The sequence below is a fragment of the Oceanobacillus sp. J11TS1 genome (assembly GCF_018333215.1).
Classification (GTDB): domain Bacteria; phylum Bacillota; class Bacilli; order Bacillales; family Amphibacillaceae; genus Oceanobacillus.
The window spans coordinates 1-57,671 of the sequence record NZ_BORO01000008.1 but is presented as its reverse complement, the minus strand read 5'-3'; the positions used below and the strand labels follow the sequence as shown (position 1 = coordinate 57,671).

Below are 57,671 nucleotides of genomic sequence, written 5' to 3'. Positions count from 1 at the left end.
TATCTAACTCCGGCAGACTATAGCTCGTTCTTCCTTCTTTACTGCGTTCAAATAATAGTGGAAAATTTTTATCAGACATGAATATCCCCCAATTCTTTTGCAAGTTGATCGATTTCTTGTTTCGTACGAATTTCCGTGACAGCAACGAGCATCTGACCTTGAAAAGCATTATCAACTCGGCCTAAGTCAAAGCCTCCAAGAAAACCCTTTTCGAGCAATTCTGCATTCACTTCCGAAATATCCTTATCCAGTTGGATAACAAATTCGTTGAAAAAAGGACCATCATGAACAATAGGAATACCATGTTCCATTAATTTCTTTTTAGCATAGCGGGCTTTCTGCATATTTAATGCTGCCATTTTCCGTATTCCATGCTTCCCAATGGAACTCATTGCCACGGCACTGGCTAAAGCATTTAATGCTTGGTTGGAACAAATATTGGATGTTGCTTTGTCGCGGCGGATATGCTGCTCACGTGCCTGCAGAGTTAGTACATACCCTCTCGCGCCATTTTCATCTTTTGTTTGCCCAACTAGGCGCCCTGGTACTTTTCGCATTAATTTCTCCGTTGTAGCAAAGTAACCACAGTGCGGTCCGCCAAATTGAGCCGGAATACCAAAAACTTGTGTATCTCCTGTTACGATATCTGCGCCAAAATCTCCTGGGGGAGTTAAATATCCCAGAGCAAGTGGATTACTGGATACAATAAGCATTGTTTTTCTTTGATTGTCTAATAACTCTTGAATGGATTCCATTGGTTCAATCTGCCCAAAGAAGTTGGGATATTGGATAACAACACCTGCTATGTCTTCGTTTAACAGCTCCTTCAAATTGGTAAGGTCTGTTTTTCCATCTTTTAATTTTATTGGCACAATTTCAATCGATTGCCCTTTCGCATAGGTATGAATTACCTGTTTATACTCCGGGTGAACTGCCTCTGATACGAGCACTTTTTTTCGTTTTGTCTGTGCTGCACTTAAATTAACTGCTTCTGCTAAAGCAGTCCCGCCGTCATACATAGAGGAATTTGCTACGGGTAAGCCAGTCAACTCAGAAACCATCGTTTGAAATTCAAAAATTGCCTGTAATTCCCCTTGAGAGACTTCTGGTTGATATGGCGTATACGCAGTATAGAATTCAGATTTTGAAATAACATGGTCCACGACGGAGGGAATATAGTGATCATATACACCTGCACCAAGAAACGATACCACATCTTTTGTTGATGTATTTTTATTTGCTAATGCCGTTAATTCCTTCGTCAGTGCATACTCGCTCTTTGGTGCTTTTAATTTCATCTCTTTTTTTAAACGAACGTGACTTGGAATATCAGCAAATAATTCCTCTGTGCTCTCAATGCCTATTTCATCCATCATTTCTTGTTTATCACCACTTGTCATTGGTAAATAACGAAACTCCATCTTGTCTCCCCCTTGTAATATTTATTACGTTGATAAAATAAAACTTCATTCCGGCGGAGGCTTTTGCTTTTCTCCCACGGAAAAAGCCTGCGTAAATCAGAATTAGCGCCCATTTTCCCCCTGCCATTCTTGAGGAAACACTAGCTTAGATGTTTGCGTCCCCCGAAAGCCCTTACCCGGCTAACATTCGTATTAGTTCAAGGCGGGAAATTTAGGGACAGTTATCTGTGATAAAATGGTGTTTTGACCACCTTTGCTTTTAAACGACGCTTACGAACTTGAATTTCCACCTCTGTATCTAATACTGTATATTTCGAGTCTATAAGTGCTAAGCCGATATTTTTATTCAATGTTGGTGATTGTGTGCCTGAGGTAACAAAACCAATTTCTATATCGCCATGATAGACAGGATAGCCATATCTCGGAATTCCTTTGTCAATCATTTCAATTCCTGCAAGCCCTCGCTCTGCGCCCTCATCTACTTGCTGTTTAAGCACTTTCTTTCCGATAAAATCAACTTCTTTGTTCACTTTAACAGCAAACCCTAATCCAGCTTCTATCGGTGAAATATCTGGACCCAACTCTTGCCCATATAAAGCCAAGTTTGCTTCAAACCTTAATGTATCTCTGGCTCCTAAACCAATCGGCTGGATACCTTCTTCTTTCCCTTTCACCAGCAAAAGCTTCCACAGATCTATTCCATTCTGGGAATCTAAATATATTTCAAAGCCATCCTCTCCTGTATAGCCTGTTCTTGAGATAAGAGCTTCTCCATCGATTCCATCTATAACTACGCCTTTCTTAAAACGAAAGAAAGATATATCATCCAATGAATCTTTTACAACCTTCTGCAATATTTGCTCGGCTTTCGGTCCCTGTAAAGCTAGTTGTGCAAAATATTCCGATTTATTTTTCAACATAACATTTGGATTGTTATTATTTTGTATCTGTAGCCATTCAAAATCCTTATACGTATTTGCAGCATTAACAACCAGCAAATATTCATTTTCGTCAAGCATATACACAATTAGATCATCTACTGTACCGCCGTTTTCATAGCACATCATTGTGTATTGTGCTTTGTTTGGTTTAAGCTTTGAAATATCGTTGGTTAATACCGATTGTAAAAATTTTGCACTCTCTGAACCACTCACCAAAATTTCACCCATATGAGACACATCAAATAGTCCAGCTTTTGTCCGGACTGCCTCATGCTCTTCTTTAATACTTGAAAATTGAACAGGTAACTCCCATCCCCCAAAATCTATTGTCTTTGCGTGTTTCTCGTAAGCTGGAAATATTGGTGTACGCTTTAATTCGCTCATCTGATCCTCCCCTTTTCACAATTAACTTTAAAATGTTTCAAAATATAAATGTTATTTTTGCATAAAAATAGAGACTTCTTCCAAAAAGAAGTCTCTGTCCTCAAACCAGAAAGTTGCGTATACACATTAGAAATGGAACTTCATGCTACAGGGAATGTCCAAGCTTCCCGAGATGAATGAACCCAAGCTTTCCACGCCTCCTCCCTAACTCGCTTTTTAAGGCGAATCAAGAAAGCATTTACAACTTGATGAAATGTGATACTTGCTTCGTGGGTGGTTTATAACGGTAAAAAAAGAAAGTATTTTTCTTCCTCGTTATAAACACTCTCCAGAGTTGCGTCCTACAAGAGTCTTTTTGCCTGAGAGATTCGCTCTTAACTTGCTCCTTCGGCGTTACATATCTGTAAGCTCTCCCCTTGTAATCATCCGCTGATAGAATATATTGATGTTGGTTATACTATAAGATATACGTAATCCTATGTATATTCAGCAAGAAAAAGCCTTTTACAAAATTATATCATAAATTTTAAAAAAGTAATAGGAAGGACCAATATTTTAATGAGAGGATGTGAATGGAATAGATGGATTCTATACAAATTCGTCATGATAACCAATTTATAAATGACTTAGAATCAGCATTTCATGATGAAAACAGGTTAACAAATTGGGAGCTTTTCCGCATGGCTTACCAGACAATGAATGTGACAAAAAGGCCATCTTTTAGCGGTTTGCAAGCATTACAATACTTACCCCATCTCGATATTTTAGATCATCAATTACATGCAGCTGAACAAGTCATTGAATCCATGAATGGGCGTGCCATTTTAGCTGATGAGGTCGGGCTTGGAAAAACGATTGAAGCTGGTCTTATATTAAAAGAGTATATGGTAAGGGGATTGGTGAAAAAAGCATTAATTCTAGTTCCAGCCTCTCTCGTTAATCAATGGGAAAAAGAATTGAATGAGAAATTTTTAATCCCTGCTATCGCTTATCGAAAGAATTATAGCTGGGAGGATAATCCGATTGTTATATCTTCCATTGATACGGCAAAGCGTTCCCCAAACCAGGAGGCAATTTTAAATTTAAATTATGATTTTATCCTTGTCGACGAGGCACATAAATTAAAAAATGAACAAACCAAAAACTATCAATTTGTTCGGGAATTAAAGAAAAAATACTGTCTTTTATTAACTGCAACCCCTGTGCAAAATAGGCTATTAGAATTGTTTAACCTTGTCAGTCTCTTAAAACCTGGCCACTTAGGGAATTATAAAACATTTACAGAGAAATTTGGCAAAGACCGAAAAAAAATGGAACAGGATCCTTTTCTACGCAAATTGGTTCAACAGGTAATGGTTCGAAACACACGAAAAGATACAACGTTGAACAATTCTAAACGGAAAATCCATACGATATGGACCTCTTTACCTGAAAACTATGAAAAGGTTTATCAACAATTGATGCAGCTTTCCTTTGGAATGGCTTCTTTTGCCAAAATCACCTATTTACGAGAGTTCTGTTCTTCACGAGAGGCTTGCTTTACTTCCCTTATAAAGCTAGGTACCCAGGGAGAAAATACAGCCATTCAAGAAGCAATTGAACAAATCCAACAATTGGAGCAGCATCCGAAAGCTGAAAAGTTAATCGAGCTGATTAAATCACTAAACGGAGAAAAAGTAATTGTTTTCACAGAATACCGTGCTACCCAATATTACTTGCAATGGTATCTACAGCAGCATGGCATCTCTTCTGTCCCGTTTCGCGGTGGATTTAAACGGGGGAAAAAGGACTGGATGAAACAATTATTTAAAGATCATGCACAAGTGCTGGTCACAACAGAGGCCGGTGGAGAAGGAATTAACTTGCAATTTTGCCATCATCTCATTAACTATGATCTTCCATGGAATCCCATGCGGTTGGAACAGCGAATCGGCCGTATTCACCGTTTTGGTCAAGAGTCAGACGTGCACATCTATAACCTTGTTACAAAGCAAACGATTGAAGAACATATATTGTCCATGCTTTATGAGAAAATACATCTGTTTGAAAATGTGATTGGCAATTTAGATGCCATTTTAGCTGAGTTGAAAGTGGATAGTATGGAAAAAGAAATAGAATCCATTTATCAAGAGTCCACTTCTCCGGGTGAAGTGCGCATTAAACTAGACAATTTGACATCTGTTATTGAGCAGGCAAATCAAGAAATCAGAGAGGAGGAGCTCTATAAAGATGGAACAGCAAATTGATTTAACACAGTTTCTAATGAATTATTTTAAAACAAAACAGTGTGAGATTCTTTCAAATAAAGAGGGACAAATCCATGTTCAGCTTACAGAAGAAATGGATCGGGAGTTAATGAACCGTCCATTCTACTGGCACTACATTAAGAAAATCGGACGAGAAGGAGAACCACTGACACTTCGCCTGATTACAGATAAAGAAAAAACAAAAGAGCCTGGTGAATGGATTCATTTTGGCAGTCCTAGACTACACCAAATCATGAATAAACTGACAGAAAAAGAGCGTTATACAAAGTTATTCGAAGTAATCCATACGACACAAAATACGCCGTTATACCCTTGGCTTGTGCTGAATATAAAAATTAGTTACCGGGGAGCCAGGCATAAAGATGAAATTTTCTCAGTAGGTTTGCAGCTGCTTCATGGAAATATGACCTTAAATATGATGGAGCATTTAGAAGAATTAAAGTTGGAAAGAACAATCTCAGATTATTGCTATACGCTAACGCCTATGATTAAACTGCAGAGCGGTTTTAATCGAATTCAAAATCTCTTATTGCAGCACGTAAAAAATCAAGATAATACGTGGGCAAATGAGTCTATCAAACAATGGGAATCAGAGAAAATAACGCTAAAACATTTTTACGAAGAAGAATTGGATCATCCAAGATATTTGGAAGAATTAGAAGCACTCGAGAAACGATTTAAACCAGAAGTCATTTTTCAGGTCATTAATGGCGGGATGTTTTATTTAGCGCAATCAGCTTTAAATAAAAAATAGTCGTAACGATTCACGACTATTTTTTATTTTGAGTAGAAAAAGAAGGCTTGGCACAGGTGAACGAACACTCAAACTTATGACTGTGGTGAAAAGTCGACACGAGCTCTGGGTAAGGCCGACTAACACTTAGCTACATCCTAATCCAACATCCACTGAGTTTTATTACCTCCGCCTCAATCCAGTTCGTCCGTTGCTGAACGCTTTGTGCTTTTGTTGTGATACCAGGATTGAATAGAGAAAGGAATAACGCCTAGCCATCTATTGCTATAGAATGGATTAGAAGTTTTCTTTTTTTGTTTACGCTCTTTCTTTTCTTCTGCTGATAAATGCATGTATTTCATCATTTCTTCTGTTAAAAACCGAATATAGTCGTTGCTCTTCATAAGTTTAATGCTCCTTTTAAAGGTAATCTCTTATCTATAGCTTAAACAATAGAAAAAATTTTTATTCTTTTTTTTAAAAAAAGAAGGAGAACCTGGAAACGTGTCGAATTATAGATTATGTCAGAAATATTCGTAAGGAGGTGAGTTAATGAATCACGTCACAAAACTTTCTGACGACCTCTTTCAATCCGCAATCAAGCTACAAGCTTCCGACATTCACTTTTATCCTTATGAGCAGCAGACTGAAATCTATTTTCGAATTCACGGGAAACGTACCTTTAACCGAACTATTTTAACGAAACAATATCAGTTGCTCAGAACTTTTTTCAAATTTAGTGCAAATATGGATATTGGTGAAACCAGAAAGCCACAGCACGGTTCATTACCTTGGAAATTTGAATCGAAGGATTACGCACTTCGGATCTCGACGCTTCCTCATTACCAGCAAGAGAGTATTGCTATTCGGATTCTTCCCCAAAATGACAGCTTACCATTAGAACATTTATTTCTTTTTTCTAGCCAGATACAACAAATGCGCCGTTGGATGAATCAAAATTCCGGGCTTATTTTAGTAACTGGAGCAACAGGCAGTGGAAAATCGTCTACTTTATATTCTCTGTTAGAAATGGAAATCAAAGAAAATCCCTGTCAAATTATTTCCTTAGAAGATCCGATTGAGAGAAAAATAAATCAAATTCTGCAAGTACAAATTAATGAACATGCTGGAATATCCTATCAAGTTGGCTTAAAAGCTGCGTTACGTCACGACCCAGACATCCTAATGGTGGGAGAAATCCGTGATAAGCAAACAGCACGATTTGCGGTAGAAGCTGCTCTGACTGGTCATCTTGTCCTTAGTACCCTTCATGCCAAAAATGCTATTGGCACTATTTTCCGTTTAAAAGAAATGGGGATCAAAACGGCAGATCTGCATCAAGTGCTTATTGGTATCGGAGCTCTGCGGCTCATCCCGATTACGAGGAAAAATAAACAACAGCGAAGTGCTATCGGAGAGTTAATTGATGGGCCTTTCTTAACCCAAGCGATCGAGGGCACCTTGCAAAACTTACCAGAAAAACAGCAATTTAAAAATTTACAAAGGAAGGCATTTGCTTATGGTTTTACGCAAACTGTTCCCCCTCAATAACAAAAAAATAACCATCGCCACACAGCTTCAATTTCTTCACGTTTTGAATCGAATGCTATCAAGGGGACTCACTTTAACGAATTCCTTGGATACGATGAAATACTACACCGAGTTAACGCTCATTTCTAAACAAGTTTTAAGCCGTCTTGAAGCTGGACAATATTTAGATGAAGCAATGGATGAAGTTGGTTTTCACCATTCGATTATTTCCTATCTTTTTGTAGTACGGGAGAAAGCCAATATATCGGAACGAATTGAACAATGTTGTCAACTATTTCAGCAACGCGTTCATTACATGCGTAAATTTCAACAAACTGTGCGTTATCCAATCATATTAATGTTTGTTTTTAGCGGTTTGTTATTTTTTATTTACAGACGTGTCATTCCTTCCTTCCAACAGCTCATCGTTGGAGAAATGCCTATGTTGCTGCAAATTGTTATCTTTCTATCTACTTGGTTTGGATATGTCCTATTTATCCTCCTTCTATTTTTCATTATCGGTATTGTGATTTGGTTATTTTTAAAAAACAATATCTCCTTAGAAACAAGAATGTCTTTATACAGGAAGATTCCCTTCTATCGCTCCTATGTAAAGCGGCAAACTTCCTTTCACTTTGCTACTTTATACAGTTCTCTCTTACACACTGGTATGCCAATGAAGGAATTACTGAATTATATGTCCAAACAGACAAAACTCCCCTTTATTTCTTACTATGCAAAGCAAATACAATTAGAATATTTTAAAGGTCGGTCCATTCACGGACTTTTAACTACCATGGATTTTTTAGAAAATCATCTGACTGATATTTTATCTTCCAATATGGATGCAACAAGCTTAGCAAAGGATTTAGCCATCTATGCAGACGTTTCTATCGATACCATGTATCAGCGACTTCAGAAACGGATTGTATATATCCAGCCTATCTTTTTCTTAATTATTGGCGCGTTTATCGTATTTATCTATATTAGTCTGATGTCACCCATGTTTGAATTAATGAATACGATGTAAAGGAGCTTTTTTATGTTGAAAAATCAAAAGGGATTCACATTAATCGAAATGTTAATTGTAATTATGGTCATATCCGTTATCATGATATTAATTATACCGAATCTGGGCAAGAAAACCGGTGATGTCCATACCAAAGGCTGTGATGCTCTCATTAGCGTTGTCCAAGCCCAGGCAGATGCATATCAAATTGATACCGGCAATATGCCATCGAGCTTAGATCAGCTGCAGAGTGCTGATTATATAACAGCAGACCAGCTAACCTGCTCAAATGGAGATAAACTTTCTATTTCCAATGGTGTGGTAAATGCTTCAAACTGAACGAGGTTTTACACTTCTTGAAGCATTGTTTGCATTATCCATCCTATCTGTCATTCTTTTACTCATTCCTAAACATCAGATGGAACACATGGAGAATTTAGAGAATGAACAATTTCTTAACACGCTAGAAATGGATGTACTCTATCTGCAGAATACGATGAGTACACAGGAAATCACAAAACCCTATGTATTAAGGTTTGCCTCTGATAGCTACAGCATTTTGCTTAGCAACGAAACCATCATCAAACGGGAATTTCCCTCATCCGTCATTTTAACAAATCCTTATCTTAAAGATATTAAATTCTCAATAGGCGGTGTCACGATGAATCCACAAACTATTTTGATGGATATTGGAGGAGAACCATACCGTATCGTATTTCCATTCGGGAAAGGTAGATTTTATGCTGAAAAAAGATAAAGGATTTACTTTATTCGAAACTTTAATCGCGTCATTACTTTTATTTTCCATGCTTACCATGCTTCTCCCACTTCTCTCCTTTCTTGCAAAGGAACAATACAATTCAATGGAAAGACTGCAAATCACAACTAAATTACATGATGAACTGCAAGGGGTTTTAATTGGAGCCGCTCCTTATCCATCTAAATACATGGTAACTCCTTACAGGGCCTCAACAGAATTCTCTTTTGTACTGGAAGGGGAATACGTGAAAGGATGTGCAGAATGGACTAATGCAAAAGAAAAAAGAGAGAAAAAATGCCTTTATGCACTTATGGAGTAACTCAAAAGGATTCACTTTAATTTCTATGCTCATCGGCATGACAATCCTAGTTTTAACACTTCCTTTTGTATATTATGCTTTATCTACACTTCAATTAAAGCAAAATTATACGGAATCATTATCGGTACAGCAATTTTTCATTCAGTTACGTAATGAAGTCATCTTTTCAACGTCTGTTCACGTAGCTGATAATCAATTGTACATTCGATTTATTGATCGAAATGATAACCAGGAGAAAACGGCGAAATTTAGTCAATATAACAACTCGATACGGAGACAGGTAAATGGACAAGGCCATGAAATTTATCTTCATAAAATTTCTAATGTCCGTTTTGAAGAACAAGCTAATGCGATTTTATTTACTATTACGGGAGAATCAGGTGCGGTTTATGAAAAAACACTATACAATTATCCATAATCAACAAGGATTTTTACTATTTCATGTCGTTTGGGTGATTTTAATCGTATTTCTTTGTATTCACTTTCTTCTTTATCAATATCAGACAGAAAGAGTCGTAGTGAATAATCAGCTATTTCATATTGAAACGGAAACGCTATTTCAAATGGCCTATAAAAAAGCGCGTGATGAAATAGATAATAAAGAGGTTACTTTGCCTCATCAAACCACGTATGATTTCCCTCAGGGAGAAGTCAAAGTAACCATGGAAGCAGAGCCTGATGATAAGATTGCTGTCTATTTTGCAATAAAGCAAACAGGAAGCGATCATATTTACCAGTTGTCTCGGCGGTACAATTTCCACGAACTTCGCTGAATTGTTACCGTTTATAAATCAAATAGGTAATATTCTGTCGTATCTCTATAAGAATCGTTTACAATCCCACTTTGCTCGTATATAATAACTATGAGAACGTTACCTATAAAGGAGGGGGAAGACATGGACCGCATGTTTCGTGTTCTTGCCTTTTGGACAGGTATTTTTACAGTTATGTTTTATGTAGGTGACATGCTGAATACTGCATTATTATTCCTTGTTCAAACGGCGTTTTTCCTTACATTGAGTTACTTAAAGCTGTCTGAACGTATGTACATGTATTTATTTGGTGCATATTGTACGGTATTTATTGTTGGATACACTTGGTATTCCGAGTTTATCCTTGTACCTGGATTTGGACATTAAAAATGAAAAAGACCATCTATTTTCTAAATAGATGGTCTTTTCTCTTTATTCATGCTAAAAGTTTCTTGATACCACTATGCAGGAAAAAAAGGATTGTTTTTCTTCTCATAACCAATGGTGGTTGCAGGTCCATGACCAGGTAGTATTGTTAAATCATCTGCTAAACGATATAATTTCGTCCTAATCGATTTTTCCAATGTTGCCATATCCCCTTCCACTAAGTCTGTTCTGCCGATCCCCTGTTGAAATAATACGTCTCCACTGATAGCAAAGTTATCATCTGGAAAAACAAAACTAACACTTCCTGGTGAATGTCCAGGTGTATGTAATATCTCTATTGTAAATCCGCCAATATCAATGGAACCCTCTTCTAACTCTTTATCCGCCGCTGCTGCAGTTATTGTCTCTCCCATTAATTTAGCTGACCCATTTAAAGCTGGCTCAGCTAACCAATTCCATTCGGATTTATGAAGATACACTGGCGCATTTGTAGAATTTCTAATACCATCCAATCCGCCAATATGATCGAAATGTGCATGAGTTAGTAAAATTGCTTTCACGTTTAACTGCTGACTGTCAATCGCATCAATTATCTTATCTGGCTCTCCACCTGGATCAATAACTAAAGCATTTTTGTCCTCTTTGTTATACACGATATAACAGTTTGCCTGAACTAAACCTACCGGCATCGTAATAATTTCCATCATCATCTCTCCATTCTTTTATAATAACTCGACAAACACTTGGAAATACTATAAAATATAAATAGCTTAACGATAATTACATAGTATTAAAAACTGACTTTTTACACAAGTATAGTTACGTTGAAAAGGAGGAAAATTCGGATGGCTCATATTGTATTAGGAATTTTATTTTTATTTGTAGCGCTATTAGCGGTCGTATCCGTGATTCGTCAGTTGAAATATAAAAATATACTGGCGTTGTTATTCTCTGCTCTAGCTGCTATTGTCTTTGGGTTCTTTTCCGTTGCGACCATTATTTCAGAAATCATTGGCTAAAACAGAAAGATTCTTTCTATTTAAACAAGATAGAAAGAATCTTTTTTATTTTCTAAGTCACTTCTTTTCCAACTTATTCCCCTTCCTTTCGTAGCATCCACACAAACCATCGTAAGATTATGTACTCCATATATGCGGAATAAAATTTTAAAAGAACGACACAGGATACGAATTACCTGTGTCGTTCTTTTAATTATTTCTCTTCATCTCCAAAATCAACAAATCGGAATAAGTCACCGTATATAATGGAATCAGAGTAAGAAAGTTCTGTATCAACCTTTTCTTGGATTGCATCGCAAGCACTTTCTACGCTCTCTAATTCTTTTTCGGCTTCTTCAGCATCTTCTCCTGTTTCCGAATCTGTCTCTTCTTCTGCAACTTCGTCAATTAATTCACCTGTTTCACGATCATAGCAAGAACCCGCAGTTTTCACAAAATCTTCACTTACAAAGTCACCATTTCGTAATGCTACATAGACTTTTCTATCGTCGCTGAATAAGTCATTACCGAAATAGATATCTTCTCCTGAATCAACACCAAGCATATTTAGCATGGTTGGTTTTAAATCAATTTGACCTGTAACCGTATCGATGGTTTTTCCATTTCCATCTCCGGGAATATGAATAAATAGTGGTACTCGCTGTAATTGAACTTGATCGTATGGCGTAATTTCTTCTTTATCTAAATACTTTGCCATTGCTTTATTATGGTTAGCACTAATTCCAATATGGTCCCCCATAATAACAATAATGGAATCTTCATAAAGACCAGATTCTTTCAGTTCAGCAAAGAATTCTTCGATTGCTTCATCCATATAACGAACAGTTGGAATATAACTGTTTAACGTATTGGAATTTGAATCAAATTTATCAATAGTTGCGTCTTCCTCATCCAATTCAAACGGGAAGTGATTTGTTAACAAAATCATTTTTGAATAGAATGGCTCTTCTAATGATTCTAGAAGAGGGATGGATTGTTCAAAGAATGGCTTATCCTTCAAGCCCCATCCTACAGAGTCTTCAGGTGTTACATCGTAAGACTCTTCTCCAAAGAATTCATCAATGTTTAAACTGTCATACATTGCATCCCTGTTCCAAAAACTTTTATTATTTGCATGCAGTACTGCAGAAGTATAGCCTGCTTCTTTAATCATCTCTGGGAACGAATGATATTCATTGTTTCCATGCGTAAAGAATACAGCACCACGAGACAGTGGATACAGTGAGTTTTCTACCAGAAACTCCGAATCAGACGTATTCCCTTGACCAGTTTGTTCATAGAAGTTGTCAAAGTAATACGTATCCTCATCCTGAGCCAATTGATTAAGGAACGGTGTAACCTCTTCCCCATTCACTTCGCTATTCATTACAAAATGCTGCAGTGACTCTGCATTAAGGAAAATGATATTTTTGCCCTTGGCAATACCATTCATTTTTTCACTGGTTTCATGTTCTACATTTTCTTTAATATAATCCTGTATCTCTGGAATTTCATTTCCATCCGCAAATACGCGCTGTGATTCGTTTTTAGAATGTATCACAATATCGTATACGTGATAGTTAAATAGACCAATATTTTTCACTAAATATTCGCGATCGAATCCACGAGTGAAAAGCTGTGGTCTTTCCATTTCCGCTAAGAAAAAGTTACCTGCCAGTAAAACTAATGAGAATGCTAAAGCGCCGACTTTACCGCTTCTTGGATACTGTACAGATAGACTTCCTTCATATTTTTTACTTAAATACCAAACAATTGCAGCATCCACAAATAATAGAAGATCCCATGGCTTAATTAAGGTTAGAATACTAGACCCTAAATCTGTCATATTACTTCCCATAAATAATTGTGGAATGGTTATGAAGTCTGTAAATTGGCGATAAAATACAAGGTTCGCCCAGATTAGTACAGACGCAAGCAATGTTGCATAACGAATATACTTCATTTGTCTAGAAGTCTTATTAAACCAGACTCCTAATGCTAGAATTAAAAATGCAGAAACAAAAGGATTAATAAACAAGATTAATTCTTGCATGGAGTTATCCAGTTCAACATTAAATATAAATCGGTAAGCAATATACGTTTTCAGCCCAAGAAGAAGTGCTGCAATAATATATAATGGTATCTTTGGCTTTTTAAATCGTTTCATTCGTATCCTCTCCTAAATAAAAACAGGAATGCTATTGATGGTACTTTAACATATTACTTCCCATTTTATTAACTTGTATAGACTTACAGTTAAAGAATTGTACAACTTATTATAACGAATTGGCAAGAAAAAAGGTTTCACATTTAATCATTTTATTTTATTACCCGTTCATAAATTACTATTTTAGTAGATAATCAAAAAAAATCAAGTCTAAAGATATATTAATTATTCTCGTAAACTAAATATGCTCCGCCAATAATTCCAGCATCATTGCCAAGTTGACAAGTTTTAATGGTACATACCTCACTAACTTTCGGCAGAGCATGCTTTCTAAACGCTTTTACTATAGCGTCAATTAATTGATCTCCGGCGTTTGAGACCCCACCGCCAATCAAAATATTGGAAGGATTAATAATAACTGACATATTTGCAATTGCTTTCCCTAACACGTCCGCTGTGTAGTCAACGATCTCCCCAGAAGCCTGGTCTCCTTGCTTTGCCAAGTCAAAAACATTTTTTGCAGAAATCCTTCCCTCTTTTTGAAATAATTTTGCTAATAAAGATTCAGGCTGTGTGTGTATTTTTTCCATTGCTTGCCGAACAATTCCTGTCGCAGAGGCAATCGTTTCTAAGCAACCTTTCTTTCCGCAATTACAGGGATGCCCATTTTCTATTGCTTCTATATGGCCAATTTCTCCAGCCATCCCGTTTACACCATTTAAAATAGAACCATTTGCAATAATTCCACCGCCAACGCCTGTACCTAATGTAATCGCTATTAAATTCTCAGATTGATTTCCTGCACCAATCCAATTTTCCCCTAATACAGCAATATTAGCGTCATTCTCAACATAAACAGGAACTCCCGCTAATTTTTCAAGTTCTTCCGCTAAATGTAAATCTTTCCACCCGATATTAACCGCTTCTGTAATAATACCAGCATGCGCATCAACAAATCCCGGTGCTCCGACACCGATTCCTTTAATAGAAGGATTAGCCATGGAAGACATCTTTAATTTCGAATCAATACTTTTCCATATATCAGAAATAATATTTTCCCCTTCATTTGTTAGGTCTGTAGGAATTTCCCACTTTTCTTGAATTTTTCCGTCTTCTGCAATAAATCCAATTTTTACCGTTGTCCCGCCAATATCTACCCCTACTAATAATTCAGTCATTTATTCTAATTCCCTTCTTATATTCTCTCATTTCTTTTTTCAAAAGTAATACAGCTTGCTGGAATTGCTGGCTGCTAATTAATTTCCATTCATATAAATCATTCATTTCCATCATCATTAATTCTAAGTCACCTAAGCGATCTGTCGTATAAATAAAAGTGCCAAACTTCATCAACAGTTTCCGTACATCATGTATATTTTGCATGTAATCACCAAGAGTATTATATCAAATGGGCAGCGAAATGGGAAATACGAGTAAGATCCAAATCGAATTAACGATCTGGATCTTTTGGTCTTAATATAGACGGCCTTAGATGTCTTACTGGGATTGGAAAGCGAATAAATGTATCACGCATATTTTTTGCTGAGAAAGGAACCATTGGCCAAAAATAAGGTGTATCCATCGTTCTCATCTTTATTAAAAATAGCAGCCAAACTGTCACGCCAGCAACGTAGCCACTCACACCAAACAAAGCAGTGGTAAATAATAGAAATAAACGTACAAGTCGATTCGCCATACTTAATTCATAACTTGGCGTTGCATAAGAACCAATTGCTGCAGTGGCAATATATAACACTACTTCATGTGAAAACCAACCTACCTGTACAGAAACCTCACCAATCATAATTGCAGCGACTAGCCCCAGTGCTGTGCCTAATGACGAAGGGGTATGAATGGATGCCATCCTTAACACATCAAGTCCTAATTCGGCAATTAAAAACTGAACGAGTATTGGAATAGCCTCGGTATCTTCTGGTCCAATAAAAGAAAGAGCTGGTGATAATAATTCGGGCTGTACAGTAAATAAATAATACAATGGCAAGAGTATTAATGAGAGAAATATGGCAATAAATCGAACAAATCGCAAGTAAGCTCCAACAGTTGGTTTTTGCCTATATTCTTCAGCATGTTGTAAATGTTGCCAATAAGTCGTTTGTGTGATCATGGCACATGGTGACCCGTCAATAATCAAAATAATATGCCCTTCATAAAGATGCGACGCAACCGTATCAGGACGTTCCGTGTAACGCACAGCAGGATATGGATTCCAATAACGATGACTGAAGAATTCTTCAATCGTCTTTTCTGCCATGGGCAATCCGTCCGTATCAATTGATTTAACAAGTTTTTTTATCCGCTCTACTTGTCTGGAATCAGCGATATCCTCAATGTAACTAATAACCACGTCTGTCTTAGAACGCCTGCCAACCTGCATAAATTCCATTCTTAAAGAACGATCTCTAACTCGGCGTCTTGTTAGCGAGGTATTAAATACAAGTGTTTCAACAAACCCATCACGAGGCCCTCTGACAACTCTCTCTAAATCTGGTTCCTCGGGTGAGCGGGCTGGATAGGTTCTTGCATCAATAATAATTGCCTTCTCTAAACCGTCTACAAATAATACGGTTGCACCTGAAAGAATAAAATCAATCAATGAATCCATATCATCCATCGCTTCGATTTCAATAAATGGAACATCTCTTTTTACCAACTTTTTTAATGTATCTATTTCTAGCTCATATGGCTCAAGTCTTTGCAAGGATTGCATGATAAATGCCATAATATCATCTTTTACAAAGCCATCAACCATAAACATGGCCATGTCTTTTTCCGCATAGTTCAGTTCTAAATAAATTAAATCAAAGCTCTTATCAATTGCTAAATAAGTTTTTAAATAAGAAACATTTGTGTTTAGATTTGTATTTACCTTCCGCATTTTCTGCGTCACATTTATCACCTTATTGTAATAGGATGTCCATAGTTTATATCACTAGGTGAAAACTATACATTCCATAAGGTCGCAACAAACGGAAAAGTATATCGTCTAGAAGCCGAATAAACGAAAACCAGGCTGTCGTTTTCAGCCTGGTTTATCAATTAATAAGATTGTAAATCATCTTTCAAATCCAGCAGGTCCTCATTGTCTGGAAATTGATCTAAGCCTTCATCAATAATGGCTTCTAATTTTTCCATGCCTACCCCCTGCTGCGAATATATAATTGCCAAATTGTAATATATTTCCGGAAAGACTTCCTCATATTGAAGTGCATCTTCTAAATCCTCTCGTGCTTTATCAAATTGGAGTTGCTGAATATAAGCATAAGACCGATGAAAAAGTAAAAGCGGGATCAGATTAGCATCGTCCGTTTCATCTAGAGTCTCTGTCGCTAATGAAATAGCCTCACGAAATTCTCCCTCTTCCACTTGAGACTGTATTTCCTCTATTTTAAATTCTACAGATGACGTATTATATGACCAGCCAAAAAGCAATAATCCTATACTGAGAATAATCCAACCAAGAAAACCTAAAATTTGATATTTTTGATTCTTTCTTCTCGGGACATACATGGCAGTAGTCATTAAAAAACCACCAACTAATCCACCAATATGCGCCCCCATATCAATTTGTGGATCGGTAAATCCGACCACCAGGTTAATAGCTAAAATAACAATAATGCTATGTCCCATTGTCTGAAAGAAAATTTGCTTATAGATAAGTCCAAATAAAAGAAGCGCCCCAAACAAAGCAAATATCGCACCAGACGCTCCTACAGAAACGTTTATTGAAAAAGCAAAACTTGCGATAGAGCCTGTTAGACCACCAAGAAAATATATTAAAAGAAAGCGGGTTCTCCCGAATATCCGCTCTATAGCAGTGCCAAGAAAGTATAAAGCAATCATATTCATAAGAATGTGGATAAAATCAAGGTGAAGAAACATTGAACTAAAGAATCTCCACCATTCACCTTCCATAACAAGCAGGTTAAAATTGGCGCCCATATTAATTAAATGCTGTGTATTCTGCAAATCACCAGTTGTTATTTGAAGAATAAAAACAATGACGTTTATTGCGATTAATATGTATGTAAACAGTGGTGTGGAAAATGAAAATATTTTTTTGCGTTTCTCTTGCTCTTCCTGGATTTTTTGAAAGAGTGCCTTTTTCATCTGAATTGCTGCCGCTTCTATTTCCATATCCCCTAAATCTCTTCCACCTGCAGGTAACGAAACATTTAAATCTTGGTTTAAGCGGCTAATCTCGTTTTCTTCGTCACCTTGGTTAAGATAGTATACATGCATTCTGGGAGATTTCCTGTTTCCCTGTCCAAAGGGCTGGTGTTTTATTTTTCCCCATTCGTCAACCGGCTGTTCTTTAGCTATGTATATCGAATAAAATTCAGCATTGGTGCTTACAATAGATTGTCTTATCTGCTGCATTTGCTGATAAGCAGCGAGTGAATCTTGCCGTAATTGGTTAAACCAATCAAACGATTGTGATTTCACACGAATAATATCGGATTTTCTGCCTGCTTTCTTCATCAGCCAGATTTCGTCCCTTTCATCGTCACCTGTAATGGTTTGAAATCCTTGTTCTGTTAATTTTGTTACGAGTTCATACATTCTATATTGCATGGATATGTCCATAAATCATCCTCCCCTCTTTGAAGCTTACCAAAAATTTATAACCCTGCGCAACTATGGATATAAATATTAAACAATTGACAAAGAAGGGAATTTTTCACCATTATCTAGCTTAAACCGCTCGCTTTTTCTTCATCCATAAGAGCATATTTACGACAATTGGAATCAGATATTTTCTCCCTTGTTGCCAGTTTAGTATCGTATTTAAAATACGGTATTTCCATTTCATAATGACAAAAATAAAGGAGAGAACTATTGTTAATATAAAGAACAATCGCATCATCTTTCTTACCCCCATTTTAATGATTGAAGCAATCAGCCTGCTTATACATCATCTAGTGTCAACAGAGGAAGAAATCTTATGCATTACATATTTGAATTTAGCACATTTATGACACGTTTTTCTGTAATGATTTGTTCTACAGGCAAATCATAGACTTCCCTCGGTATTTGGTTCACGAATTGCATCTCACTGCAAAGAGATAGGGTCGAACCTTTATAGTTCTCCAGCATTCTATCGTAATACCCGCCGCCATAGCCAATTCGATAACCAAGCCGGTCAAAAATAACGCCTGGTACAATAAGTAAATCAATATCATCATAATCGATATATTTTGTTAATTTAGGATTAGGCTCGTTTATCCCGGCATAGCCAGGCTGAATTTGATTTCTGTGGTTCCAGGTGTAGTAATGCATTTCCTTTGTTTTTGCAATACATTTAGGAGAAGCTATTATTTTCCCTTGCTCCCAGGCTTTTTCAATAATTGCATATGTATCCCACTCTATATCTGTTGAAATCGTAATACCGATTGTTCTAGCCTGCTTAAAATCGGCGCAAGAAAATAATTGTGTCTGCTGTTTTTTTTCAATCTGCTGTCGTTCCTCATTTGAGAGCTGACCTAGCTTTTTCAACATAGCTTGACGTAAAATTTGTTTTTCTGACACGAAACATTCACCTCTCTTTGTAAAAAAACTCTTATCCAATTAAATTAGATAAGAGTTTTTCTTTAGTACTTATTTTGTTTCACGGTGTAGGGTATGTTTTTTAAGACGTGGTGAGTATTTCATAAGCTCAATACGCTCAGGATTATTACGTTTGTTTTTTGTTGTAATATAATTACGATCTCCTGTTTCCGTGCAAGCTAACGTTATATTTACGCGCATATCTATCCCTCCAAACTTTCTAACTTGCCTTTTTACATAACTGTACAGACTTTTATTATATTATCAGAGATTCCTCTATTAATCAAGTAGGATTCTTAAAGAGATGACGTAAAAAATTGAAAAGAACCATCAAACTTTACATTCCCCTATTCGTAAAGGATAAAGTAACTACCTATATGATTTTCTCTTGCTTTTAGCATAGTCACTGCTATTAATTTATGGTATAACTATAAAAGGTACTTAAAGGGAGGGAATTAAAAATGTTATATGCCATTTTGGCAATCGTCGTAATTGGAATTGCTTTGTTTATCTTATCTTTCTTTATTAACGACCGCCTTGAGGAAGTGGAAAGTCAGGTAGAACAGCTGTCTATTACAACGATGCAAGATACATATCAGCTGAAAAAGAAGGTAACTGTATTAGAAGAAGAATTATTACCTCAACAAATATCTGATGACGAAAAAACGTCTCATCATAAAAACTAATAATTAGAGGAGTATTATCATGAAACAACACGTAAGAGCTTTTGCTGTCGGTTTGTTAACTAGTGGTATTCTGCTTCTCGCTATATATATATTCGGAAATAATTCCTCGGGTAATCTGGAGGATATGGATCCAGAAGAATTAATTTCTACTCTGGAAAATCATGGATATGCTGTATTAACGCAGGACGAATATATTGCGTATAGCGTGAATCAGGAAACTTCTGATGAAAATGATTCAGAAGCGAAAGAAGACTCTGAAGCTGCTAATGATTCAGATGAAAACAAAGACGAAGATAGTAATGACGAGAAAAGTAGTGAAAACGAAAATAGCGATGACAATGACTCAGAAAGCAGTGAAGATGAAGAATCCGATGTTATCGATGTAGAGGTAACATTGGAAAATGGTATGCCGCCTTCTAACATTAGTGACTCTCTAGAAGAGGCAGGCATTATTGATGACGCAAGAGAGTTCAATGACTATCTCGAAGACAATGATTTAAGCGGCAGTGTGAAGCCTGGGACCTATAAAGTAGATAGTGAAATGTCCTTTAGCGAAATCGCTGAAATTATTACAACCTATACGGATTAAATCATTCTTGAAAATGAGCTATTCTGGATGGAACAGCTCATTTTCTTTTTATAAGCTATTCCAAGCAAACAAAAAAACTTCCACCCTATTCAATAGGGGGAAGTTTTTTTGTTATTCATCATCATCTGCTTCTTCATCATGATTCTCTTTAATATCGAAATACGTATCTAAAATTCGTTCACCAATTTTTAAGTTGATACCATTGCCAGAAGTCGTTCCTACATATGGTACCACCACTGCAAAAGCAACCTCCGGATCATCAAACGGCGCATACCCGACTAATGTTAAGTTATTAAGCGCAATTTTTTCCCCGTTTTCATAATAATAGGTCTGTGCTGTACCGGTTTTTCCTGCAGGATTATATGACTTGTTTTGAAAATAAGTTCTTGCTGTTCCTCGAGATCCTTGGTATACACGACGGAAACCTTCTTGCACCCGACTAATTTCATCATCTGTCATATTAATTCTGTTCATGACCGTGGTATTTTTTGTATAATACAGCGGTCCGAGTTCATCTAAAGAAGCAATTGGATTATGTGCCTGTTTTAAGAAATGAGGCTGAACACGATATCCATTGTTGGCAATTGTTGATACATATTGTGCAAGCTGTAAAGTTGTATACGTATCATACTGGCCAATAGAAAAGTCAAGGATATTACCAGGATTATCTGGAACTTCCCCTCTTACCCCGGTACTTTCATAAGGATAATCAATGCCTGTTGAAGCACCTAAACCAAATTGGTTAAAATAATTTTGCAGTGTTTGTAAGGTTTCACTCACATTGATGCCTAAAGACGCATTATGCGGCATTGGATGACGATAGTCTCCTCCCAGCCGCAAGGCCACATAGAACATATACACGTTGGAGGACCTTTCTAAAGCTGTTAAATCATCTACAGCACCCATAGTTGAAACAGATTTTTTCAGCTGAGCTCCTGCGAGTTTTATCGGTGCATCATAAAAAACTTCTCCCGGAGAAATAACACCAGAATCATAACCGGCAAGTATCGTTGCTCCTTTAATGCTGGAACCTGGCTCATGGGCATTCGCCAAAGCCATGAATGCCGCATCATTATATTCATTTGTTTCTGTATTATAATCCACCCCGGAAACAGCTAGAAGCTCTCCAGTTTTTGGATTCATAACCACAGCATAAGCATTTGTTAAATACCGATTATCATAAGGACTGCTTCCTTTTGCCGCCTGCATCTCTTCTAATAAAATTTTATCGACTTCTTTTTGAAGATCTAAATCCGTCGTTAGAACCAGGTCCTTGCCTCGTTCTCCTTCTACGATTGTTTCTGAACCAATGATTGTTCCGTTTTGGCGTGTCGTATATTGAATTTGTTCTTTCCGTCCACGCAAGAAGTCTTCATATTGCTCTTCCAGACCGCTTCTGCCAATACGATCATTTCGGCTATATCCTTTCGTTAAGTAAGCATTCATGTCCTCAGCAGGAATTCCTTGTTCCTGGCTTGTAATGCTCCCCAAGATACTTGTTAAAGTGTCTCCGTTTGGATAAACACGATTCCAGTCTGTTGTTGCATTAATTCCAGGCAATTCATCCAAATGTTCAGCGACTGAAGCGTACTCTTCGGCACTAACTCCTTCATTTTTAATTACCTGTGGAGTAAGTGCATATGCTTTATCTAGCTCTTTTTTGATTGCAATGATTTCTAATTCATCATCTGAGAAATCGGCAATCTCCTCATCTGTAATTAAATCTAATGTAGCTGCGTATTCCTCTGAAGCATCCATATCTTCTGTATTAATTTTTGCTAATCGCTTTTCTATTTCCTCTTGATGTAGTAATAAATAATATTCTCGTTTATCTCTGTCAGTGATTCGATCGATTTTTTTATCATCACTCATATCAACGTACTTAGCTAAGTTTTCAGCTACTTCTAAACGATCCTTTGCTTGAACGTCTTTAGGAGGCGTGTAGGTGATGGAATACATCGCCTCATTATCTACAATGATATTTCCATTCCTATCAAAAATTTTCCCCCGAGGTACAGGCACACTTGTTGTATCTAAATTTGTCCTCTCGATTTCCTCTTGATAAGATTCCCCTTTTAAAATTTGAACAACGCCTAATTGAAGTATAAGTGCAGAAAATAATAAGAAGATGGCAAAGAAAAGGATGTTCATACGAACAGGAAGCTGGGCCCGTTTTTTCTTTTTCTTCTTCTCTACCACTTTTCTCCCCCTTTACATATATTTTAGACTTGCATGACATTCGATTGTAGACGTATTTATAAAGAATTTATAATACGTCATCCATGTTTAGTCTATTTAAACATCTCTGTGAAAAATACTACTGTTTGATTTTATCACACTTAACGACTTTTTTCGTCAGTAAAATGTTCTTTTAATGCGATTTTTTCTTTCTTTGTTGGCCCAATAAAAATATTTCGGATACAAAAGTAAATCATCGCATGCCCAGCACCAAACATAATTAATAAGGCAGGGATAATTATATCATGAGGAAATAGGAACATCCCAAAGATGAAACAGGCAATGGACACGATTCTTCCCAGGTTTAAATATATTTCCCGAACAACTATATATTCTACTCTTCTTTCACTCACCATTCGAGCTCTGCCAATGACATCGTATGTTAAGGATTGATATGGAACGGTCAAAATCGGAAAGGCAATTCCAATAATCACAGCATAGATAATTAACCAAAATAGACTCATTTCAAAAATAATAATAAAGATAGAAGCAAACAACAAAATGCCGCCAAATAAAATGGCCTTTTTACGTAGAGCTGGTTTGATCCATTTTATAGCAACGAAATAAAAGAGAATCGATAACCCTGAAAGGAATAAATTAAAAACTCCCAGCACAAGCTCACTATTCGTAACAAGGAAAATCCAGATGGTAATATAAAAACCATAAATTCCTTCCCTTAACCCTTGGAAGAAATGGGCGTGTAAAATGCGTTTCCAATTTTTATTACTTTTTCTTTCAGCAATCACGGCCCCTAAAGCAAAAGTTCCCTTGCTGCCTTTACGAATAATAAAGAAGCTTGCTACGATGGCAGCAATAAATAAGGATAGGGAAATAACAAAAATAGCAGTATAACCAAGGTCACCCGCCATTTTTGAAATCATCCACCCTGCAAGCAACGGCCCAATCATTCCAGCGAAAGATGTCAGTGTGCCTGAAATACCATTAAACCAATCTCTCGTATCTGGCTCTGTGATTTCAAAAGTCAGCACATAATAAGCTAACCAGAAAAAACCATATCCGATTCCCAGTAAGCAGCCAAGAATAAAATTATAATATGCTGCAAGTTCACCAATCCAAAGAACAAATAAGAAAAAGAAACATAAAAAAAGAATTCCGGTCCGCAAAATAATTATACGATCTATTTTTTTAGATAATCTTCCAGCATAAATAAATGCTAATGCTTGAAATACATAACTCGCCAAATGGTAATTAGCAATTACAAAAAAATCTTCTGATTGCTTCCATAAGTACACATTTACAAAGGTATTGGATAAAAAAATACCTGCAGCATACAATGCGCCAATCACTAAAAGAATCCAAAGATCTTTATATTCGTCCTTTTTTTGTCTATACCTTCTATATTGCTGATGTAATTGCATAAAAAACGACTCCTTCTTCTTATATTTTTAGCGAAGGAATCGTATCTATACAAAAAGCTTGCAGAAAGATATCTACAAGCTTTTAATTTCATAATTATTTTGCAGCTTCGTAATTGTTTGCTACTTGATCCCAGTTTACTACATTCCAGAATGCTGAAATATATTCAGGGCGTTTGTTTTGATATTTAAGGTAGTATGCATGCTCCCATACATCTAATCCGAGTAATGGTGTCTTACCTTCTGATAGTGGTGAATCTTGATTTGGTGTGCTTGTAATTTCAAGCTCGCCATTGTTTAACACAAGCCATGCCCAGCCTGAGCCAAAGCGACCTGCTGCTGCAGCTGCAAATTCTTCTTTAAACTTGTCTAAAGAGCCGAATTTGCTGTTGATTTTCTCAGCTAACTCTCCTGATGGTTCTCCACCGCCATTTGGTGATAATAACTTCCAGAAAAAGCTGTGGTTAGCATGTCCACCGCCATTATTACGTACTGCTGTGCGGATGTTTTCAGGTACAGCATCTAAATCAGCGACTAATTCTTCTACTGATTTGTTTTGAAGATCTTCATGTCCTTCTAATGCATCATTTAATTTTGTTACGTAGGTGTTGTGATGCTTCGTATGGTGAATATTCATCGTTTCTTTGTCGATAGTTGGTTCCAATGCGTCATAAGCATAAGGTAGTTCTGGTAGTTCAAATTTTGCCATGTGTAACTCCTCCTTGAAATAAATGATCTATTTTTTAAAATCTTCAATTATAAAGGTATCAAAGCTAAGGGCCACTTGCAAATATTATGCTTTGCAAACGCTTAAGAATCATTTCAAATTAATAATACATTATTTTCATAGACTAGCGCAGAGTGTCCCCCTACGCCCTAAGAACGACTTATCGTATGCAACGACTGTTCGAGCATGCCCTACTCTTGGAAGCGCAAGGAACCTAAGACTCCCGTTGCTATAGGAGTATGTCGATGGGAGATTTAACCTTAGAGCCAGATGCGGCTATCTCTAAATAGAAATGTTTAGCGAGACTGAGGCTACTCATCCCATCAAAAAGAATTGTGTTTGCCCCGACCCGCCGAAACTATTTACCTGGCTTTTATATTTTCTTTACATACAAAAAAACAAGCAATTTGCTTGTTTTTTAAGATGGCTCGGGACGGAATCGAACCGCCGACACAAGGATTTTCAGTCCTCTGCTCTACCGACTGAGCTACCAAGCCATTAAATTGATCTTTCATCGATAGACTCTCAAATATTCAATGATGAGATATGTATGGAGGAGGTAGAGGGATTCGAACCCCCGCGCGGTTTGACCCGCCTCTCGGTTTTCAAGACCGACCCCTTCAGCCAGACTTGGGTATACCTCCAAGCAGTAAAAATGGTGGACCCTGCAGGACTCGAACCTGCGACCGATCGGTTATGAGCCGATAGCTCTAACCAACTGAGCTAAGGGTCCTTTTACTATGTTAATGGGGCGACCGGTGGGGATCGAACCCACGTATGCCGGAGCCACAATCCGGTGCGTTAACCACTTCGCCACGACCGCCATTGAATAGCAAGGTTATGTATATTTTATTGGTAGCGGCGGAGGGGATCGAACCCCCGACCTCACGGGTATGAACCGTACGCTCTCGCCAGCTGAGCTACACCGCCATGGCTCCACAGGTAGGATTCGAACCTACGACCGATCGGTTAACAGCCGATTGCTCTACCACTGAGCTACTGTGGAATAATTTTCGTTTCTGTTGAATTAACAACAACAAAATATAATTTATCATGTTTTAAAAGTTATGTCAACAACTTTTTTTCAGTCTTGCAAAAGTTTTTATCTGAACTCGACTGCAAGAATTATAATAGCACGTAATGGAACATATTTCAACAAAAACTTTAAAATTTATTTCTTTTTTTTGCGATTTTTATCTAACAGAGCTATTTTTTTGTATTTCTTCCGTTCATTTCCGTTTTTTCTCCCTTGTATTTCCTGCTTCTTTCCTTGCCAATTTTAAAAATTTTTTCGCTGTCTATTAATCTATTGTTTATTTCAGGTGATATGGAATTTTTTATTTTCCATATTTTCACTCATTTGTAATTCACCTCCTCTCCTAGCTGAATAATCATCATGAAAAAAACACGTGCAAACTCAAAATGTATTTAGGATAGCGAATCCATAACATGGAACCTACTACTCCCTAAACATGCAAAAAATGCTCTGTCAGCTTATTATAGGCCGATAGAGCATTTTCATATATATGATTATTAATGCTCGCCCAATACGTTCTGAGCGATATTTACAGCGTGGTCGCCAATTCGTTCTAAATTACTTATAATATCCACAAAAACGATTCCTGCTGACCCACTACAAGTGCCTTCATTCATCCGAATAATATGGTTTTTACGGAATTTACGTTCCATTTTGTCAATTTGATCTTCTTTTTGAATGACTTCTAAAGCCGCTTCTCGATCACTTGCTTCTAAAGATTCCACTGCCTGTCGAACTGTCATATAGGTTAAATCAAACATTTTATTTAAGTCCTCAATTGCTTGAACTGTTAACGAAACCTTATTGGACATTTTATAATCAACTAATTCGACAACATTTTCAAAATGGTCACCAATTCGCTCAATGTCACGAATCGTATTCATCAAACTAGTATGCTCAATACTTTCTGGTTCTGTTAAGTTGGTAGAAGCAATTTCCACTAAATACTCCGTAATTTTCCGGTCGAGATTATTTAGTGCCCCTTCAATTTGCAGAGCCATCTCCGAATTCTTTGGGTTCTGTGTAGTGACATAACTATGAGTTTCTTCTAAACCCTGATATGCATATTTCCCCATACGGACAACTTCCATTTTAGCCTGACTCAATGCTAACGAAGAAGACTGTTGCAGGAAAATAGAATCCAAGTGTTTGGGCTTGTACTCGATAATGACATCATCCCCGGGCACTAGCTTCGTTACTAACCACGCCAACGCTCCAATAAACGGAAACTGAATAATTGTATTTGCGATATTAAAGCTTCCATGTGCAAAAGCGATTGTCATTTCTTTATTGAGATTCAATGCTGTTTCTAAATACCCGATAAAGCTTGTAAACGGTGCGAGCAGGAGTATAAAAATAAATGCACCAATTAAGTTAAAAGTCACATGTGTATATGCAGCTCGTTTGGCCGCAACAGATACACCTATACTAGCTAGGATAGAAGTAATCGTTGTTCCAATATTATCACCAAACAATACCGGAATAGCAGCCTTTAAGTCAATGGCACCTTGTGAAAATAGCCCTTGCAGGATACCAATTGTTGCAGAAGAGCTTTGTACAATTACAGTAAAGACTGTTCCGATGACCACTCCAAGAATTGGTGTATTGCTCATAGAAACTGTCAACTCTTGAAAAGCATCTAATGAACGAAGCGGAGCCATTCCACTGCCCATTAATTCGAGTCCAAAGAATAAAGCACCAAAACCAAATAATGCTTGTCCCACTGCAGTAATCTTTTGCTTTTTAAAGAAAAAGATAGTAAATGCACCTAGTGCTAAAATGAGTAAAGAATATTGTCCAATGTCTATTCCAATAATAAAAGCTGTTACGGTTGTACCAATATTCGCACCCATAATAACACCAATAGCTTGTCTGAGTGTCATAAACCCTGCGTTTACGAGCCCTACGGTTAAAACGGTAGTTCCCGAACTGCTCTGGATAAGTACCGTTACAATAATACCAGCAAGAACACCTAAAAATGGATTACTTGTAAACCGGTCTAAAATATCCCGTAATCGGTCTCCAGCTGATTTTTGGAGTCCATCCCCCATCATTTTTATCCCCATCAGAAAAATACCGATTCCTCCGAGAAACTCAATAATTAATTTTTGAACATCGATATCCACGAAATCTTCATCCCTTCTACCTCTTATGTAAACTTTTGTAGAAATTTGTGCCTCATTCATTATTGATGATTCTAAAGAGAATGTAAACATGTATAAAGAAAAATTTACATAGATTTAATATTTGCTACATTCGATTAGAGAGGAGCGCTTAGTATTTGCTTTCTTGCATGAATCCATGCATCATAACAGGAAAGCTCATACAAAAACAGGATTCATCCCAAACGTGGTGAAATGAATCCTGTTTCAGGGCTAACCTATTTAATTAATCTTGTTCTGACTCTTCTATCCGGATACTCGTACCGTCTACTGCAACTACTTTAACTGGCGTGCCTTTTTTAATCCAGCGACCACCAGATACAGCACTGTAATGTTTTTTATTTATCTCAATTGTACCAGACGGTCTAAAGTCTGTCTGTGCCACTCCTTCTTCACCTAATAAAGCTTCATACTCTACACTAAGGGAACTATAACCCTTTTCTTTGGTGAGTTGATCGACTAAGGCAATTTTAGTCCACATTTCTCTTCGTTTAAATACCTTTAAAAATACTAACGAAGAGAAAGCGCCCAGAATAATACAGATTACTGCATAGAGACCGTTTGCAAATGTCGGCTGCGGCAAAGCGACAGCTACAATCATTAAAACAAGCCCAATGGTCGCTAGTGTCCCGTCATTCAGTACTTTCCCATCAATAATAATCAGTAATATTCCTAAGAAGTATATAATAAACATCAGTATGACAGAATTGGTTTCCGTGTAAACGGTAAAATAAACTGTAATAAATCCTAAACCTAATACACCAAAAATGCCACGCATATTTACAAATATTTCTCCTAATATAAATAAAGTTCCAAAAAATAAAGCTAGGAATCCAATCCATTGTAATTCTACTATGTCCATACGTTCCCCACCCTTTCGTTGTCCTACTACTATATGTACGTATGAAGGGAATAATTAGTTTCATCAAAGGAGTTTTTTTATGGCATTTTTTCGTAGGATTTCCCTGGCAACCCTTATTATATTAGTTTCTGTAAGTATTTTTCAAGACTTAGCTCATTCTGACAAGCAAATGACCTTTATAAGTAAAGAAGAGTTGGATCTACCGCATTTTGAAGCAGTTCCAGTCAAAGTAAATCCGGGAGATACTGTCCTAAGTATTACCGAGGAGCTTCAGACAATACCTTCAAATACCATTTCTGTTGAAACCATCTTAAGCGCTTTTGAATCATTAAACCCAGCCATTGCTCCTAGTGAAATTCAAATACACGAAATATACTACTTCCCCCAATTTCAAGAACAATAAAAAAAGGCTGAAATCCAGCCTAAGATAAAAACGGTATAATAAAGAACGCATTTAATAATGATAAAATCCCGGCAATTATTCCTATTATACCAAGCGTGTTCGTCCCTCTGCTCCGTGCTACAAAACCAAATACAATACTGGCAGCTCCTAAAATAACCGGCCAAGTAAAGAAGGAAATAATAGCTAACACAATACTTCCCCAACCATATAAAGTTCCCGGGTTAAAGCCTGATTCTTGTTCCATATCCGGGAGCTCAGAAGGGGCAAGTTCAGCAGAAAATTCCTCCATTCTTTTGCTGTCCAATTTTTGATTTGCAGGCCCATGTTTGGGTTTTCGTCCATGATTAGGCGTACCTTGGGTATCTTTTTCTTTGTCATCCATGAAATTAACTCCTTTCCATTTGAAATACAGTATTAGCTTACGGAAATTAATTCATTTCAAACAGGTATCATACGGTATTTAAAGAAAAGAATGGTATAATTGTTTTATTAACTGCATATATTTACATGATGGATTGTCATAATGCAATAAAAAAGCATGTTTATAAAAGGAGCGGTCTTATGTCTATTTTTTTAAAAGAAATTATCAAAAATAAATTACGGAATTTAACTGCGGATGAAATTTTACACTATAGCAGCCAATATGGTTTTTCTATAACAAATACACAAGCTAATCAGATTGTTAGCTATGTAAGAAGGTCCTCACCGAATCCGTTCGACCAAGCAGACCGAAACAGGTTTATGAATGAATTAGAAAAGATTACGGATCGAAAAACTGCATTGGCGGCACAGCAACTAATGGATGAGGTTATAAAATCCTATGGTTTGGAGCATTTATTTTAGACATTAACGTAAAAAGGTGGACAGCTCGGCTGTCCACCTTTTTACGTTGGTTGAAAGTCATTCTTATTTAGAAATGAGCGCCCAACTCTAGGGCCGACATGAACCACCTTGTAATTACGATAAAGAAGACAACCGCTATGATTTCTAACGGACGCTCAGTATCTTTACATTTAATGAGGGGTTTATTACCCTTCCATAATGATTTCCTTTAAATTTTCTTGGAAATCCCCTTCACGCAGCATAGCTATTTCATACTTATATGGTGCTTTTTTATTTTTCTTATCGGTGCCTACATATGGCGTTTCCAAAATCTTAGGAAGTTCACTAAGCTGTGGATGATGAACTACCTTATGAAGTGCATCAAATCCGATATAACCAAACCCAATATTTTCGTGACGATCTTTATGTGCTCCACATTCATTCTTACTATCGTTTACATGGACAACTTTTAAGCGGTCGAGCCCAATAATTTTATCAAATGTGTTTAGCACACCATCAAAATCATTAACAATATCATAACCTGCATCATGGATATGACAAGTATCCAAACAAATAGAAAGATGTTCATTATGTGTTACACCAGAGATAATCTCAGCAAGTTCTTCAAATGTACGTCCCATTTCCGAACCTTTTCCAGCCATTGTTTCTAAAGCAATTTGAACGTTATTTTTCTGTTCTAAAACTTCATTTAACCCTTCAATAATCTTAGGGATTCCTTTTTCGGGACCTTCGCCGACATGTGCGCCCGGATGAAGAACGATTTGCTTAGCGCCAAGCGCCTCTGTACGTTCTATTTCACTTCTTAGGAAATTAACACCTAATTCAAAGGTTTCCGGCTTAACCGTATTTCCAATATTAATAATATACGGAGCATGCACAACAATGTCTGACATTCCATTTGCTTCCATATGTGCTAAGCCTGCTTCGATATTTAATTCATCAATTGGCTTTCTTCTTGTATTTTGCGGTGCACCAGTATAAATCATAAATGTATTTGCTCCGTATGAGGCTGCCTCTTCACTGGAACCTAGTAACATTTTCTTCCCATTCATTGAAACGTGGGAACCAATTTTTACCATATTATTCCTCCTAACGCTTTTTCCCTTTTTGCTGCTTGGTTAATTGTCTTTTAATTTGTTCTTGTTGTTTCTTCTGTTTCTTCTTATAACCTGGTTTCACTTTTTTAGCTTTTCTTACACGTCTCCATGCTTCACGGTCTGTCGTTGTATCTGCTGTTTTACGGCGCTGTCTTTCATTCCAAGATTTATCCTCAACCCATTCTCCTTGCTTTACTTCCATAAAAGAGAAGTCGAGTCCATTTTGTTCTAACCGTTCAATTAAACGGGAATCATCTTCTGTATAAATGCTAACTGCTGTTCCTTCCATTCCAGCCCGAGCTGTTCTGCCTACGCGATGAATATAGAAATGCTCTTCTTTAGGCAATTGTGCATTAATAACATGACTTACGCCTTTTATGTCAATCCCCCTGGAAGCTAAATCTGTTGCAACAACGTATTGAAAACGCAACTGCTGTATCTCTTTTAACACACGTTTTCTTTCTCTCGGGGTTAAACCGCCGTGAATCAGCCCAACCTCCAGTCCATATCCTTGTAATGCCTCTGCTAGTTCATTCGCTTGTTGCTTGCCATTTGTAAAAATCAAAGCTAAATAAGGATGAATGGTCTGTGAAATATCCCAAATTATCTTTGCCTCGTCACGGTGTTTTTTCCGGATAAGTCGATGCTCCATCGTTTCTGGAGAAAAATGCTCTTCAATTTTAATGTACTCTGGGTTCTTTAAATATTTTTTAAAGAAATGTTGTAAACGCTGTGGAATGGTAGCTGAGAAAACAAGTAACTGTATATCTTGTTTTGAACGTACTAATAATTGGTCGACTTCTTCTATAAAGCCCAGATCCAACATTAAGTCAGCCTCATCAATAACAAATGTTGCTGCACTATAGATAGATAGTGCACCATCTTTTACTAAATCTAAGATCCTGCCTGGTGTACCGACAACAATCATTGGCGGCGTCTTTAACTTTTCAACTGTCTTTTGTTTATCTGTTCCGCCAACAAGCAATTTTGCAGTCCATTTTTCAGTCTTGCCAGCAATTGTAATAATCTTTCTTACCTCATTGTAAAGTTGTGTAGCCAACTCTCTAGTTGGTGCAGTAATGACATACTGCACTTGTTTTTGATTTTCATCCAGTTTCTGAAATATAGGTAATAAAAAAGCATGTGATTTACCTGAACCTGTTCTGGATTGAGCAATAACACTCCTGCCATCTAAGATAGTGGGAATCACTTTAGCCTGAATTTCAGTTGGCTTTTTAAAATTCAATTGTTGCGTAATATCTTGTATTTCTGTATCTAGGGATAAATCGACGAATGTTTTTTCCATCTTTTTCCCTCCTTCTTTCTATTTTTATACAAATACAAACGGATCTGTATTTACTTGTGAAACGAATATATTTGACTTAAATGCATGGATATTCTGTACTAATTTCTGCTGTGTAGCTGTTTTCATGATTTTTTCAATATAATGTCCAGCATCAATAACAGTTAACCCCATTTGCTCTGCATCTTGAGCAGCGTGGAATGTCATATCGCCTGTAATATATACATCCGCTTTTTTCCGAAGTGCATGTCCAATGTACTTCTCTCCGCTTCCTCCCAATACAGCAACTCTTTTTACATTCTTTTCTATATTACCAGAAACTCGTACTGCAGGCATATCTAAACTTTCTTTTACGGATTGAATAAATTCTTTCATAGGTACAGGTTGGCTTAATACGCCAAAACGCCCAATGCCAATTGCTTTGCCTTTGTTTTCTAATGGGTAAATATCATAAGCCGGCTCTTCATAAGGGTGTGCAGTTAGAATGGCCTGAATAACGTTAGTAAGGTTTTTCTTAGGAACAATTGCTTCTAGCTTTTTCTCAGAAACATACGTTAATTCATTTTGCTCGCCAATATACGGTGTGGATCCCTCTAAAGGCCGAAACGTACCTTCTCCAGCACTTTGAAAGGTACAATGACTATAATCACCAATCTGACCTGCTCCACCATTATTAAAAGCCTCACGCAATTCCTCTGTATGAGAATCCGGCACAAAGACGACACATTTATATAAAGCCTCATGATCTAGAACTTCTAAAGCTTCTCTTTTCGTCAGACCAATTGCTTCACTTATTAAATCATTCACACCGCCTTCTGCAACATCTAAGTTGGTATGTGCCGCAAAAACAGAAATATCATTTTTTAAAAGCTTTTGTACCACTCTGCCTTTCGGATGGTCAACATTGATCTGTTTTAAAGGCTGAAATAGCAACGGGTGATGCGCGATGATGAGATTTGCTTGCTTTTCAATTGCTTCATCAATGACTTCTTCTGTGACATCTAATGTAACGAGGATATTTGAGGTCGTATCATGAAACCTTCCTACCTGCAAACCAACATTATCCCAAGTATAGGCGAGACTTTTGGGCGCCCACTGGTCCATTATTTGAAAAAAATCAGCATGTTTAAGCGTCTGTTTTTTCATCATGAAGTTCCTCCTTAATCCAGTGCAATTCTGTTTTGAATTCAGCTATTTTCTCATTATTCACTTGCTTCGCCTGCTGCATTTGAGAAATAATTCGTTCCAAATTGGCTTCCTCTTGCATCCATTTCTTCTTAAAAACAGCAGTTCTTTCTTTTAATAAATATGGTCCTAATAAAAACTGTTTATTCTTTATTTGTTGGTCATTGCTATATGGTGTGGATACCTCCGTAATTCGATCCGCAACTAGTATTTCATAAATATGACCTTGTTCATCAACAATTTCTTCTGCAATCAATACAAAATTATTTTGGTCAAACCATTGCCTTACCATTCTCGCATCCACATTTGGCTGTGCAATAATTCGTTTAGCAGATTTGGCAATCGATGGATTGGATTTTAGAATGGAACGGATTAAAGAACCTCCCATTCCAGCAATCACAATCTGGTCGACTTCTCCTTGTTCTAATACCGCCAAACCATCTCCTAAGCGAGCATCGATTCGATTTTCTAATTGATGAAATTGAATGGTTTTATTCGCACTATCTAAAGGTCCTTGATTAACTTCCCCGGCAATTGCTTTTGCTGTCTTATCCTCTAGACACACATAAGCTGGCAAGTAAGCATGATCAGAACCAATGTCTGCAAAGTTAGCACCTTGAGGAAGGTAGCTGGCAACTATTTTTAGTCGATTTGAGAGGTTTACTTTTTGATTCATTCTTTTTACTCCTTTTAGAACACAACATTTTACAATAAGAAAAGCTTTCTGCACGAATCAGAAAGCTTTCATTCATTTCTTCCATTATATATTACTGATGCTCACTTAACCACTTAGTAAGTGCTTCTAAGTCCTCACCTTGTATTTGTGGAAATTGTGGCATGCCCCCATCAGTTCCATTTTGAACAATTTCAGTGATTTCTTCCTGCGAATATCTGCTGCCTACTTCTGTTAAATCAGGACCATTAGCACCTGATAAATCGGCACCATGACAGCTTGAACAATTTGTTTGGAAGATTTGTTCTGCAGCATCTGCAGTAGTAGACTCTCCGCCTTCTTCTCCTTCTGTTTGTTCTGTTGGTTCGCCACCATTTTCTTCAGCTTCTTGAATTGCTTGTCTTTGATCAATACCAATAACTGCAATAATAATTACTGCAAGAATCCCCAGCCCGGCAATAATAGCATATGGTATAACCGGATTTTTCTTCATGATGCTTCCTCCTTATGTATACAAAAATTTTTATATTATTACTACTATTAGTTTACTCGAAATACAAAGAATTTTAAAGAGCTAACCAAGATATTTAAAAAATACGACATAAATTCTGGTATCGCTATATTAGCACTAAGAAAAATAGGCAGCTTTTTTACAGACCCAAAAATAATCCAGCCAATCCCATTCATGATAACAACCATATTAGTGAGATTTTCCAATCGAATGATTTCTAAGACAAGTACGGTTAATTGTAAAACATATAAAAATTGAAGAAATATAAATAAATAGCAATAACGCCGCGATTCATTCTTGCTCATTTTTATATAGAAAAGGCTATTCATTACTAATGCCCCACACTTAAAATTCCCAGCGTGGCAAACCAAGGAAGATAGCCGTAATAATCCAAAGAGATAACGCTTACTAAAATGAATAAAATCATAATCAAATGAATGCTTTTCCATAAAGACCATAAAGCGTTTTTCTTATGAATGGTTCCTTGCATCGGGATATCTATTTCGCCGCTCTTAGTGTATAATGCTAGTAAAAAATCGCAGTGTTCTTCAGATAATAAACGATTTTCTTTCCACTTTAAAATTTCTTGAATAATCACTTGATTTTTTTCTTGATTGTACATACATCCACCTAAGCTTCATTCTATAATTTATCATGGGGATCCATAAAACTTCCGCTTCTTGAAGTTTCCATTTTATGACCTGAATAAACATATTTAGTAACTGGAATGCGCAAATAACTCGGGTGCTGTTTGCACATTCCAGTTTACTATCTGATATAACTAATTTATGATGGAATCAATCAAGAAAGTCTTTTAATCGTTTGCTTCTGCTTGGATGTCTTAATTTACGTAATGCTTTTGCTTCAATTTGTCGGATACGTTCTCTGGTCACACCAAACACTTTTCCAACTTCTTCAAGCGTTCTTGTTCTGCCATCATCTAATCCAAAACGTAAACGAAGTACATTTTCTTCTCGATCTGTTAACGTGTCCAACACATCCTCAAGCTGTTCTTTTAACAATTCATACGCAGCATGATCAGACGGAGAAATTGCTTCCTGGTCTTCAATGAAATCTCCTAAATGGGAGTCATCCTCTTCCCCGATAGGTGTTTCTAATGATACCGGCTCTTGAGCAATTTTTAGGATATCACGAACCTTATCCGGACTTAGCTCCATTTCTTCACCAATTTCTTCTGGTGTCGGCTCACGTCCTAAGTCTTGCAGCAAGGAACGTTGAACACGGATTAATTTATTGATGGTTTCAACCATATGAACTGGTATACGAATTGTACGAGCCTGGTCTGCAATCGCACGCGTAATCGCTTGTCTAATCCACCAAGTTGCATAGGTACTAAATTTAAATCCTTTACGATAGTCAAATTTCTCAACCGCTTTAATGAGACCCATATTTCCTTCCTGAATTAAATCTAGGAAAAGCATGCCTCGTCCAACATATCGTTTTGCGATACTGACTACGAGACGAAGGTTGGCCTCAGCTAACCTTCTTTTCGCTTCAATATCCCCTTCTTCAATACGAGAAGCAAGTTCAATTTCTTCTGCTGCAGAAAGTAAATCGACTCTGCCAATTTCTTTTAAATACATACGAACAGGATCATTTATCTTAATCCCTAGAGGTACACTAAGATCATTTAGATTAATTTCTTCTTCTTTTGCTATTTTTTGCATTTCGGGGTCATCCTCAGACTCACCTAATACATCGACACCCTGTTCTTCTAGGTGCTCATAAAATTCGTCCATTTGCTCGGGTTCCATGTCAAAATTAGATAAACCGTCTGCCACTTCTTCATAAGCAAGCGTACCACGTTTCTTACCCATTTCAACTAGTTTTTCTTTTGCTTGCTCTAATGTTAATTCTGGTTCTTTCATATGCGAAGATTTTTGTTCGGCCATGAGTCCCCCTCCTTCCAAATTGTTGAATTTACTTTCATTTCTTTTCCTTTTGCAACTGAATCAGTTCCATTGCCAGGCGCGCAGCCTCTAAGGGATCATTTTCTTGTTCTGCTTTTTTCTGCTGTTCTTTTAGCGTTTTTTTCTTCCCGCTTTGGTTTGCTTCACGATGAATAATTCGCAAATAATCATCGATTTCTTCCTCTGTGCTGTTTTGCACATCACTGGACATTGCTAACTCGATTACTTGATTCTTAAGGTGCTTATCAGATAACCTTTCCATAAATAAACCAATGTCTGGTGAATTTCCTTCTTCATAGAATGCATATAAATGTGTTGCCACAATTTTATGGTCATTTACATTAAATCCGGCTCCGAGGTCATACTGCACTTTTTCTGCAATATAAGCATCTTGAAGCATATAGGATAAGATTCGTTTTTCAGCATTAACGTATGCAGGGTATAACTTTTTCTTCTTAACAGATATATACTGATTAGTATTACTCTTATTACGTTGATTATCCTTTGATGCAGGAAGACTTTTCTGATACTGAGCTAACTGCTTCATCAAGGTATCTACGGATAAGTCAAATGCTTTATGCAATTCCTGAATATAATATTCCCGTTCCAGCGCACTCTCAATCATGGAAAGTTCTTTTAAAACACGTTCAATATATTCAATGCGCTCACTTTCCACGTGTAAGTTAAAGTGTCTGCGCTGATATCGCATAAAAAAGCTCATATAGGTATCACTAGTCCGTATAATCCGTTCCTTAAAAGCTTCTGCTCCGTGAGTCAAGATAAAACTATCCGGGTCGTCCTCTGCGTCCAACTTTGCAATTCGGACTTCACAGCCAACGGATTTTAATAAAAGAGCGGCTTTGTATGCAGCTTCTATCCCGGCACTATCCCCATCAAAGCAAATGACCACGGTTTGTACATAGCGATTCAAAAGTTTTGCCTGGGTCTCTGTAATAGCCGTCCCCAATGTGGCCACAACATTTTTAACACCTGCTTGGTAGGCAGATATGACGTCCATATATCCTTCCATTAAAATAGCTTCATTTTCTTTACGAATATGACGTTTTGCTAAATCAAAATTATATAAAAGCTTACTTTTTTGAAATAACTCGCCTTCTGAACTATTTAAATATTTAGGACCATTATCATCCGGCAATGCCCTGCCGCCAAAACCGACAGTACGCCCCAATGCATTACGTATCGGGAAAATAATTCTACCGCGAAATCGATCAATCACTTCATTATTGTCATTTCCTGCCAAAATACCACTTTTCAATAACAACGGCTTAGAAAATCCTTTCTGCGTAAGAAACTTAGCAGTGAAATCACGCTTATTTGGAGCATATCCAATTTGAAATTCTTCCAATGTCTCTTTTGTAATTCCGCGACTTTTTAAATACTCTAACCCATCTTTCCCATCTTTTTGGTACTTTATGAGGTGATGGTACAATTTTGTTAGCCACTCGTACGCTGAGAGCATCTGCTCTGTTTCTTCCGATAAGGATGATTCTTTTTTAATGGAGGTTGTCGGCAGTTCTATTCCACTACGATCTGCTAAATGCTTTAGCGCTTCATAAAATGTGAAATTCTCCATTTCCATCAGAAACGAGAAAACATTTCCTCCTTTGCCACAACCAAAGCAGTGAAAGATTTGTTTTTCTTGTGTGACAGAAAAGGATGGTGTATTTTCACCATGAAAGGGGCATAAACCAAAATAGTTTTTACCTTGTTTTTTTAATTGCATATATTCTCCAATAACATCGACAATATCATTGGATTTTTTGACTTCTTCAATAATTGGTTCAGGTACTTGATTAGCCACGGTTACCACCAACTATTCTTTTTTTTGTTTTCTTAAGAGAGATTGTACAAAATCCTCCTTTTTATACTTCTCTTACCTTATCACTCAATATTCGACATATTTTTTTCTTATTCTCAAAAAAAATAGCCTTAAAATAGTTTCTACAAAGGATACATAGAATCCTTCTTTTAAGAACAAATTATGTTTAAAAATGTATTTTAAATAAATCTGCTCATACGATTTACCATTATAATATATTTCTTAATAGATTTCTATTAATTTGTATAGAAATCTATCAAAAAAAGAAAAACATTCCGTGATAGATCCGTACAGAATGCTTTTCAAACCTATATAATTATGGCCCTTTACTGCCAAAGCGGACGTAATAATGCTTTTAGCAGCGGCGAAAATTACTACGCGTTTTCATGAGGTAACCCATATGTGTACGATCATACACCCATAATAACTGACTTTTAATCTACTATTCATTTATTCCTTGTCGCATACGTATAATTTGGTTGGCCGTCTCTTCCACTGCTTTGTGAGAAACATCTATTACCGGACAGCCTATTCTCTCAACAACATTATTGAAAAATGCTAATTCTTCTTCAATCCGTTTTACGTTTGCATAAGTTGCTTGATCACCTAATCCAAGTGCTTTTAAACGTTCTTTTCGGATACCGTTTAATTTATCAGCCGAGATGCGTAAACCAATACATTTTTTCGGATCAACCATCATAAGTTCTTCGGGCGGATCCACTTCCGGAACAATTGGCACATTTGCCACTTTAAAACGTTTATGTGCTAGAAATTGAGATAGCGGCGTTTTTGAAGTTCTGGAAACACCAATTAATACGATATCTGCGCGAGCAATCCCTCTAGGATCTCTCCCATCATCATACTTTACGGCAAACTCAATCGCTTCAATCTTTTTGAAATAATCTTCATCCAATTTATGAACAAGACCAGCTTCTAATCGAGGCTGAACACTGAACACACGCTCCATCGCATCCATTATAGGTCCCATTATATCAATCGCTTCAATTTCCATTACTTTGGCACGCTCGTTTAGATATGCACGTAGATCCGGATCAACCAGTGTAAAACCAATCAAATTTGAATTTATTTTTGCCTGCTGTAAAAATTCATCAATGGTTTCTTTATCTTCTACGTAAGGGATACGCTGTATTCTATAATCCCCATTTTTGAATTGGCTTAAGCCTGCTTTAATTACTAACTCGGCAGTTTCTCCTACAGAATCAGATAACACATAAATAACTTGCTGAGCAGTCATCTCGGACATCCTCCCCTTGGCATCATAAAAATTAAATCGAATCTTCAATCGTTAATTCAACTAATAGCTTCGTCATCGTTGTTTTAGTAATTCGACCGATAACTTCCAGACCTTTTTCTATATCTTTTACAACTGGAACGCCATCAATCTGTTTTGATATAAGCTGGTGGGCTACATCGATGAGTAAATCATTTTTTCGACAAACCGTGATATTAGGCATTCTCGTCATTATTATCGGTACAGGTATCGAGCTTAAATCTTGTCTGCCCATACTTGCACGTAATAAATCCTTTCGAGAAAGAACACCAACTAGGCATGCATTGTCATCAACAACAAACAAAGTACCTACGTCTTCTAGGAACATGGTAGAAATGGCATCATATACAGATACCTTTTCATTCACAGCTACAGGGACTTGTTGAAATTCGTGTACCTTATATCGCTTTATTTTTTCTGTTAATAACTCTGATCCGGTTTTACCTGTATAAAAGTAACCTACACGAGGACGCGCATCTAAAAATCCAGCCATCGTCAAAATAGCTAAATCAGGTCGTAATGTAGCACGAGTTAATGTAAGTCGGTCTGCAATTTGCTCTCCCGTGATTGGGCCGTCCGCTTTTACTATTTCTATAATCTGCTGTTGCCTTTTCGATAAGTCCACTTTTTCACCACCTATACTGCCACAATATTATCAAATGGATATTGTGATTTCTGTTGCCGAGTGAATTAAAATTAGTGCATATGAAGGATAACGTACCATGTTTCTATTTTTTTAGAACATGGTACGTTATTATAATTCGACATTATTCACTGAAATTCCTTTTTTTAAGAAAAAAACTTTATTATTATTTTGGCTCTTCATTGATTTTGGTGTTGATATCCATATCTTCACATACGGATAGGCTGTATTTTAAAGAAAATCAAACTTGTTTCATTTATGCATGTTGTTTCCATGCTATTTTACGTAGGTCTGCATATTGGAGGATCAGACTGGAAAGCTCATGAATAATAGAAAGGCGATTTTTTCGTACTTTTTCATTATCATCCATAATCATATTATGATCAAAGAATGCATGAATATCATCACTTAAATCAGCGAGTACATCTAATGCTTTCTCGCTATTTTGCGCTTTTAGATAATCCTCATAAGTTGATTTTATCGTTTCCACAGAGTCATACAACGCTTTTTCCGATTCTGTTTGGAAAAGAACAGTGTCTACCTTGTGATTCTTATCTTCTACCTTATTCTCTAAATTCAGCACGCGCACGAGAGCCTCTTGGGAAGCTTTAAAATCATCATCTGCCTTTTTCTTTGATAAAACATGTGCTTTATCAACTGCAAAATGGATGATCCCGATTTGATTATCAACAACTGCATGGATAATGTCTGTATCAATATTCTCTTCACGCATTAAATAACCAGCACGAGAAGCGAAAAATGCAAGAAGTTCATCCTTAGCGCCAGCGTTCATTGGCAACTCAGAACGTTCGAATACAGTTAATGCATCATCAATTAATGATTCTACCGTTAAGTCCCAATTTTTCTCCTTCAAAATACGCAAAATACCCATCGCTTGTCTTCTTAAAGCATATGGATCCTGGGAACCGCTTGGAATCAGACCAACGCCGATACATCCAGCAATCGTATCTATTTTATCTGCAATACTCAATACAGCACCAACCGTAGATACAGGAAGTTCACCATGAGACTGCTTCGGTAAATAATGCTCACGGATTGCTTGGGAAACTTCTTTCGATTCACCAAAATACGCAGCATATTTTTCACCCATTACACCTTGCAGCTCTGTAAATTCATTTACCATATTTGTCATTAAATCAAATTTACTAATTTCAGCAGCACGTTCGATTTCTTTTCCTTCTTTTAAAGAAAGCTGCTTAGCTAAATGCGTTGCGATTGCCTTGACTCGATTAACTTTCTCCGTATAAGTGCCCAGCTTTTCCTGGAATACCACTCTAGTTAGTTTCTCTTGGAAGAAATCTATAGAATGCTTCTTATCCTCTTCAAAGAAGAATTCTGCATCTGCAAGACGTGCCCGTAACACTTTCTCATTACCGCGTATCACCGTTTGTAATTCATGCTCGTCCCCGTTTCTCACGCCAATAAAATGAGGCAACAGCTCTCCATCACGCTCTACCGGAAAATAGCGCTGATGCTCTGCCATAGATGTAATAAGAACTTCTTTTGGCAATGCTAGGAAAGAAGTAGCAAAGTTGCCGACAAAAGCTGTCGGATATTCCACAAGATTTCTAACCTCGTTTAAGAGATCTTTATCTACAGGAATTTGAAATGCATGTTCTGCCTGCAATGCTTCTAGCTGTTCCATAATTTTTGCTTCCCGTTTTTTAGCGTTAGCAATGACATAGTTATCATGTAATAATTGCTCGTATTTTTTCGGTTCTTCAATAGTTAGCTTTCCACTTAAGAAACGATGGCCATATGTGAAGTTACTTGTTTTCACATGGGCAATTTCAAAAGGAATCACTTCATTTCCATATAATGCAACTAACCAGCGTATCGGTCTCGCATAGCGTAATGTTTCATTGGCCCAGCGCATATTTTTACCGAATGTAATGGATTCGATAATATCTTTGAATTCTGGAAGCAGCGATTGTACTGTTTTTCCTTCAATGTATTTTTTCACATAAATATAAGAAGTTCCATTCACTTCTTTTATATAAATATCATCCGTTGTTTTACCTTGACCTCTTGTAAACCCTTCTGCTGCTTTTGTCCAATTATCTTCGTCATCTTTAGCAATCTTTAATGCAGGTCCTTTCGCCTCTTCTTCTATGGAAGTTTGCGTGTCTGCTACCCCCTCGATAAGGACAGCCAATCTTCTTGGAGTAGAAAAAGAAACGGCTGATGAATAAGCTATACGTTGATTTTCTAACCATTTTATTGTTTTATCTAAAATTTGGGCTTCTGCATCATCTATAAATCGTGCTGGCAGTTCCTCTAATCCAATCTCAATTAATACATCTTGTGCCACCCTAGTTCGCCTCCTTCTTCAACATAGGAAAACCTAATTTTTCACGTTCTTGCACATAAATCTTCGCTATACTTCGGGCTAAGTTACGGATACGGCTAATATATCCGGTTCTTTCCGTCACGGAAATAACCCCTTTAGCATCCAGTAGATTAAAGGTGTGTGAGCATTTTAAAACATAATCATATGCCGGAAAAACAAGACCCTGCTCCATGGTTGCCTTTGCTTCTTGCTCATATTTTGTAAATAAATCAAACAACATTTCTGTATTCGATGTTTCAAATGTGTAGACCGAATGTTCATATTCTGGTTGGTAGAAAATGTCACGAATTGTCACGCCATTATTCCACTCTAAATCAAAGACATTTTCTTTATCCTGAATATAAGAAGCTAGTCGTTCAATTCCATATGTTAATTCGACAGTTACCGGATTTGCCTCTAACCCGCCGATTTGTTGAAAATAGGTAAACTGAGTGATTTCCATACCGTCTAACCAAACTTCCCATCCTAAACCAGCTGCGCCGAGTGTCGGATTCTCCCAGTTATCTTCTACAAAACGGATATCATGTGTTAGTGGGTCGATTCCGAGTTTTTTCAAGGATTCTAAGTACAATTCTTGAATGTTGTCTGGAGATGGTTTCATAATTACTTGGAACTGGTGATGTTGGTAGAGACGATTTGGGTTTTTCCCGTATCTTCCATCAGCAGGACGTCTGGAAGGCTCTACGTACGCTACATTCCACGGCTCAGGCCCCAGGCTTCGCAGTAAAGTCATCGGCGACATGGTTCCTGCACCTTTTTCTGTGTCATATGCTTGCATTAAAATACAATTTTGTTCTGACCAATGATTTTGTAAAGTTAAAATCATTTCTTGGATATTCATTTACTCCACTCCTTTTATGGATAAGACATTTAGTATATATAAAAAGCCGTCCCTATGTTTGTACCATCACAAACATAGGGACGGCTTAAGACCGCGGTTCCACCCTATTTGCTCCTATGTGTATAAGAGCCTCTTTTCATGATTGCTACTCCGAAGTTCCTTCCTAAAACCTCTATACATCTGGCTCACACCATTCCAGACTCGCTTTGTATAGAAACTGCTTTAGTACTTCTCTCCATCACTGTAACGATTATTCCATAACGACCGTGTACTGAAGAATTCAGCAAACTACATATATGTACAATATCATACTTCATTACCTCTTATTTTGTCAAACGTTACTTAAAAAGATCAAGCTGATCTAAAAATTTTCGGGATCTAATTAAATAGCCACCATAGCGCTCATAGTAAGCTTGCAAAATAGCTTGCAATTTTTTGACGTTTTCAGGCTTCATTTGAATCGTACCAATGCGTTCTAGTTCGACTTCTGAGAACAAATATAATAACTTAGCAAACTTGGGTGAGAGTTCAACCGCTTCTGGATCCACATGACGACATGCCGGACATAAAAAACCGCCTTCCACAATAGAAAAGAAAAATGGCTGCTGTACCCGTCCGCAATTCGTACATTGATTTAATACAGGGGCAAATCCAGCTTTTTTATAGAGTTTTAATTCATACATCATTATCGGAATTTCAGCTTGATCGTTCTCCTCAATCCACTCTAACGTTTGCTGAAACTGCCCAAATATATAAGGGTCCATATCTTTGTTTTCAAGCAGTTTATCAGTGAGTTCTGCAATGTAAGAACAATAAGCTGTTTTCACAAAATCTTCACGTATCGTGCGATGGGAGTTTAATAATTCTCCCTGCTGTATTGTACTTAATCCACTGCCAAGATAGACAAAAAAACGGGCAAAAATGAATGGCTGAGTGACGGCAGCCATTCTGCTTTTTGGTTTTTTTGCCCCTTTCGCCAGTGCTTGGAACTTCCCAAATTTACCACTATAGATAGTCACTAATTTATGTGTTTCACCATAATCTTTTGTTTTCAATACAATACCATCTATCTGTTCCAGCACTCCAAATCACCTGGCCTTTTTTAATTTTGAACAGAAAATCACAAGTCATACTGGCGTGGTTAAACAGATGGTAAATCCATACTTTCAAGTTTAGAAGATGAAGCCTGTTCATTCTCTTCCTGGGTTAATTCTCCTTGTTGCTCTAGTTCTTTTAATAATAAATAGGTTTCAATGTTTCCTGTTTGACAAAACAAATTCCACGTCATATCTAACACAAGAAACCCCCACCTTTCAAATTATTTTCCTGTTAAGGATTGAAAACTTGCTATAAGGATACCCTTGCATAACTTCCCGCTTCTTTTATAGTTTGGTTCGGTTTGCGTTTTTCATTAGTATAAAATATTACCATCTTTAAAACCTATTTCTTTAATACTCATCAAGCCGGAAGCCAAACTCATGTAATTGATTTTGTCTATTTCTCCAATCTTTTTTCACTTTCACCCACAGTTCGAGATATACCTTAGAACCAAGCAAAGCTTCGATATCGCGTCGTGATTGCTGACCAATTTTCTTCAGCATGCTTCCTTGTTTTCCGATCAAAATGCCTTTTTGTGAGCTTCTCTCTGTCACAATGGTTGCTTGTACCAGTAATTTTTCATTTTCATTCTTCTCTATATTTTCAATAACGACAGCAATAGAGTGTGGGATTTCTTCCTTCGTATGATGTAATACTTTCTCCCGAATAAGTTCTGAAATAATAAACCGTTCAGGATGGTCTGTTACTTGATCAGTCGGATAATATTGTGGTCCCTCAGGCAATTTAGCAGCAATTACTTCCAATAAACGATTCACATTATTCCCTTCTAAAGCAGAAATTGGAATAATTTCTTCGAATGAATAAAGATCTTTATACTGATTAATAAGTTGCATTAACTTTTCTGGATCAATTTTATCGATTTTATTAATGACTAGATAAACAGGCTGGTTTACCTTTTGAAGCAAATCAATAATGTATTGATCACCTCTACCGTAGCCTTCATCTGCATTAATCATGAATAAAATGTTGTCCACTTCATTTAATGTATTCTCAGCTACCTGTACCATAAAGTCACCTAAACGATGCTTCGGTTTATGAATTCCTGGTGTATCAATAAAAACCATCTGATATTGACTGGTTGTCAGAACACCTTGTATTTTATTTCTTGTCGTTTGCGCTTTATCACTCATTATTGCTATCTTTTGACCAATTACTCGGTTCATAAAAGTTGATTTCCCTACGTTTGGTCTACCGATAATTGCAATGAATCCTGATTTAAAATTATCTGTCATGCTTTGTTCCTCCGAATTTCTGTTGTTTACTTGATTACTATCATACTACAAATTAGCGATGGTTTCACTAATTCGACAAAACCTTTAACAATCATACAATTTTAATGCTGCTTAGATAAGAAAAAACTAAAATTGTACAACATATAAGTTCAGTTAAAGATTTACTCTCTTTTCATATGGGGCGATGGCAACCGCTCCAGAAATATACTAGGCTTTCCGTGGGCTTATCCTCATTCTGTACATTCCCACAGGACTTCTTCCAATTCACACGAACCTTAACGTGTATCTTTATTCTCCTATGAACAAAAGCGCAGAGCGCCCGGGTAGTGACGTACGGACTGGACTGAGCCGTAGGAGATAAAGGAAACACGACGACCTTAGGGAGTCGATGTTGACTTATCGTACGGAGGTGAGGGAAGTCTCGCTAGTCGCTGGGCGCTGGAGCTAGACGTGGCTGCTTATGTAACTAAGTTATCCACAGCATTCAAATTTTTTAATTTCCTAGAACATAAAAAAAGAGGGTCTATAAACCCTCTTTATTAAGTATAAAATTAAAGTAACTGGATTATTTTAGGTCCGAAAATAAGTATTCCGACAACAACAGATATGATAGCTGTAACAAGGACAACACCCGCTGCAATGTCTTTAATTTCTTTAATTCTGTCATCGTAGTTCGGTTGAATAAAATCCATAACTCGTTCAATGATACTGTTGATCATTTCCGTAATAAGCACCAAACTTATGGTTAATAAGATAATTGCCCATTCGGTGAGAGAAAGGCTGAAAAAGATGCCGAATGCAGTGACAACTGCAGTTGCTATTAAATGCAGCTGAAAATTAAACTCTTTTTTGACCACCGTTTTTAACCCTATCCAAGCAAAACGAAATCCAACATTTCTTTTCTTATCTTTCAATTCCAAACGCACCTAAAATATCGTCTTGTCGCCTGAACATCTTCTTCTCATCTTCCGCATTCATATGGTCATAACCAAGCAGGTGCAAGAAACCATGCAATGCTAAAAAGGCTAATTCTCTCTCAAAACTGTGATTATACGCTTCTGCTTGCTCTTTCGCTTTGTCCACAGAAATAATAATATCACCAAGTACCACGGGCAGACCCTCACCGACAATTTGTAATTCTTCTTCTTCCATTTCCAACATTGCAAATGAAATAACATCTGTCGGTTTATCCTTCCCCCGGTAATCTCTATTAATTACTTGAATTTGTTTATTATCAACAAAGCTAATTGAAATTTCTGCATGAGGCGCTACATCCTCCTGTTCACCTGCAAAAATTAATAATTTTTCTACAAGCTCTCTATAATCATCCGTAACTGCATTGGTTTCATCTTGAAAATCAATAAGCATTATTTATCCCCTTCCTCTTTCGGATACTGAATTCTAGAGTGGAAAATACCTTTCAAAGCGTCGCAAATCGTATGTTGAATGATTTTTAACTCTTTTAATGTTAAAGGACTATTATCTAATTGTCCATCTGAAATTTTACTGTTGATAATCGATGAAACAATGGAATCAATCTTTTCAGGCGTCGGATCTTGGATAGAGCGTACAGCAGGCTCTACAGAATCACAAATACAAATAATAGCTGTCTCTTTCGTTTCTGGTTTTGGTCCAGGATACCTAAAATCTGCTTCCTCTGCTTCCGAATTCAGTTCCTTGGCTTTTACATAAAAAAACTTCACTAAAGAATTAGAATGATGCTGTTTGGCAATGTCGATTATCTCTTTTGGCATTTTATGCGCTTTTAATAAATTTGCTCCATCGGTTGTATGCCGGATAATGATATCTGCACTTTGCTTTGGAGGCAATACATCGTGCGGATTTTTATTTGGCATTTGATTTTCTATAAAAAATCCTGGCCGCACTGTTTTACCTATATCATGATAATATGCACCTACTCGTGCTAATAATCCATTTGCCCCTACTGCTTCACATGCTGTCTCACTAATGTTAGCCACCATTACCGAGTGGTGATAAGTTCCAGGAGCTTCTACTAATAATTTCTTTAATAGAGGCTGGTTAGGATTAGATAATTGCAGAAGTTTCATATCTGTTAGTATCCCTAAGAAACTTTCGAATAATGGCAATAATCCAATTGCCATTATAGCTGAGAGAAAAGCAGCTGCAACGCCTAAACCAACAGATGAAAAGACATCAAACCATGTATACTTTTCAAACGAGAGAAATATAAATAAGATAATAACAGCTGAGTGAATAATCATTAAACCTATTGCAGTTTTTAAAATAACAAAACGATCACTTAATTTTTTCATTAATACGATAGCCGCAAGTTGGGAGAAAAGAAAATAGATAGCAGCTTCCACATGCAGCATCCCTGCGATATGATTATTAAACATAAACGCAGCCAAGACAGCGTATAAAATGCCAAGACGAATTGCCGAACGTTCGTTTAATAATAATTTTAATACAATAGTTATAGCTGCAATGGGAGTGAGTAAATAGAGTGCATTAAACTGATCAAAAAAGACACTTCCTACCTTCATCAGAAAAATAGCCAGCGCACTTAATAAGACTGCTGCTACAATCGGAAGTACACTCCATTCTTTATTCTTGGCAATTTGCAAACATTCTAAGCCGAAAAAATATGCAATAATAGCAGAAAGGAGGACTAACGCAAGAATCGGATAAATATTCCCTTCTTGTGATAAAACACCTACTAATTCTAACTGCTCATAAATTTCATTGGTAATGGTTTGTCCTTCACGAACAATGGTTTCTCCAGCCCGGATGATTACAGGATCAACCAGGGTTGCTGCATCTTTTTTCTCTTGAGCGGTTTCCTCATAGTCGAAAAAAGAGTTCTCCACCACAGCAAAGTCTGCTAATTCCATCAAGGCCTCTTGCAGATCGCTATTTAATTCGGAATCAGCTATAGCGCGTTCTATATTCGTAATTCCTGATTGGATATTTTCTGTCCTGACGCCCTGATTTAAAACCTCTTTTAATGCCTGTGTAAATAAAGTTTTCGCCTCATCTAAATCCGCTTTAGATTGCTGTAACAATAAAATAAATACATCTTCAGAAACTTCGGAACTGATTTCCTCAGAAAGCAAGGCTTTTAGTTCCGTTGCTTCCTCCTCATAAATACCTTCTAGCGTATCTTCCTCGTGCTCTTCTTTCACCTTTAGAACTGCTTCAAAAATTTCATTAATATAATTTAATCTTTCTTCGGTTACTTCTTCAGAAATGCTATATCGGTCAGGAATGGCATTAACAGCTTCTCGTATCCTTTGATCTGTCTCCTGTTTATCTTCAATCGTTATTGGTGAACGTATCGTCTCATCAGAAACAGCAAAACGCTGTATATCATATGTATCGGTTCGTACATTATCCAGTAGTGTTATAAAAACAATTGCTCCGACAATAAGAGCGGGAATTATTGCAAAGAAATATTTTCGTCTCTTTTTGAAAAAAGGAAGTATTTTCTTCCACCTCGTTTTCAAGACCTTCACCCCATTATGTAATTTTAGCGATTACATTTAGTTTATCATGATGCACCCATCTGTATAACTCCTGTTGTTCGAAATGTGCGAAATACCTATGGGGCATCGTATTAATTTATGTTTTTCAAAGAGAACTGTTATATGTAACTATTTCAATTTTGTTCCATTTGTATGTAACTCTTTTTATGAAGAACAAGGATGAGACTTTCGGTTGTCTCATCCTTGCTTCAGCATAGATATTATAAAATTTAAAAGATGAGAGGTTGCCAGTTTTTCTAATCGCCTTCTGTTTCATAGGCATTTATAATTTTTTGTACCAGCGGGTGACGTACAACATCGGCGGCTTGTAGATGCACAAAAGCTAACCCATCTATTTTCGATAACATTCGCTCCGCAACCCTTAACCCAGATGTCACACCTTTAGGAAGATCCACCTGTGTCAAATCCCCCGTAATAATCATTTTCGATCCAAAACCCAACCGTGTTAAAAACATTTTCATTTGCGCTGGTGTTGTGTTTTGGGCTTCATCTAATATGACAAAAGCATCGTCTAACGTTCTTCCGCGCATATATGCTAAAGGTGCAATTTCAATCGTATCTCTTTCAATTAATCGCGCTGTATGCTCAGCGCCTAATACATCATGTAACGCATCATAAAGCGGCCTTAAATACGGATCAACTTTTTCCTTTAAATCACCTGGCAAAAACCCTAAACTTTCCCCTGCCTCGACTGCTGGCCTAGTTAAAATAATTTTTTTCACAAGTCCATTTTTCAAGGCATGAACAGCCATTACAACAGCAAGGTACGTTTTTCCTGTTCCGGCTGGACCAATACCAAACACTAAATCTTTTGACTTTATTGCTTGAATATATTGCTTCTGACCAAGCGTTTTGACACGTATAGATTTTCCTTTATAATTTTTTGTGATTTCATCTTCAAATAACGTCTCAAACTGTTTTATTTTTCCTTTTTTCGCCAACTCCACAGCGTAAACAACATCACGCTCTGAAATGGTTTGACCTTTTCGGATAACGTTTAAGATTGTTAAGAGAATCTCCTGTACCAATTGAACAGCTTGATCTTCTCCAGAAACACGAATCAATTCGCCTCTGGATATAATATCGACATGAAGTAAAGCTTCTAGTTGTTTTAAATGCTTGTCATTCGTACCAAATAAAGCAAGCGCTTCATTGGCACCTTCTAGTTGTAAATCAATATCCACTAAATTTTCGGGCATAATCAGTCTCCTTGAATGATAGGTTCTTCTTTAACAATATTTTCTTCTACAGAAAGATATAAGATTAATTCAACTTTACCATGCTCTATATGTTCATGTAAAATTTTTTCTGATAATATTACAGCTTCTGGTCCCAGTTCATTCTGTAATTGTATTTTTGCTTGCTGAATTCCTACTTCGATTGCCTCTTCTTTCGACCTTTCTTCTTCTATTTTCTCCGTCTCGCTTATTTCATTGGATACATAGGAAAAAGGTAATTCCCATTTAAGAAAATGGATAGGCTGTTCTTTCCGCTCCTCCTGAGAATGTACGAAATCCGGATTCCTAAATCCCCAAAAAGGAAGCTGCACATCACCAAATCGCAAATAATGTCTCTTTTTTTGTTCACCAGTTATCTCTTCTGCCTGATACTGGAGAGGAACACTTACATGTATTTCATACCATGTATTTGCAATTACTTCTGCTTCAGCTGCGATTGGTTGCTGAGGTTTTTCCTCATTGTCTGTATTATTATCCCCTTCTGTGGAATTTAAATTACCGGAAACTAATATTTTGCCCGGGACGACGTAATCATTGACACTTACCATAGCTCGTCCCTTAGAAACATACATATTTGTGATAACGCCCGTTTTCGTTGCTACTAAATTCCTTGGTTCTCCAGGCGGTAATTCTTCCACAATTGTTTTTTCAACAGCTTCTAAGTGTAACGTTGTCCCTTGAAGGTTCACGCCTGTCCAAAGTAACTCCGGGACCTCATTTAAAAGTTGACGTTGAATATCGGTTGGTGAAGCGAGCGAAAATAACCAGACGCCTGGATGCACCCCAAAAGATTCAAGCTCTGTCTCTATTTTCGCTTCAATTTCTTTAGGTACACCTGTGATTTTAACCGACCATAATAAATTAGACAAAACGAAAAAAAACAAAAAGCCAATTAAAATACCTACAAGCAAGAAACGTTTTCTCCGGAGCTTTGAAAGAAAAAAAGGAAAACCTTTTTGATCAACAAAGGAAACTTTATAGAGAGAGCTTCTTCTTAATTTTCGTAAGGCAGCTATATCCTTTAACATGATTGTTGCTTGACAGCATTCATCGTTTATTTTTTTTACATCCCAAATTAAAATATCTTGATTCGCGCATTTTTGTAAAAAAAGTTCCGGCCTGACTCCTTGAATGCGAATAGTAACGTATGCACGTATAGATGGTGAATTTCTTTTTTTCATTTCAACCTCCTATTGCCCGACTAGTGCTTCTCCTTTTAATGTGTTCCTTTTAGCTGGGAGTTACTTTATAGAGAGGTGCTCTCTATAGCATGGAATCGTGCTACATCATTTTTTTATTTCATGGTTCTGATTTAAAAAGAGCACCTCTGAAATGGTTCCCTCCAGCATAATTTCTTTTGGTAACATCATTTTAAGCACAAAGGAATGTCCTTTAATGCTTACAAATCCATTGGTTACTTTCAGTTTTAATTCTTCATTTGTATATAGGGCTAATCCTTGGTGATTTTCAATATAGAAATGCAAATCTCCGATGATGGTTATGCGGGGCATTTCCATAATGACATCGGATGGAAGAGAGAATTGTTCCATTAAGAGTGAACGGATTCTTTGTTGCCATTTTTTCAATGTGATGATCCCCCCTCATTGATACATATGTAACGTGTTTCTTAGACAGAACTAATTTTTGGCGCTTGGAAAATGGATAGTATTCACTAACACTAAATTTCACACCTTCTTTTCTCGCAAAAGAAATACCCTAATCAGCATAGCATGCCAATTAGGGTACGGTTTAGAGTTATTTTCTTCTCTGGACAATACTTCTGTACGGCTTTTTCGCACGTGGAGAACCTAAAACTTCCGCCATAATGATGCCGTTGACTAATCCTTTTCCATCTAAATTCTGAGAAACTCGTTTTTTCATTTCTTGCTTCCCTGGATTTTCTTCTTCAGCATTACGCTCTACAATCAAATCCTTGAATGTATGCTCTATGTTTTCCGAATCTCCCTGGGAGGCAGTTTGATACCGATTTGCCAATCGTTCCATCTGTTCTTTTTGCTGCTCTTGAATATTTCCAGCTGAAATATCTGGACGATTTCTTTCTCTATAAACATGACGTTCTGCACGAGGCTGCTCCCTGTTTCTTTGTGTCGGCTGCCTTGTTCTCGTCCTCGTCTCTTGCGGAGAACGCTGTTGTCTTTGTCGGGACTGCGCCTGTTTGTTTGGAGGTGTAGACTGCTTTTTTCTATTTTCATCTTCTTTTTTCTTGGAATCACCCAGAAAAGCGACAATCCCAGAAATAATGATAGCAATAATAAATAAATTATCAAATATCCAGTCCATATGCCCCCTCCTTTATTATCATTTTAACTACTTGTTTTGATCGTCATCTTTGTTTTCCTTAGACAGCTTACCAATAGAATCGCGCATATCCGTATCAGCATCAATGTTTTGATAGTTCATATAATCCATCACACCCATTTTTCCGGAACGTAACGCTTCTGCTAATGCAAGCGGTACATCTGCTTCTGCCTCTACTACTTTTGCACGCATTTCTTGTACGCGGGCAATCATTTCTTGCTCTTGGGCTACCGCCATTGCACGACGTTCTTCAGCTTTCGCCTGTGCAATATTCTTATCAGCTTCTGCTTGATCCGTTTGCAGGATAGCTCCGATATTTTTACCGATATCTACATCTGCAATATCAATCGATAAGATTTCAAACGCTGTACCTGAATCAAGACCTTTACTTAATACAGTTTGCGAAATCATATCTGGATTTTCAAGTACTTGTGTATGCGCATCTGAGCTACCAATTGTACTTACTACACCTTCACCTACACGCGCAATAATTGTTTCCTCACCAGCACCACCGACTAAACGATCAATATTTGCACGTACTGTAATTCTAGCTAATGCTTTAACTTCAATACCATCCATTGCGATACCTGCAATAAATGGTGTTTCAATTACTTTTGGGTTTACACTCATTTGTACCGCTTCTAATACGTCACGGCCTGCTAAGTCAATTGCAGCTGCACGTTCAAATAATAAATCAATATTTGCTCGTTGTGCTGCAATTAGAGCGTTAACCACTCTATCTACATTACCACCAGCAAGATAATGACTTTCCAATTGATTAATCTTCACGTCCAAACCTGCTTTATGCGCTTTAATAAGCGGATTAATAACTCGATTTGGCACAACTCGACGCAGACGCATACCAATTAGTGTAAAAATACTAATTTTCACTCCTGCAGCTAGTGCACTAATCCAAAGTGCAACTGGAACAAAAGTAAATAAAATTGCTAAAGCAATAACGATAACCGCAATAATAATAAGCGGCATTAAGATGTCTCCCTCCATGCAAACTCCTCCTAATATACATAATTATTTTATTTCCCTGACTCGCACGAACACCTTCTACCCTTTTACGTGTATCTGCAAAAAACGTACAAAAACAACATCAGCAGTCCCTGCATTTCATTCAGCCAATCCAAGAGAGTTAGTAGTATGAATGAGTTTCCTTTAGTTTTGGCTCACACTCATTTTCACCGCTTCTAATACGTCGTCTCCTGCTAAGTCAATGGCAGTCGCACGCTCAAATGGTAAATCAATATTTGCTTCACGTGCAGCAATTAGAGCGTTAATCACTCTATCTGGCTTGCCGCCTGCAAGGTAGTGATTTTCCAATTGTTTCATTTCCACTTCCAAACCTGCTTTATGCGCTTTAATGAGCGGATTAATTACTCGGTTTGGCACAACTCGGCGCAGACGCATACCAATCAGTGTAAAAATACTAATTTTCACTCCTGCAGCTAGTGCACAGATCCAAAGTGCAACTGGAGCAATAGCAAATAAAATGGCTAAAGCAATAACGATAATCAAAATAATAAGCGGTACTAAGATGTTTCCCTCGATGTAAATTCCCCCTATTATACTTAATTATTTTATTTCCCTAACTACGACACGAACGCCTTCTACGCGAACTACTTTTACTCTTTTTCCTTTATCTACAAAGGATCCATCAGAGACGACATCAATTGTCTCATCATTCAGCTCAATCAATCCAGAAGGCCGTAGCGATGTTAATGAGATTCCTTCAAGTCCGACAAGCTCTAAACGGTTCACTGAGGATACATAGCCTTCTTCTGTTGCTGTGCTATCTCGTAAAACAATATGCCGGAATATTCCCTTATCAAGACCAATTCTTCTGAATAAAATCACAGCAAGAATCACAGAAATTAAAAATGCAATACCTATACTCATTGACATATGCACCATATCGTATCCTGACATAAATAAAGATGCAATCACAGCAGCTATCCCCAATACGCCTAGTATTCCTCCTGTTACAAAGAATTCTGCAACAATAAGACCGATACCGATTATAAGGAGCAGAAGTGCTTCCATCCCTGCTAAACCAGCTACAATATGTCCGTAAAAGAATAATAGCAGCGATAGTAATCCCAAACTTCCCGGGACTCCAAAACCAGGAGAATACAACTCCACAACCAGGCCAATGCTAGCCACCGAAAGCAGGATAGGTATTACAACTGGATGCGTTAAAAATCTTGCCAATTCTTCTGCAAAGGAAGTTTCCATTTCTATGATGGTTGCATTAGAAAGATCGAGTTCCTCAAGAAGTTCAGCTCGGTTAGAGACGATACCTTCCGCATAACCTACCTCTACTGCATCTCGAGGACCTAACGTCAAAAATTCTCCCTCAGGAGCTCCATACTCGGGCAAATCGATACTGCTATCTGCCATTGCAGCTGCATAAATAGGATCTCTGCCATTTGATTCCGCGGCACTTCTCATCTGCGCTAGCCAAGCAGATTGTGCTTTTTTGTCAGCAGCAGTTCCATCTTGGTTGATGACTCCACTTGCCCCCATTGTTGCATGCGGATTAAAGTAAATATTATTAGAAAACAAAGCAATGTAGGATCCGGCAGATAAAGCTTCATTCACAATATAAGCCGTTGTAGGAATAGTTAGACTTTGAATTAACGAGCCAATTTGACCAGCAGAATCGACACGCCCTCCTGGTGTATCAATTTCGAAAATGATGTGATCTGCACCATTTTCCATTGCTTCTGTTGTGGATCGATTAAGAAAAGCTTCCAGTCCTCTTTCCACTTCTTTTTCAATCGGAATAATATATACCGTTTCACCTTGACCTTGCTCAGCTTCTACTTGTTCCCCAGTAAATATCGATACAAAGGTTAACACTGATACAAAAAATATGTATACAGCCAACCGCCTGCGATGTCCTTTCAACTTGAATCACCCCCTCATCCTACACCTTAGCTGTATTTACGAAAGTAAAGCATAAAAGGTTTCATTTTTCGCGGATGGGTATACTTTGATAGTACCATACCTTTCGAACGAATAGAAAGCTTCATCTAAGTAACCTAGTGAGAAAAGTCCTTTATGTATGTATATTGTTTTCGATAACAAAATATTTTTACATTGCACGTTGATTATATTAATCCTAAAAAGAGACATCGTATATACTCTAAAAATTAATTTATTCAAAGCTGCAACGCATGACTCAAGGCCTCATGATTCTTTAAAGCCCCCCTATTCTCATAATTAACAAAAGGAAGGATTGCCTGACTTTTATGTAAATCCCCAATTTATTAGTTTATCGATTCCTTTTTCTACAACACAAATCATTCCTGTCAATACTTTAAAAGTTTTGACAGGAATGTTGTCATTAAAATATTATCATGAAGCATAGTCAAATTTTTAAGCATAAATTATATACTCTGCAGTGAAAGCATTTGGTTAAACTCACTGGAAACCTTCTTAACGCTATCAATTGCATTATCGATTTCACTTTGCGTCATAGAGGAAAATCCAATACAAGCAATAATTGAACTAATTTCACCGTTGCTCTTAAAAATCGGCGCGGATACACCCAACGTTCCCATGACATATTCTTCGTTACTAACTATATACCCTTGTTCTTTTGCCATTTCTATTCTGCTAATGTATTTATCCACGTCTGTGATTGTATGGGGGGTTAGTTTTCGCAGCCCTTGGTTCAAATATTTCATCCTTTCTTTTTCGTCCATGTATGCGAGATACCACATCCCATAAGAAACTTCGGTTATATAATGTTGAAATCCGACAGACACATTAACCCTATGCCCACTGTTTATTTCTTCTTTAACCATATATACCAGACGATCCTCAGAAATTCGATTAACCAAGATACTTGTTAAAGAAGTCATATCTACTAATTGTTTTAAATAGGTTTTTGCCAAAGATACGTGATCTATCTGTTCAGAAGCCCTGCTTCCTAATATCACAAGGTACGGTCCTAAGCTATAAGTTTTTGTTAACGAATTGTACGAAACGAATTTTACTTCTTCTAAAGATTTTAAAACTCTTAAACACGTACTTCTATTCATTTCTAGCTTATTGCTAATTTCAGTTAAGGTGCTATTAGCAAATTTGTGTCTACTTAATAATTTTAATATTTTTGATGCCTGAATCACTGCAGGAGCCTCATATTTAGTCGCCATCGTTTTCTTTACGTCCCTTCCTTTTTCTAACACAAAATTTATAATCGGAATAATTTTGACAGTTTTTAATCGGTATTTACCTACCTATCTATCTTATTTGATGACGTACAATAGTCTGTGTAAGATGAATAAATAGGAAAGGTAAGGTTATCCTACCCTTTAGTTAATCACGACAAAAACTAAGAAGAGGAGACCTTACCCATGTCTACTAGTATAACTGATAATG

Annotated in this window: 61 protein-coding genes, 6 tRNA genes, 1 pseudogene and 1 riboswitch (1 of these 69 running past the window's edge); of the genes and pseudogenes, 15 read left to right on the top strand and 53 right to left on the bottom strand. The window is 37.1% G+C overall.

The features are described from left to right. The 3 genes from gcvPB to gcvT all read right to left on the bottom strand — a co-directional run. Positions 1 to 79, bottom strand: partial view of an aminomethyl-transferring glycine dehydrogenase subunit GcvPB gene (gene gcvPB / locus KI343_RS08545; RefSeq protein WP_212925992.1) — the start only. The gene continues 1,379 nt to the left of window position 1, outside the view; the window shows 79 of its 1,458 coding nt (coding positions 1-79); its start codon is at positions 77 to 79; its stop codon lies off the left edge, out of view. Then, on the bottom strand, positions 72 to 1,421 hold the full coding sequence (gcvPA, locus tag KI343_RS08540; RefSeq protein ID WP_212925991.1) for an aminomethyl-transferring glycine dehydrogenase subunit GcvPA: 1,350 nt from the start codon (positions 1,419 to 1,421) through the stop codon (positions 72 to 74). The genes gcvPB and gcvPA overlap by 8 nt, the downstream gene beginning before the upstream one ends. A gap of 221 nt (positions 1,422 to 1,642) precedes the next feature. After that, the gene (gene gcvT / locus KI343_RS08535) at positions 1,643 to 2,746 is read right to left on the bottom strand and encodes a glycine cleavage system aminomethyltransferase GcvT (protein ID WP_212925990.1); all 1,104 of its coding nucleotides are present in this window, start codon (positions 2,744 to 2,746) and stop codon (positions 1,643 to 1,645) included. Between the two features lie 337 nt (positions 2,747 to 3,083). After that, a riboswitch (glycine riboswitch) is annotated at positions 3,084 to 3,172 on the bottom strand. Between the two features lie 155 nt (positions 3,173 to 3,327). Here gcvT and KI343_RS08525 point away from each other — a divergent pair. Beyond that, positions 3,328 to 4,992 (top strand): DEAD/DEAH box helicase, encoded by a 1,665-nt coding sequence (locus tag KI343_RS08525; RefSeq protein ID WP_212925989.1) that lies wholly within the window; start codon positions 3,328 to 3,330, stop codon positions 4,990 to 4,992. Beyond that, the gene (locus KI343_RS08520; protein WP_212925988.1) at positions 4,976 to 5,767 is read left to right on the top strand and encodes a YqhG family protein; all 792 of its coding nucleotides are present in this window, start codon (positions 4,976 to 4,978) and stop codon (positions 5,765 to 5,767) included. Before KI343_RS08525 ends, KI343_RS08520 begins: the two co-directional genes overlap by 17 nt. A gap of 173 nt (positions 5,768 to 5,940) precedes the next feature. Here KI343_RS08520 and KI343_RS08515 read toward each other — a convergent pair whose 3' ends face one another. Continuing rightward, a complete protein-coding gene (locus tag KI343_RS08515; protein WP_212925987.1) occupies positions 5,941 to 6,150 on the bottom strand; it encodes a YqzE family protein in 210 nt (69 codons plus the stop codon). A gap of 148 nt (positions 6,151 to 6,298) precedes the next feature. On the opposite strand from KI343_RS08515, the gene comGA reads away from it, so the two are divergent. The 8 genes from comGA to KI343_RS08475 all read left to right on the top strand — a co-directional run bounded on the left by comGA (position 6,299) and on the right by KI343_RS08475 (position 10,503). Further along, positions 6,299 to 7,297: a competence type IV pilus ATPase ComGA gene (gene comGA, locus KI343_RS08510; protein ID WP_212925986.1), complete on the top strand. Its 999-nt coding sequence runs from the start codon at positions 6,299 to 6,301 to the stop codon at positions 7,295 to 7,297. Next, entirely contained in the window at positions 7,266 to 8,306 is a 1,041-nt protein-coding gene (locus tag KI343_RS08505; RefSeq protein WP_212925985.1) for a type II secretion system F family protein, read from the top strand. The genes comGA and KI343_RS08505 overlap by 32 nt, the downstream gene beginning before the upstream one ends. Positions 8,307 to 8,318: 12 nt before the next feature. Further along, the gene (gene comGC, locus KI343_RS08500; protein WP_212925984.1) at positions 8,319 to 8,624 is read left to right on the top strand and encodes a competence type IV pilus major pilin ComGC; all 306 of its coding nucleotides are present in this window, start codon (positions 8,319 to 8,321) and stop codon (positions 8,622 to 8,624) included. Continuing rightward, a complete protein-coding gene (locus tag KI343_RS08495; RefSeq protein WP_212925983.1) occupies positions 8,611 to 9,042 on the top strand; it encodes a prepilin-type N-terminal cleavage/methylation domain-containing protein in 432 nt (143 codons plus the stop codon). The genes comGC and KI343_RS08495 overlap by 14 nt, the downstream gene beginning before the upstream one ends. Continuing rightward, on the top strand, positions 9,026 to 9,364 hold the full coding sequence (locus tag KI343_RS08490; RefSeq protein ID WP_212925982.1) for a hypothetical protein: 339 nt from the start codon (positions 9,026 to 9,028) through the stop codon (positions 9,362 to 9,364). The genes KI343_RS08495 and KI343_RS08490 overlap by 17 nt, the downstream gene beginning before the upstream one ends. After that, positions 9,315 to 9,782, top strand: a complete 468-nt coding sequence (gene comGF, locus KI343_RS08485) for a competence type IV pilus minor pilin ComGF (RefSeq protein ID WP_212926075.1) — start codon at positions 9,315 to 9,317, stop codon at positions 9,780 to 9,782. Before KI343_RS08490 ends, comGF begins: the two co-directional genes overlap by 50 nt. Further along, positions 9,754 to 10,137, top strand: a complete 384-nt coding sequence (locus tag KI343_RS08480) for a competence type IV pilus minor pilin ComGG (RefSeq protein WP_212925981.1) — start codon at positions 9,754 to 9,756, stop codon at positions 10,135 to 10,137. Before comGF ends, KI343_RS08480 begins: the two co-directional genes overlap by 29 nt. A 123-nt stretch (positions 10,138 to 10,260) precedes the next feature. Beyond that, the gene (locus tag KI343_RS08475; protein WP_040985302.1) at positions 10,261 to 10,503 is read left to right on the top strand and encodes a DUF2626 domain-containing protein; all 243 of its coding nucleotides are present in this window, start codon (positions 10,261 to 10,263) and stop codon (positions 10,501 to 10,503) included. A 74-nt stretch (positions 10,504 to 10,577) separates the two neighbouring features. Here KI343_RS08475 and KI343_RS08470 read toward each other — a convergent pair whose 3' ends face one another. Then, a complete protein-coding gene (locus KI343_RS08470) occupies positions 10,578 to 11,207 on the bottom strand; it encodes an MBL fold metallo-hydrolase (protein ID WP_212925980.1) in 630 nt (209 codons plus the stop codon). 141 nt (positions 11,208 to 11,348) lie between these two features. Between KI343_RS08470 and KI343_RS08465 the strand changes: the two genes are divergently transcribed. Further along, complete coding sequence (locus KI343_RS08465) at positions 11,349 to 11,522, top strand: DUF2759 family protein (protein ID WP_212925979.1); 174 nt, start codon at positions 11,349 to 11,351, stop codon at positions 11,520 to 11,522. Positions 11,523 to 11,715: 193 nt separating this feature from the next. Here KI343_RS08465 and KI343_RS08460 read toward each other — a convergent pair whose 3' ends face one another. The 8 genes from KI343_RS08460 to rpmG form a co-directional block, all read right to left on the bottom strand. After that, positions 11,716 to 13,668: an LTA synthase family protein gene (locus tag KI343_RS08460; RefSeq protein ID WP_212925978.1), complete on the bottom strand. Its 1,953-nt coding sequence runs from the start codon at positions 13,666 to 13,668 to the stop codon at positions 11,716 to 11,718. Between the two features lie 221 nt (positions 13,669 to 13,889). Next, a complete protein-coding gene (locus tag KI343_RS08455; protein WP_212925977.1) occupies positions 13,890 to 14,846 on the bottom strand; it encodes an ROK family glucokinase in 957 nt (318 codons plus the stop codon). Continuing rightward, positions 14,839 to 15,051 (bottom strand): YqgQ family protein, encoded by a 213-nt coding sequence (locus KI343_RS08450; RefSeq protein ID WP_212925976.1) that lies wholly within the window; start codon positions 15,049 to 15,051, stop codon positions 14,839 to 14,841. The genes KI343_RS08455 and KI343_RS08450 overlap by 8 nt, the downstream gene beginning before the upstream one ends. A gap of 67 nt (positions 15,052 to 15,118) precedes the next feature. Then, complete coding sequence (locus KI343_RS08445; RefSeq protein ID WP_212926074.1) at positions 15,119 to 16,564, bottom strand: spore germination protein; 1,446 nt, start codon at positions 16,562 to 16,564, stop codon at positions 15,119 to 15,121. Positions 16,565 to 16,725: 161 nt separating this feature from the next. Further along, a complete protein-coding gene (locus tag KI343_RS08440; RefSeq protein WP_212925975.1) occupies positions 16,726 to 18,273 on the bottom strand; it encodes a rhomboid family intramembrane serine protease in 1,548 nt (515 codons plus the stop codon). A gap of 109 nt (positions 18,274 to 18,382) precedes the next feature. Continuing rightward, positions 18,383 to 18,553 (bottom strand): hypothetical protein, encoded by a 171-nt coding sequence (locus KI343_RS08435; protein WP_212925974.1) that lies wholly within the window; start codon positions 18,551 to 18,553, stop codon positions 18,383 to 18,385. Between the two features lie 83 nt (positions 18,554 to 18,636). Continuing rightward, positions 18,637 to 19,215: a 5-formyltetrahydrofolate cyclo-ligase gene (locus KI343_RS08430; protein WP_212925973.1), complete on the bottom strand. Its 579-nt coding sequence runs from the start codon at positions 19,213 to 19,215 to the stop codon at positions 18,637 to 18,639. Between the two features lie 69 nt (positions 19,216 to 19,284). After that, positions 19,285 to 19,434 (bottom strand): 50S ribosomal protein L33, encoded by a 150-nt coding sequence (rpmG, locus tag KI343_RS08425; RefSeq protein WP_212925972.1) that lies wholly within the window; start codon positions 19,432 to 19,434, stop codon positions 19,285 to 19,287. Between the two features lie 260 nt (positions 19,435 to 19,694). Between rpmG and KI343_RS08420 the strand changes: the two genes are divergently transcribed. Together KI343_RS08420 and KI343_RS08415 are read left to right on the top strand one after the other, a co-directional pair. Beyond that, a complete protein-coding gene (locus KI343_RS08420; protein WP_212925971.1) occupies positions 19,695 to 19,919 on the top strand; it encodes a hypothetical protein in 225 nt (74 codons plus the stop codon). A gap of 19 nt (positions 19,920 to 19,938) precedes the next feature. Further along, complete coding sequence (locus KI343_RS08415; RefSeq protein WP_244856857.1) at positions 19,939 to 20,508, top strand: endolytic transglycosylase MltG; 570 nt, start codon at positions 19,939 to 19,941, stop codon at positions 20,506 to 20,508. A gap of 111 nt (positions 20,509 to 20,619) precedes the next feature. Here KI343_RS08415 and KI343_RS08410 read toward each other — a convergent pair whose 3' ends face one another. From KI343_RS08410 to KI343_RS08355, 12 genes are all read right to left on the bottom strand, one after another. Next, on the bottom strand, positions 20,620 to 22,707 hold the full coding sequence (locus KI343_RS08410; protein WP_306432557.1) for a peptidoglycan D,D-transpeptidase FtsI family protein: 2,088 nt from the start codon (positions 22,705 to 22,707) through the stop codon (positions 20,620 to 20,622). Between the two features lie 140 nt (positions 22,708 to 22,847). Continuing rightward, entirely contained in the window at positions 22,848 to 24,125 is a 1,278-nt protein-coding gene (locus KI343_RS08405; RefSeq protein WP_212925970.1) for an MFS transporter, read from the bottom strand. 94 nt (positions 24,126 to 24,219) lie between these two features. Beyond that, positions 24,220 to 24,831, bottom strand: coding sequence for a superoxide dismutase SodA (gene sodA / locus KI343_RS08400; RefSeq protein WP_212925969.1), 612 nt, complete (start codon positions 24,829 to 24,831; stop codon positions 24,220 to 24,222). 442 nt (positions 24,832 to 25,273) lie between these two features. Then, positions 25,274 to 25,346: transfer RNA gene (locus KI343_RS08395), tRNA-Phe, on the bottom strand. Positions 25,347 to 25,400: 54 nt separating this feature from the next. Beyond that, positions 25,401 to 25,493, bottom strand: a tRNA-Ser gene (locus KI343_RS08390). Between the two features lie 12 nt (positions 25,494 to 25,505). Next, a tRNA-Ile gene (locus KI343_RS08385) sits at positions 25,506 to 25,582 on the bottom strand. Between the two features lie 14 nt (positions 25,583 to 25,596). After that, positions 25,597 to 25,672, bottom strand: a tRNA-His gene (locus KI343_RS08380). A gap of 30 nt (positions 25,673 to 25,702) precedes the next feature. Then, positions 25,703 to 25,779, bottom strand: a tRNA-Met gene (locus KI343_RS08375). 1 nt (position 25,780) lies between these two features. Further along, positions 25,781 to 25,855 (bottom strand) — tRNA-Asn (locus KI343_RS08370). Positions 25,856 to 26,055: 200 nt separating this feature from the next. Next, entirely contained in the window at positions 26,056 to 26,205 is a 150-nt protein-coding gene (locus KI343_RS08365) for a hypothetical protein (RefSeq protein WP_212925968.1), read from the bottom strand. Between the two features lie 177 nt (positions 26,206 to 26,382). Next, the gene (locus tag KI343_RS08360; RefSeq protein ID WP_212925967.1) at positions 26,383 to 28,011 is read right to left on the bottom strand and encodes a Na/Pi cotransporter family protein; all 1,629 of its coding nucleotides are present in this window, start codon (positions 28,009 to 28,011) and stop codon (positions 26,383 to 26,385) included. Between the two features lie 262 nt (positions 28,012 to 28,273). Further along, positions 28,274 to 28,909, bottom strand: coding sequence for an NfeD family protein (locus tag KI343_RS08355; protein WP_212925966.1), 636 nt, complete (start codon positions 28,907 to 28,909; stop codon positions 28,274 to 28,276). A 79-nt stretch (positions 28,910 to 28,988) separates the two neighbouring features. Between KI343_RS08355 and KI343_RS08350 the strand changes: the two genes are divergently transcribed. Next, positions 28,989 to 29,312: a hypothetical protein gene (locus tag KI343_RS08350; RefSeq protein ID WP_212925965.1), complete on the top strand. Its 324-nt coding sequence runs from the start codon at positions 28,989 to 28,991 to the stop codon at positions 29,310 to 29,312. Between the two features lie 19 nt (positions 29,313 to 29,331). Here KI343_RS08350 and KI343_RS08345 read toward each other — a convergent pair whose 3' ends face one another. Beyond that, the gene (locus KI343_RS08345; protein ID WP_212925964.1) at positions 29,332 to 29,694 is read right to left on the bottom strand and encodes a hypothetical protein; all 363 of its coding nucleotides are present in this window, start codon (positions 29,692 to 29,694) and stop codon (positions 29,332 to 29,334) included. 179 nt (positions 29,695 to 29,873) lie between these two features. Between KI343_RS08345 and KI343_RS08340 the strand changes: the two genes are divergently transcribed. After that, positions 29,874 to 30,155 (top strand): DUF2624 domain-containing protein, encoded by a 282-nt coding sequence (locus KI343_RS08340; protein WP_212925963.1) that lies wholly within the window; start codon positions 29,874 to 29,876, stop codon positions 30,153 to 30,155. Positions 30,156 to 30,340: 185 nt separating this feature from the next. Here the strand turns inward: KI343_RS08340 and KI343_RS08335 are convergent, their stop codons facing one another. From KI343_RS08335 to KI343_RS08205, 27 genes and pseudogenes are all read right to left on the bottom strand, one after another. Next, positions 30,341 to 31,234 (bottom strand): deoxyribonuclease IV, encoded by an 894-nt coding sequence (locus tag KI343_RS08335; protein ID WP_212925962.1) that lies wholly within the window; start codon positions 31,232 to 31,234, stop codon positions 30,341 to 30,343. 10 nt (positions 31,235 to 31,244) lie between these two features. Then, on the bottom strand, positions 31,245 to 32,558 hold the full coding sequence (locus KI343_RS08330; protein WP_212925961.1) for a DEAD/DEAH box helicase: 1,314 nt from the start codon (positions 32,556 to 32,558) through the stop codon (positions 31,245 to 31,247). Positions 32,559 to 32,582: 24 nt separating this feature from the next. After that, a complete protein-coding gene (locus KI343_RS08325; RefSeq protein ID WP_212926071.1) occupies positions 32,583 to 33,701 on the bottom strand; it encodes a Nif3-like dinuclear metal center hexameric protein in 1,119 nt (372 codons plus the stop codon). Then, positions 33,682 to 34,416: a tRNA (adenine(22)-N(1))-methyltransferase gene (locus KI343_RS08320; RefSeq protein WP_212925960.1), complete on the bottom strand. Its 735-nt coding sequence runs from the start codon at positions 34,414 to 34,416 to the stop codon at positions 33,682 to 33,684. The genes KI343_RS08325 and KI343_RS08320 overlap by 20 nt, the downstream gene beginning before the upstream one ends. 91 nt (positions 34,417 to 34,507) lie before the next feature. Beyond that, positions 34,508 to 34,906, bottom strand: coding sequence for a c-type cytochrome (locus tag KI343_RS08315; RefSeq protein WP_212925959.1), 399 nt, complete (start codon positions 34,904 to 34,906; stop codon positions 34,508 to 34,510). A 47-nt stretch (positions 34,907 to 34,953) separates the two neighbouring features. Then, the gene (locus KI343_RS08310) at positions 34,954 to 35,253 is read right to left on the bottom strand and encodes a hypothetical protein (protein WP_212925958.1); all 300 of its coding nucleotides are present in this window, start codon (positions 35,251 to 35,253) and stop codon (positions 34,954 to 34,956) included. Between the two features lie 2 nt (positions 35,254 to 35,255). Next, on the bottom strand, positions 35,256 to 35,546 hold the full coding sequence (locus KI343_RS08305; RefSeq protein ID WP_212925957.1) for a hypothetical protein: 291 nt from the start codon (positions 35,544 to 35,546) through the stop codon (positions 35,256 to 35,258). 175 nt (positions 35,547 to 35,721) lie between these two features. Continuing rightward, positions 35,722 to 36,837: an RNA polymerase sigma factor RpoD gene (gene rpoD, locus KI343_RS08300; protein ID WP_212925956.1), complete on the bottom strand. Its 1,116-nt coding sequence runs from the start codon at positions 36,835 to 36,837 to the stop codon at positions 35,722 to 35,724. Between the two features lie 34 nt (positions 36,838 to 36,871). Further along, positions 36,872 to 38,677 carry a DNA primase gene (gene dnaG, locus KI343_RS08295; protein WP_212925955.1) on the bottom strand — a complete coding sequence of 602 codons (1,806 nt, stop codon included), beginning with the start codon at positions 38,675 to 38,677 and terminating at the stop codon, positions 36,872 to 36,874. 460 nt (positions 38,678 to 39,137) lie between these two features. After that, positions 39,138 to 39,950 (bottom strand): pyruvate, water dikinase regulatory protein, encoded by an 813-nt coding sequence (locus KI343_RS08290; RefSeq protein ID WP_212925954.1) that lies wholly within the window; start codon positions 39,948 to 39,950, stop codon positions 39,138 to 39,140. A 31-nt stretch (positions 39,951 to 39,981) separates the two neighbouring features. Then, positions 39,982 to 40,611, bottom strand: a complete 630-nt coding sequence (ccpN, locus tag KI343_RS08285; RefSeq protein ID WP_212925953.1) for a transcriptional regulator CcpN — start codon at positions 40,609 to 40,611, stop codon at positions 39,982 to 39,984. 274 nt (positions 40,612 to 40,885) lie between these two features. Continuing rightward, the gene (gene glyS / locus KI343_RS08280; RefSeq protein WP_212925952.1) at positions 40,886 to 42,961 is read right to left on the bottom strand and encodes a glycine--tRNA ligase subunit beta; all 2,076 of its coding nucleotides are present in this window, start codon (positions 42,959 to 42,961) and stop codon (positions 40,886 to 40,888) included. Between the two features lies 1 nt (position 42,962). After that, on the bottom strand, positions 42,963 to 43,841 hold the full coding sequence (gene glyQ / locus KI343_RS08275; RefSeq protein ID WP_212925951.1) for a glycine--tRNA ligase subunit alpha: 879 nt from the start codon (positions 43,839 to 43,841) through the stop codon (positions 42,963 to 42,965). A 338-nt stretch (positions 43,842 to 44,179) separates the two neighbouring features. Then, a complete protein-coding gene (gene recO, locus KI343_RS08270) occupies positions 44,180 to 44,923 on the bottom strand; it encodes a DNA repair protein RecO (protein WP_212925950.1) in 744 nt (247 codons plus the stop codon). Between the two features lie 59 nt (positions 44,924 to 44,982). Beyond that, positions 44,983 to 45,129: a YqzL family protein gene (locus KI343_RS08265; protein WP_306432559.1), complete on the bottom strand. Its 147-nt coding sequence runs from the start codon at positions 45,127 to 45,129 to the stop codon at positions 44,983 to 44,985. A gap of 160 nt (positions 45,130 to 45,289) precedes the next feature. Next, complete coding sequence (gene era / locus KI343_RS08260) at positions 45,290 to 46,192, bottom strand: GTPase Era (protein ID WP_212925948.1); 903 nt, start codon at positions 46,190 to 46,192, stop codon at positions 45,290 to 45,292. Between the two features lie 551 nt (positions 46,193 to 46,743). Continuing rightward, on the bottom strand, positions 46,744 to 47,106 hold the full coding sequence (locus KI343_RS08255) for a diacylglycerol kinase family protein (RefSeq protein WP_212925947.1): 363 nt from the start codon (positions 47,104 to 47,106) through the stop codon (positions 46,744 to 46,746). Beyond that, positions 47,096 to 47,560, bottom strand: coding sequence for an rRNA maturation RNase YbeY (gene ybeY / locus KI343_RS08250; RefSeq protein WP_212925946.1), 465 nt, complete (start codon positions 47,558 to 47,560; stop codon positions 47,096 to 47,098). Before ybeY ends, KI343_RS08255 begins: the two co-directional genes overlap by 11 nt. Then, the gene (locus tag KI343_RS08245; RefSeq protein WP_212925945.1) at positions 47,560 to 49,677 is read right to left on the bottom strand and encodes an HD family phosphohydrolase; all 2,118 of its coding nucleotides are present in this window, start codon (positions 49,675 to 49,677) and stop codon (positions 47,560 to 47,562) included. Before KI343_RS08245 ends, ybeY begins: the two co-directional genes overlap by 1 nt. Before the next feature lie 275 nt (positions 49,678 to 49,952). Next, the gene (locus KI343_RS08240; protein WP_212925944.1) at positions 49,953 to 50,915 is read right to left on the bottom strand and encodes a PhoH family protein; all 963 of its coding nucleotides are present in this window, start codon (positions 50,913 to 50,915) and stop codon (positions 49,953 to 49,955) included. 2 nt (positions 50,916 to 50,917) lie between these two features. Further along, the gene (yqfD, locus tag KI343_RS08235) at positions 50,918 to 52,135 is read right to left on the bottom strand and encodes a sporulation protein YqfD (protein ID WP_212925943.1); all 1,218 of its coding nucleotides are present in this window, start codon (positions 52,133 to 52,135) and stop codon (positions 50,918 to 50,920) included. A gap of 105 nt (positions 52,136 to 52,240) precedes the next feature. Then, positions 52,241 to 52,540: a sporulation protein YqfC gene (gene yqfC / locus KI343_RS08230; RefSeq protein ID WP_212925942.1), complete on the bottom strand. Its 300-nt coding sequence runs from the start codon at positions 52,538 to 52,540 to the stop codon at positions 52,241 to 52,243. Positions 52,541 to 52,709: 169 nt separating this feature from the next. After that, positions 52,710 to 53,255: a hypothetical protein gene (locus KI343_RS08225; protein ID WP_212925941.1), complete on the bottom strand. Its 546-nt coding sequence runs from the start codon at positions 53,253 to 53,255 to the stop codon at positions 52,710 to 52,712. Between the two features lie 27 nt (positions 53,256 to 53,282). Further along, entirely contained in the window at positions 53,283 to 54,278 is a 996-nt protein-coding gene (floA, locus tag KI343_RS08220) for a flotillin-like protein FloA (protein ID WP_212925940.1), read from the bottom strand. A gap of 171 nt (positions 54,279 to 54,449) precedes the next feature. Next, positions 54,450 to 54,833, bottom strand: a pseudogene (locus KI343_RS08215) (flotillin-like FloA family protein); the annotation flags it as partial. Positions 54,834 to 54,857: 24 nt separating this feature from the next. Beyond that, positions 54,858 to 56,192 (bottom strand): NfeD family protein, encoded by a 1,335-nt coding sequence (locus KI343_RS08210; RefSeq protein WP_212925939.1) that lies wholly within the window; start codon positions 56,190 to 56,192, stop codon positions 54,858 to 54,860. 482 nt (positions 56,193 to 56,674) lie between these two features. Next, positions 56,675 to 57,445, bottom strand: coding sequence for an IclR family transcriptional regulator (locus KI343_RS08205; RefSeq protein WP_212925938.1), 771 nt, complete (start codon positions 57,443 to 57,445; stop codon positions 56,675 to 56,677). Between the last annotated feature and the right edge of the window lie 226 nt (positions 57,446 to 57,671).

Excerpts from the sequence above, each read along its gene's own strand:
- KI343_RS08320 (WP_212925960.1), bottom strand. The coding sequence starts at position 34,416 with ATGAATCAAAAAGTAAACCTCTCAAATCGACTAAAAATAGTTGCCAGC.
- KI343_RS08435 (WP_212925974.1), bottom strand. The coding sequence starts at position 18,553 with ATGATGCGATTGTTCTTTATATTAACAATAGTTCTCTCCTTTATTTTT.
- comGA (WP_212925986.1), top strand. The coding sequence starts at position 6,299 with ATGAATCACGTCACAAAACTTTCTGACGACCTCTTTCAATCCGCAATC.
- KI343_RS08445 (WP_212926074.1), bottom strand. The coding sequence starts at position 16,564 with ATGCGGAAGGTAAATACAAATCTAAACACAAATGTTTCTTATTTAAAA.
- KI343_RS08305 (WP_212925957.1), bottom strand. The coding sequence starts at position 35,546 with ATGTACAATCAAGAAAAAAATCAAGTGATTATTCAAGAAATTTTAAAG.
- sodA (WP_212925969.1), bottom strand. The coding sequence starts at position 24,831 with ATGGCAAAATTTGAACTACCAGAACTACCTTATGCTTATGACGCATTG.
- KI343_RS08455 (WP_212925977.1), bottom strand. The coding sequence starts at position 14,846 with ATGACTGAATTATTAGTAGGGGTAGATATTGGCGGGACAACGGTAAAA.
- KI343_RS08205 (WP_212925938.1), bottom strand. The coding sequence starts at position 57,445 with ATGGCGACTAAATATGAGGCTCCTGCAGTGATTCAGGCATCAAAAATA.
- KI343_RS08240 (WP_212925944.1), bottom strand. The coding sequence starts at position 50,915 with ATGCCCGAAAATTTAGTGGATATTGATTTACAACTAGAAGGTGCCAAT.
- KI343_RS08470 (WP_212925980.1), bottom strand. The coding sequence starts at position 11,207 with ATGGAAATTATTACGATGCCGGTAGGTTTAGTTCAGGCAAACTGTTAT.
- floA (WP_212925940.1), bottom strand. The coding sequence starts at position 54,278 with ATGGAGGGAGACATCTTAATGCCGCTTATTATTATTGCGGTTATCGTT.
- KI343_RS08225 (WP_212925941.1), bottom strand. The coding sequence starts at position 53,255 with ATGGACTGGATATTTGATAATTTATTTATTATTGCTATCATTATTTCT.
- KI343_RS08350 (WP_212925965.1), top strand. The coding sequence starts at position 28,989 with ATGGCATTTTTTCGTAGGATTTCCCTGGCAACCCTTATTATATTAGTT.
- KI343_RS08475 (WP_040985302.1), top strand. The coding sequence starts at position 10,261 with ATGGACCGCATGTTTCGTGTTCTTGCCTTTTGGACAGGTATTTTTACA.
- rpoD (WP_212925956.1), bottom strand. The coding sequence starts at position 36,837 with ATGGCCGAACAAAAATCTTCGCATATGAAAGAACCAGAATTAACATTA.
- gcvT (WP_212925990.1), bottom strand. The coding sequence starts at position 2,746 with ATGAGCGAATTAAAGCGTACACCAATATTTCCAGCTTACGAGAAACAC.
- glyQ (WP_212925951.1), bottom strand. The coding sequence starts at position 43,841 with ATGAATATCCAAGAAATGATTTTAACTTTACAAAATCATTGGTCAGAA.
- yqfD (WP_212925943.1), bottom strand. The coding sequence starts at position 52,135 with ATGAAAAAAAGAAATTCACCATCTATACGTGCATACGTTACTATTCGC.
- KI343_RS08460 (WP_212925978.1), bottom strand. The coding sequence starts at position 13,668 with ATGAAACGATTTAAAAAGCCAAAGATACCATTATATATTATTGCAGCA.
- KI343_RS08310 (WP_212925958.1), bottom strand. The coding sequence starts at position 35,253 with ATGAATAGCCTTTTCTATATAAAAATGAGCAAGAATGAATCGCGGCGT.
- KI343_RS08465 (WP_212925979.1), top strand. The coding sequence starts at position 11,349 with ATGGCTCATATTGTATTAGGAATTTTATTTTTATTTGTAGCGCTATTA.
- KI343_RS08265 (WP_306432559.1), bottom strand. The coding sequence starts at position 45,129 with ATGACGTGGAATTTGTTTTGTCAAACAGGAAACATTGAAACCTATTTA.
- KI343_RS08515 (WP_212925987.1), bottom strand. The coding sequence starts at position 6,150 with ATGAAGAGCAACGACTATATTCGGTTTTTAACAGAAGAAATGATGAAA.
- KI343_RS08335 (WP_212925962.1), bottom strand. The coding sequence starts at position 31,234 with ATGGTAAAAATTGGTTCCCACGTTTCAATGAATGGGAAGAAAATGTTA.
- KI343_RS08440 (WP_212925975.1), bottom strand. The coding sequence starts at position 18,273 with ATGGACATATCCATGCAATATAGAATGTATGAACTCGTAACAAAATTA.
- KI343_RS08525 (WP_212925989.1), top strand. The coding sequence starts at position 3,328 with ATGGATTCTATACAAATTCGTCATGATAACCAATTTATAAATGACTTA.
- KI343_RS08480 (WP_212925981.1), top strand. The coding sequence starts at position 9,754 with ATGAAAAAACACTATACAATTATCCATAATCAACAAGGATTTTTACTA.
- ybeY (WP_212925946.1), bottom strand. The coding sequence starts at position 47,560 with ATGCTTATTGATTTTCAAGATGAAACCAATGCAGTTACGGATGATTAT.
- KI343_RS08505 (WP_212925985.1), top strand. The coding sequence starts at position 7,266 with ATGGTTTTACGCAAACTGTTCCCCCTCAATAACAAAAAAATAACCATC.
- KI343_RS08520 (WP_212925988.1), top strand. The coding sequence starts at position 4,976 with ATGGAACAGCAAATTGATTTAACACAGTTTCTAATGAATTATTTTAAA.
- era (WP_212925948.1), bottom strand. The coding sequence starts at position 46,192 with ATGACAGATAATTTTAAATCAGGATTCATTGCAATTATCGGTAGACCA.
- KI343_RS08330 (WP_212925961.1), bottom strand. The coding sequence starts at position 32,558 with ATGGAAAAAACATTCGTCGATTTATCCCTAGATACAGAAATACAAGAT.
- KI343_RS08315 (WP_212925959.1), bottom strand. The coding sequence starts at position 34,906 with ATGAAGAAAAATCCGGTTATACCATATGCTATTATTGCCGGGCTGGGG.
- KI343_RS08405 (WP_212925970.1), bottom strand. The coding sequence starts at position 24,125 with ATGCAATTACATCAGCAATATAGAAGGTATAGACAAAAAAAGGACGAA.
- KI343_RS08290 (WP_212925954.1), bottom strand. The coding sequence starts at position 39,950 with ATGACTGCTCAGCAAGTTATTTATGTGTTATCTGATTCTGTAGGAGAA.
- KI343_RS08495 (WP_212925983.1), top strand. The coding sequence starts at position 8,611 with ATGCTTCAAACTGAACGAGGTTTTACACTTCTTGAAGCATTGTTTGCA.
- rpmG (WP_212925972.1), bottom strand. The coding sequence starts at position 19,434 with ATGCGCGTAAATATAACGTTAGCTTGCACGGAAACAGGAGATCGTAAT.
- KI343_RS08490 (WP_212925982.1), top strand. The coding sequence starts at position 9,026 with ATGCTGAAAAAAGATAAAGGATTTACTTTATTCGAAACTTTAATCGCG.
- gcvPA (WP_212925991.1), bottom strand. The coding sequence starts at position 1,421 with ATGGAGTTTCGTTATTTACCAATGACAAGTGGTGATAAACAAGAAATG.
- comGC (WP_212925984.1), top strand. The coding sequence starts at position 8,319 with ATGTTGAAAAATCAAAAGGGATTCACATTAATCGAAATGTTAATTGTA.
- KI343_RS08450 (WP_212925976.1), bottom strand. The coding sequence starts at position 15,051 with ATGCAAAATATACATGATGTACGGAAACTGTTGATGAAGTTTGGCACT.
- comGF (WP_212926075.1), top strand. The coding sequence starts at position 9,315 with ATGCAAAAGAAAAAAGAGAGAAAAAATGCCTTTATGCACTTATGGAGT.
- KI343_RS08415 (WP_244856857.1), top strand. The coding sequence starts at position 19,939 with ATGAAACAACACGTAAGAGCTTTTGCTGTCGGTTTGTTAACTAGTGGT.
- KI343_RS08420 (WP_212925971.1), top strand. The coding sequence starts at position 19,695 with ATGTTATATGCCATTTTGGCAATCGTCGTAATTGGAATTGCTTTGTTT.
- KI343_RS08340 (WP_212925963.1), top strand. The coding sequence starts at position 29,874 with ATGTCTATTTTTTTAAAAGAAATTATCAAAAATAAATTACGGAATTTA.
- KI343_RS08355 (WP_212925966.1), bottom strand. The coding sequence starts at position 28,909 with ATGGACATAGTAGAATTACAATGGATTGGATTCCTAGCTTTATTTTTT.
- KI343_RS08345 (WP_212925964.1), bottom strand. The coding sequence starts at position 29,694 with ATGGATGACAAAGAAAAAGATACCCAAGGTACGCCTAATCATGGACGA.
- KI343_RS08325 (WP_212926071.1), bottom strand. The coding sequence starts at position 33,701 with ATGAAAAAACAGACGCTTAAACATGCTGATTTTTTTCAAATAATGGAC.